Source organism: Dinoroseobacter shibae DFL 12 = DSM 16493, assembly GCF_000018145.1.
Taxonomy (GTDB): domain Bacteria; phylum Pseudomonadota; class Alphaproteobacteria; order Rhodobacterales; family Rhodobacteraceae; genus Dinoroseobacter; species Dinoroseobacter shibae.
Genome location: NC_009952.1, coordinates 221436 through 278678, shown reverse-complemented (window position 1 = coordinate 278678; position 57243 = coordinate 221436). Strand labels below are relative to the sequence as shown.

Here is a 57243-nt window from a genome sequence, read left to right as displayed (position 1 = left end):
CCGGAAGTAGAACTGCGGCCGGTAGTTGGCGAAGAACGGCGTGTGGCGGCCGCCCTCTTCCTTCGTGAGGATATACGCCTCGGCCTCGAACTTGGTGTGCGGGGTCACCGAGCCCGGCTTGCAGAGCACCTGGCCCCGCTCCACGCCTTCGCGGTCCACGCCGCGCAGCAGCGCGCCGATATTGTCGCCCGCCTCGCCGCGGTCCAGCAGCTTGCGGAACATCTCGACGCCCGTGCAGGTGGTCTTCTTGGTGTCGCGGATGCCGACGATCTCGATCTCATCGCCCACGTTGATCACGCCCCGCTCGACGCGGCCGGTGACGACCGTTCCGCGGCCGGAGATCGAGAACACGTCCTCGATCGGCATCAGGAAGGGCTGGTCCACCGCGCGCGCCGGGGTCGGGATGTAGTCATCCACCGCCTTCATCAGCTCGGCGATCTTCTGCTCGCCGATCTCCGGGTCACGGCCCTCGAGCGCGGCCAGAGCCGAGCCCGCGATGATCGGGATGTCGTCGCCCGGATACTCGTAGGAGCTCAGCAGCTCGCGGATCTCCATCTCGACGAGCTCCAGAAGCTCCTCGTCATCGACCTGGTCGACCTTGTTCATGAACACGACCATGTAGGGGATGCCCACCTGGCGGCCCAGAAGGATGTGCTCGCGCGTCTGCGGCATCGGCCCGTCCGCGGCGTTCACCACCAGGATCGCGCCGTCCATCTGCGCCGCACCGGTGATCATGTTCTTGACGTAGTCGGCGTGGCCGGGGCAGTCCACATGGGCGTAGTGGCGCGCGTCGGTCTCGTATTCCACATGCGCCGTCGAAATCGTGATCCCGCGCGCCTTCTCTTCCGGAGCGCCGTCGATCTCGTCATAAGCCTTGAAGTCGCCGAACTGCTTCGTGATCGCAGCCGTCAGCGTCGTCTTGCCGTGGTCAACATGCCCGATCGTACCGATGTTCACATGCGGTTTCGAACGCTCAAACTTTTCCTTAGCCATGGTGGCCTCCTCATCTTGTTGGGTGGCGGGGTAGCCCCGCCCTACGGGTCGTGGGTAGGGCGGGGTTCACCCCGCCGTCCCGTTATGCGAATTTTTCCTGGATTTCCTGGCTGATATTGGCCGGAACCGGATCGTAATGGTCGAACTGCATCGTGAACTGCGCGCGGCCCGAGGACATGGAACGCAGGGTATTGATGTAGCCGAACATGTTGGCCAGCGGCACGAAGGCGTTGATCGCCACGGCGTTGCCGCGCGGTTCCTGCCCCGTGACCTGGCCGCGACGGGAGGTCAGGTCGCCGATGATGCCACCGGTATACTCTTCGGGTGTCACCACCTCGACCTTCATCACGGGCTCCAGCAGCTTGGCACCGGCCTTCTTCATGCCTTCGCGCATGCCCATGCGGGCCGCGATTTCGAAGGCCAGGACCGAGCTATCCACGTCGTGGAACTTGCCGTCGACCAGGGCGACCTTGAAGTCGATGACCGGGAAGCCGGCGAGCGGGCCGCTGTCCATCACGGACTTGATGCCTTTTTCCACGCCCGGGATGTATTCCTTGGGCACGGCACCGCCGACGATCTTGGACTCGAAGGAATAGCCTTCGCCCGGCTCCGTCGGGGAGATGACCAGCTTGACCTCGGCGAACTGACCCGACCCACCGGATTGCTTCTTGTGGGTATAGGTGTGCTCGACCTCGTGACCGATGGTCTCGCGGTAAGCCACCTGGGGCGCGCCGATATTGGCCTCGACCTTGAACTCGCGCTTGAGACGATCCACCAGGATGTCGAGGTGCAATTCGCCCATGCCCTTCATGATGGTCTGACCGGACTCGATGTCAGTCTCGACGCGGAAGGACGGGTCCTCTGCCGCCAGACGTGCCAGACCCTGAGACATCTTCTCCTGGTCGTTCTTCGTCTTCGGCTCCACGGCGATCTCGATCACCGGGTCCGGGAAGGTCATGGTTTCCAGCACCACCGGTTCCTTGACGTCGCACAGCGTGTCGCCGGTCGTGGTGTCCTTCAGGCCCGCGAGCGCGATGATGTCGCCGGCAAAGGCTTCCTCGATCTCTTCGCGGTTGTTAGAGTGCATCATCATCATCCGACCGATGCGCTCTTTCTTGCCCTTGGTGGAGTTGAGAACGGTGTCGCCCTTGTTCATGGTCCCGGAGTAGATCCGGGTGAAGGTCAGGGAGCCCACGAAGGGGTCGTTCATGATCTTGAACGCGAGGCCGGAGAACGGCATGTCGTCATCCGCCCGGCGGGGGATGTTGCGCTCTTCGTTCTCGTCGCCGGGCGCGAAGCCCATGTAGTCAACCACGTCGAGCGGGCTCGGCAGGTAATCGATCACGGCATTGAGCAGAGGCTGAACGCCCTTGTTCTTGAACGCGGAGCCGCCCAGGACCGGCACGAAATGCAGCGCGAGCGTGCCCTTGCGCAGCAGCGCGCGCAGGGTCGGCACGTCAGGCTCGTTGCCTTCCAGGTACTCCATCATCGCGTCGTCGTCTTCTTCGACGGCCGCTTCGATCATCTTGCCGCGCCACTCCTCGCAGACATCCTTGAGGCTGTCGCGGATCTCGCCCTTGACCCAGCTCGCGCCGAGATCGTCGCCCTTGTAGACCCACTCCTGCATGGTCACGAGATCGACAAGCCCTTCGAGCTCGTTCTCGGAGCCGATCGGAATGGCCACGGGCACGGCGCGGGCGCCGGTCCGGTCCTCGATCATGTGGACACAGTTGAAGAAGTCCGCGCCGATCTTGTCCATCTTGTTGACGAACACGATGCGCGGCACCTTGTACCGGTCGGCCTGGCGCCAGACGGTCTCGGTCTGGGGCTCGACACCGGCATTGGCGTCCAGAACGCAGACCGCGCCATCGAGCACGGCGAGCGAACGCTCGACCTCGATGGTGAAGTCGACGTGGCCGGGTGTGTCGATGATGTTCAGACGGTGCTTGGGCGTGTCGGCGGTCTCGCCATCCTCGGTGCGCTCCCAGAAGGTGGTCGTCGCAGCGGAGGTGATGGTGATCCCGCGTTCCTGCTCCTGCTCCATCCAGTCCATGGTGGCCGCGCCATCATGGACTTCGCCGATGTTGTGGGACTTGCCGGTGTAGTACAGGATGCGCTCCGAGCAGGTGGTCTTGCCCGCATCGATATGCGCCATGATCCCGAAGTTACGGTACCGGTCGAGGGGATAGTCGCGTGCCATTGGTTCGGTCCTAGGCTAGAGATGATTACCAGCGGTAGTGGCTGAAGGCCTTGTTGGCTTCGGCCATCTTGTGGGTGTCTTCGCGCTTCTTCACGGCGGACCCACGGGAGTTCACGGCATCGACCAGCTCGCCGGCGAGACGCTCTTCCATGGTGTTCTCGTTCCGCGCCCGGGAGGCGTTGATCAACCAGCGGATCGCCAGGGCTTCGCGGCGCTCGGGGCGCACTTCGACCGGCACCTGGTAGGTGGCGCCACCAACCCGGCGGGAGCGAACCTCGACCGACGGCTTGATGTTGTCGAGGCACTCGTGGAACACCTCCAGCGGCGAGCGCTTGAGCTTGCTTTCAACGCGGTCGAACGCGTTGTAGACGATCTTCTCGGCGGCGGATTTCTTGCCGTCGATCATCAGGTTGTTCATGAACTTGGTCAGAACGCGGTCACCAAACTTGGCGTCCGGCAGAACTTCGCGTTTTTCGGCGGCGTGACGGCGAGACATCTACTCTTCCTCTTACTTCGGACGCTTCGCGCCGTACTTCGAACGGCGTTGCTTACGATCTTTGACGCCCTGGGTATCCAGAACACCGCGCAGGATGTGGTAACGCACACCCGGAAGGTCCTTGACGCGACCACCCCGGATCAGGACCACGGAGTGCTCCTGGAGGTTGTGGCTTTCCCCGGGAATATAGCTGATCACCTCAAACCCGTTGGTCAGGCGCACTTTCGCGACTTTCCGCATGGCCGAGTTCGGCTTCTTCGGCGTGGTCGTGTAGACCCGCGTGCAGACGCCGCGCTTCTGCGGGCAGCTCTCCAGGTGCTGGGACTTGGAGCGTTTTACTTTGGGCTGCCGCGGCTTGCGGATCAGCTGTTGAATCGTTGGCATTCCGGTTCCCCGTTTAGCTCGTCATGACATCGCGCGACGGTCGCGCAGATTACGTATGGCGCCTTGCGCGTCCGCAAAGCACAAAACCGCGGACGGACCCTTCGCGGGACCGACGCGGTGGAATTCCAGAGGATCGGGGCATGGGCCCGGATCGTGACCACTTCAATTGTGATGCCCAAAGGGTCCGCGGACAGACCCCCCGAGTGGCGCGGGGTATAGGGGGAGTCGGAGGGGTTGTCAACAGACCCCGGCGGGCCGCGAGGGCCTTTTGGCGACAGGGGTTAGGCCCGCCGCGCCGCCCGGCGGACCACCTGCTCACGATACAAGGTATACAGCCCCGTCGCCACCACCAGAAGCGCCCCCGCCCAGGTCAGCGCATCGGGCCATTCGCCGAAGACGAAAAATCCCAGCAGCACCGCCCAGACAAGCGCCATGTAGCGAAACGGCGTCACGAAGCCGATCTCGCCGTGGCGCATGGCCAGAGCCGCGAAGATGTAGCCCGAGGCGATGAATACCCCCGCCCCGAACAGAAGGAGCGCCCCGCGCACCGTCACCGGCTGCCACGGTGTCAGCAGTGACAGGACCCCCGAGGAGACCAGCACGAACACCGCCATCACCAACCCCAGAAGCACCGCCGGGATCTCGGGCGAGATCCGGCGCGTGGACAGGTCGCGAAAAGTCACGAAGACCACCGTGAGCAGCACCAGCAGCGCATAGGCGGTGAACCCCGACCCGCCCGGCTGCACGATCAGAAGCACCCCGCAGAACCCCACGACGATCGCCGCCAGCCGCCGCCAGCCCACGGGTTCGCCCAGAAACACCGCACCGGCCAAGGTCAGGGACAGGGGCAGCGCCTGCAACAGGGCGCTGACATTGGCGAAGGGCATGTTCGCCAGGGCGATGAAGAAGGGCACCATGGCGCAGACCTCGGCCGCGCTGCGCAGGCCGATCAGGCGCCGGTCCCTTGGCCCCACGCGCATCCGGTGCGCCCCTGCGCGCCACACCAGCAGCCCCAGGAAGGCCACCGCGATCCAGCTGCGCAGGAAGATCACCTGGAACAGCGGCATCTCTTCGGTGGCCAGCCGGATGAGCGCGTCACCGGTGGTGAAGCTCGCGGTCACCACGAGCATGTAGGCGGCACCGCGCAGGTTGCCGGCGGCGCGGTCGGGAACGGCTGTCAGGGGCATGGGGCGTCACTCGGTTCGAATGCACGAGACCTGCGCCTTCGCCGCGGCTTTGGCAAGGGGCGAAGCCCGGCGCGGGCGTAACGAGAAACCCCCGCGCACGGGGCGCGGGGGCAAGGGTCGTCGGCCATCCGGCTCAGCCGGAGGTTTGGATCAATCGCGGCTCTCGGGCATGGAGATATCCGCCATGTCCCCCCCATCCTCGAACACGTCCTCCGCCATCGGGGCGGCGAGGGCAGCGGCCTCTTCGGCCTCCGCCTGACGCTGCTCGATCACCTTCTGGTCGCGCTCCTGGGCGATGCGGCGCATCTGCTGGGTCGCCCCACCGGTGCCCGCCGGGATCAGGCGGCCCACGATGACGTTTTCCTTCAGGCCGATCAGCTTGTCGCGCTTGCCCATGGTCGAGGCCTCGGTCAGCACCTTGGTCGTCTCCTGGAAGGAGGCTGCCGAGATGAAGGACCGGGTCTGGAGCGAGGCCTTGGTGATCCCCAGGAGGATCGGCTCGCCCTGGGCCGGACGACGACCTTCGGCGATCGCCTTCTCGTTGACCGCCTCGAACTGGAGCTTGTCCACATGCTCGCCCTTCAGAAGCGTGGTTTCCCCGCTGTCGAGGATCTCCCACTTCTGGAGCATCTGGCGCACGATCACCTCGATGTGCTTGTCGTTGATCTTCACGCCCTGCAGGCGGTAGACGTCCTGCACCTCGTTGATCAGGTAGTCCGCCAGCGCCTCGATCCCCATGATCCGCAGGATGTCATGCGGCGCGGGGTTGCCATCCATGATGTAGTCGCCCTTCTGGACGAAATCGCCCTCGGCCACCGGGATGTGCTTGCCCTTGGGCACCATGTATTCCACGGGCTCCATGGTCTCGTCACTGGGCTCGATCGAGATGCGACGCTTGTTCTTGTAGTCGCGCCCGAACCGGACATAGCCGTCGATCTCGGCGATGATGGCGTGATCCTTGGGACGACGGGCCTCGAACAGTTCCGCCACGCGGGGAAGACCCCCGGTGATGTCCTTGGTCTTGGCACCTTCGCGCGGGATCCGCGCCACCACGTCGCCGGCCGAGATCGGCATGCCGTCCTCGATCGACAGGATCGCGTCCACCGACATCGGATAGGTCACCGGGTTGCCCGCGTCGTTGCGCACGGGCTCGCCGGTTTCCGGATCCGCGATCAGAACCTCGGGCTTGAGGTCGCTGCCCTTGGGCGCGGCGCGCCAGTCGGACACGATCTTCTGGGTCATGCCCGTCGCATCGTCGGTCTCTTCGCGCACCGAGATGCCCGAAACGAGATCCGCAAACCGCACCACCCCCGACTTCTCGGCGATGATCGGCAGGGTGTAGGGATCCCATTCGAACAGCTTGTCGCCGCGGCCTACCTTGTCGCCCTCGGCCACATGGACCTTGGTGCCGTAGCCGAGCTTGAAGCTGGCCCGCTCCGCGCCCTCCCCGTCGACGATCAGGAGCTGCATGTTGCGGCCCATGACGATCTTCTCGCCCGAGGTGTTCTCCAGCAGGTTGGCGTTGCGGAAGGCGATCTTGCCCTCCTGCCCGGCCTCCTGGAAGGACTGCTGGCCACCCTGTGCGATCCCGCCGATGTGGAAGGTCCGCATGGTCAGCTGGGTGCCCGGCTCGCCGATGGACTGGGCCGCGATGATGCCGACGGCCTCGCCCACGTTCACCTTGGTGCCGCGCGCCAGATCCCGGCCATAGCACTGGGCGCAGACGCCTTCATCCGCCTCGCAGGTCAGCGGGCTGCGCATCCGCATGGACTGGATGCTGGACTGCTCGATCAGGTCGGCCTTGCGCTCGTCGATCAACTCGCCCTTGGCGACGATCACCTCGCCGCTGGCCGGGTCGACCACGTCCTCGGCCGCCACACGCCCCAGCACCCGTTCACCGAGGGAGGCGACAACCTCCCCGTCGTTCACGGCCGCTTCGGCGGTGATGGCGTTCTCGGTGCCGCAATCGTTCAGCCGCACAATGCAGTCCTGGGCCACGTCCACCAGACGCCGGGTCAGATAACCCGAGTTCGCCGTCTTCAACGCCGTGTCCGCCAGACCCTTCCGGGCCCCGTGGGTGGAGTTGAAGTATTCCAGAACGGTCAGGCCTTCCTTGAAGTTCGAGATGATCGGAGTCTCGATGATCTCGCCCGACGGCTTGGCCATCAGGCCGCGCATCCCGCCGAGCTGCTTCATCTGCGCGGGCGAACCCCGGGCGCCGGAATGGGCCATCATGTAGACCGAGTTCGGCTCCATCTGCTCCTTGGTGTCGGGATCGAACCGGTCGCGGGAGATCTCGTCCATCATCTCGGACGCCACCTCGTCGGAACATTTCGACCACGCATCGACGACCTTGTTGTACTTTTCACCCTGGGTGATCAGGCCATCCATGTATTGCTGTTCGAATTCCTTCACCTGGTCGCGGACACCTTCGACGATGTCCCACTTGGTGTCGGGGATCAGCATGTCGTCCTTGCCGAAGGAAATGCCCGCCTTGAACGCCTCCCGGAAGCCGAGCGTCATGATCTGGTCGCAGAAGATGACCGACTCCTTTTGCCCGCAATAGCGGTAGACGGTGTCGATGACCTGCTGCACCTCTTTCTTGCGCAGGAGCCGGTTGACCAGTTCGAACGGCGCCTTGGCGTTCAGCGGCAGAAGCGCGCCGAGGCGCACGCGCCCGGGCGTGGTCTCGTAACGCTTGTAGATCTCGTTGCCTTCGTCGTCGATCTGCTTGACCCGCGCCTGGATCTTGGAGTGCAGGTGAACGGTGCCCGCGGTCAGCGCATGCTCGACCTCCTCCGGAGAGCCGAAGATCATGCCCTGACCCGGCAGGCCCTCACGCTCCAGCGTGATGTAGTAGAGCCCGAGGATCATGTCCTGGGACGGCACGATGATCGGCGCGCCGTTGGCCGGCGACAGCACGTTGTTCGTGGACATCATCAGGACGCGCGCTTCGAGCTGCGCCTCGAGCGAGAGCGGCACGTGAACCGCCATCTGGTCGCCGTCGAAATCGGCGTTGAACGCCGAGCACACGAGCGGGTGCAGCTGGATCGCCTTGCCTTCGATGAGCACGGGCTCGAACGCCTGGATGCCCAGACGGTGCAGGGTCGGTGCGCGGTTCAGCATCACCGGGTGTTCGCGGATCACCTCGTCGAGGATATCCCACACCTCGGGGCGCTCTTTTTCGACCAGCTTCTTGGCCTGCTTGACCGTGCTGCTCAGGCCCTTGGCCTCGAGCCGCGAGTAGATGAACGGCTTGAACAGCTCCAGCGCCATTTTCTTGGGCAGACCGCATTGATGCAGCTTCAGCTCCGGCCCGGTCACGATGACCGAGCGGCCCGAGAAGTCCACGCGCTTGCCGAGCAGGTTCTGACGGAACCGGCCCTGCTTGCCCTTGAGCATGTCCGACAGCGACTTCAGCGGCCGCTTGTTCGCCCCCGTGATCACCCGGCCGCGACGGCCGTTGTCGAAGAGCGCGTCGACGGATTCCTGCAGCATCCGCTTTTCATTGCGGATGATGATGTCCGGCGCGCGCAGCTCGATGAGCCGCTTGAGGCGGTTGTTGCGGTTGATCACCCGGCGATAGAGGTCGTTGAGGTCCGAGGTCGCGAACCGGCCCCCGTCCAGCGGGACCAGCGGGCGCAGCTCCGGCGGGATCACCGGCACCACGGTCAGAACCATCCATTCCGGACGGTTGCCGGACTCGAGGAAATTCTCGACCAGCTTCAGGCGCTTGATGATCTTCTTGGGCTTCAACTCGCCCGTGGCCTCGGCCAGATCGGCGCGCAGCTGCTCGGCCTCGGTTTCCAGGTCGATCGCCGCCAGCATCTCGCGGATCGCTTCGGCACCGATATTGGCGGTGAAGGCGTCCATGCCGTAGGCGTCCTGGGCATCGAGGAACTCCTCCTCGGTCATCAGCTGACCGTAGGTGAGGTCCGTCAGGCCCGGCTCGATCACCACGTAGTTCTCGAAATAGAGGATCCGTTCGAGATCACGCAGGGTCATGTCCAGCATCGTGCCGATCCGCGACGGCAGCGATTTCAGGAACCAGATATGGGCGACGGGGGCGGCCAGCTCGATATGGCCCATGCGCTCGCGCCGGACCTTCTGCAGCGTGACTTCGACGCCGCATTTCTCGCAGATGACCCCGCGATATTTCATCCGCTTGTACTTGCCGCACAAGCATTCGTAATCCTTGATCGGGCCGAAGATCCGCGCGCAGAACAGGCCGTCACGCTCGGGCTTGAACGTGCGGTAGTTGATCGTCTCGGGCTTCTTGATCTCGCCGAAGGACCACGAGAGGATCCGCTCCGGGCTCGCCAGGGAAACCTTGATCTCGTCGAAGGTCTTGACCGGGGCGACCGGGTTGAACGGGTTGGTTGTCAGTTCCTGGTTCATTCTCAATTCCTTGAATTCGGTCGGAGGGAGGTGCGGGCGCAAATTCCTTGAGCAAGGAATTTGCCAAGAGTTTTAGGTAAAACTCTTGGCGTCGCGCTTATTCCTCGCCCTCCGCATCCAGGAGTTCCATGTTTAGGCCGAGGCCGCGGACTTCCTTCACGAGCACGTTGAAGCTCTCCGGCACGCCGGCCTCGAAGTTGTCCTCGCCCTTGACGATGCTCTCATAGACCTTGGTCCGACCCGCCACGTCGTCCGACTTGACGGTCAGCATCTCCTGCAGGGTATAGGCAGCACCATAGGCTTCGAGCGCCCAGACCTCCATCTCCCCGAAGCGCTGGCCACCGAACTGCGCCTTGCCGCCCAGCGGCTGCTGGGTGACGAGGCTGTAGGGCCCCGTGGAGCGCGCGTGGATCTTGTCGTCCACCAGGTGGTGCAGCTTGAGCAGGTACTTGACCCCGACCGTGACCTGACGCGCGAATTTCTCGCCCGTCCGCCCATCGTAGAGATCGGACTGACCGGAGGTGTCAAAGCCCGCGCGGGTCAGCGCGTCGTTGACATCCGCCTCTTTGGCGCCGTCGAAGACCGGTGTGGCGATCGGCACCCCGCGGGTGACATTGCCCGCCCGCTCCAGCAGGTCGTCCTGGTCGAGCCCGGAAATCGCCTCTTCATAGGCTTCGTCGCCATAGGCCAGGCGCATCGCCTCGCGCACGGGCGTCATGTCGCCGGAGCGCCGGTATTCGCCCAACGCCTCGTCGATCTTCAGCCCCATGCCGCGCGCGGCCCAGCCCATATGGGTCTCCAGGATCTGGCCCACGTTCATCCGCGACGGCACACCCAGCGGGTTGAGCACGAAATCGACCGGGGTGCCATCGGCGAGGAACGGCATGTCCTCCATCGGCACCACTTTCGAGATCACGCCCTTGTTGCCGTGACGCCCGGCCATCTTGTCACCCGGCTGCAGCTTGCGCTTCACCGCGATGAACACCTTGACCATCTTCATCACACCCGGGGGCAGGTCGTCGCCGCGGCGGACCTTTTCGACCTTGTCCTCGAACCGCGCGGTCAGGGCGCGCTTCTGCGCCTCGTATTGCTGGTTCAGGGCCTCGACCATCTGCGCCTCGGCCTCGTCTTCGAGGGCGAGCTGCCACCACTGGCCACGGCTGAGCGTGCCCAGCAGGTCCTCGGTGATCTCGGAGCCGGGTTTGACGCCTTTGGGCCCCTTCACCGCGGTCTTGCCGAGGATCATGTCCTTCAGGCGCGCGTAGATGTTGCGCTCCAGGATGGCCATCTCGTCGTCGCGGTCGCGTGCGAGGCTTTCGACCTCCTCACGCTCGATCTGCAAGGCACGTTCGTCCTTCTCGACGCCGTGACGGTTGAAGACGCGGACTTCCACGACCGTGCCGAAATCCCCCGGCGGCAGGCGCATGGAGGTGTCACGCACATCCGAGGCCTTCTCGCCGAAGATCGCGCGCAGGAGTTTCTCCTCCGGCGTCATCGGGCTTTCGCCCTTGGGGGTGATCTTGCCCACGAGGATATCGCCGGGGCCCACATCGGCGCCGATATAGACGATGCCCGCCTCGTCGAGGTTTCGCAGAGCTTCCTCGCCGACATTCGGGATGTCGCGGGTGATTTCCTCGGGCCCGAGCTTGGTATCGCGGGCGGCGACCTCGAATTCCTCGATATGGATCGAGGTGAAGACGTCGTCGCGCGCCACGCGCTCGGAGATCAGGATCGAGTCCTCGTAGTTGTAGCCGTTCCACGGCATGAAGGCGACGACCACGTTCTTGCCGAGGGCCAGCTCGCCCAGGTCCGTCGAAGGACCGTCCGCAATCACGTCATCCTTGCCGACCTTGTCGCCCACCTTCACCAGCGGACGCTGGTTGATGCAGGTGTTCTGGTTCGAGCGCTGGAACTTGCGCAGACGGTAGATGTCCACGCCGGGATCGCCCGGCTCGAGATCCTCGGTGGCGCGGATCACGATCCGGGTGGCGTCCACCTGGTCGATGAACCCGCCCCGGCGGGCCATGATCGCCGCCCCGGAGTCGCGGGCCACCACGCCCTCGATCCCGGTGCCGACGAAGGGCGCATCGGCCTGCAACAGCGGCACCGCCTGGCGCTGCATGTTGGAGCCCATGAGCGCGCGGTTCGCGTCGTCATTTTCCAGGAACGGAATGAGCGAGGCCGCCACGGACACCAACTGCTTGGGCGACACGTCGATCAGGTCCACGCTCTCGCGCGGGGCCAGCGTATATTCGCCCGACTGGCGGGTGTTGACCATCTCGTTCACGAAGCTGCCACTCTCGTCGAGATTGGCGTTCGCCTGGGCCACCGTGTGCCGCATCTCTTCGGTCGCGGACATGTAGTTCACCTCGTCGGTGACCTTGCCGTCCTCGACCCGGCGATAGGGGGTCTCGATGAAGCCGTACTTGTTCACCCGCGCGAAGGTCGCGAGGCTGTTGATCAGGCCGATATTCGGGCCTTCCGGCGTCTCGATCGGGCACATCCGACCGTAATGGGTCGGGTGCACGTCGCGCACCTCGAAGCCCGCGCGCTCGCGGGTCAGACCGCCCGGCCCGAGCGCCGAGAGGCGCCGCTTGTGCGTGACCTCGGACAGCGGGTTGGTCTGGTCCATGAACTGCGACAGCTGCGAAGAGCCGAAGAATTCCCGCACCGCGGCCGCTGCCGGCTTGGCGTTGATCAGGTCCTGGGGCATGACCGTGTCGATCTCGACCGAGGACATGCGCTCCTTGATCGCGCGCTCCATCCGCAGCAGGCCGACGCGATACTGGTTCTCCATCAACTCGCCGACGGACCGGACCCGGCGGTTGCCGAGATGGTCGATGTCGTCGATATCGCCGCGGCCGTCGCGCAGATCGACCAGCGCCTTGATGCAGGAGACGATGTCTTCCTTGCGCAAGGTGCGCACGGTGTCCTCGGCATCGAGCGCCAGGCGCATGTTCATCTTGACCCGGCCCACGGCCGACAGGTCATAGCGCTCGCTGTCGAAGAACAGCGTGTCGAACAGGGCCGAGGCGGCCTCGACGGTGGGCGGCTCGCCCGGGCGCATGACGCGGTAGATGTCCATGAGCGCGGTGTCGCGGTTCATGTTCTTGTCCGCGGCCAAGGTGTTGCGCATGTAGGCGCCCACGGTGATGTTGTCGATGTCCAGCACCGGGATCTCTTCGATCCCCGCGTCCAGCAGCTCCTTGAGCGTGCCGCCGGTCACCGCGCCATCCTTGTCCACTTCCCAGGTCAGCTCATCGCCGGCCTCGACATAGATCGCGCCGTTTTCCTCGTTGATGATGTCCTTGGCGGCGAACTTGCCGATGATGCCGTCGAAGGGCACCAGGATTTCCGAGACATTGCCTTCGTCGATCAACTGCTTGACCGCGCGCGGCGTCACCTTCTTGCCGGCTTCGGCGATCACTTCGCCGGTGGCCGCGTCGACCACGTCCTGGGTGGGACGGGTGCCGCGAATACGCTCGGGGAAGAACTTGGTGACCCAGCCCTCGCCCTTGCGGTGGGTGTAGGTCACGGTGTCGTAATAGGCATCCATGATGTCCTGCTGATCCATCCCGAGGGAATAGAGCAGCGTGGTCACCGGCAGCTTCCGGCGGCGGTCGATGCGCGCGAAGACCAGGTCCTTGGCGTCGAACTCGAAGTCCAGCCAGGAGCCGCGATAGGGAATGATGCGGCAGGCAAAGAGCAGCTTGCCCGAGGAATGGGTCTTGCCCTTGTCATGGTCGAAGAACACGCCCGGGGAGCGGTGCATCTGGCTCACGATCACACGCTCGGTCCCGTTCACGATGAACGTCCCGTTCGGGGTCATCAGGGGCATGTCGCCCATGAAGACGTCCTGCTCCTTGATGTCCTTGACGGATTTCGCGCCGGTATCCTCGTCCACATCGAACACGATCAGGCGCAGGGTCACCTTCAGCGGCGCGGAATAGGTCATGTCGCGCTGCTGGCATTCCTCGACATCGTATTTCGGCTTCTCGAGCTCGTATTTCACGAACTCCAGGACCGCCGTTTCGTTGAAGTCCTTGATCGGGAAGACCGACTGAAACACGCCCATGATCCCCTCGCCGTCCATGGGCTGGGGCTGGTCGCCGGATTTCAGGAAAAGATCATAGGAGCTCTTCTGCACCTCGATCAGGTTCGGCATCTCCAGGACTTCGCGGATCTTGCCGTAATACTTGCGGAACCGTTTTTGGCCGAGAACGGTTTGAGCCATGCGCGCTATTTCCTCTTGCATCGCAGTGCCGCTGGCCCCGGGAGAAGGCCGGCAGCGCCGGGTCGGATGACGACCGGTCCTATACCTGCGCACCGTCCCACTGGCGCGCGCCCGAACCGGAAACCTCATCTGGGAAAGCCGCTCGCCGGTGCGCGAGCACCCAAGCGGCTTGCCAAGACAGGTTTTGCCGGACCCGGAACAGCTCCCGAACCCAGCGTCGTTTGCCCCCTGCGGGACAGATCATGAAATGCTAGTCAGCCCGACTTGCCCATCGTAGAAAATAGCCGGTGCAACCAAACGCTTGCATTTGCGTGGTGGTTCGGCGACTTTCTGCGAGCGGCAGAGGCAATCTCGAGGGGTCAGGTTCCTCCTGTGGGCCGAAAACACCTAAGAGCGCCCGAATCAGACGCACGCTCAGAAATGGGTATCTAGGTCAGGCACGGCGCAAGTGCAACGGGTGTGCCAAGGAAAATGCGCTCCGGTCCCCTCGCGCTAGTCGCCCGGAAGATTATAGGCTTCCAGCAGCGTCCGGAACGGCAGGCGCTTTGCGCTGTCCGCGACACGCGCAAGCTCGCTTCTCGGGATGACGTCAACATTCTCACGCAGGTCGGGCCAGATATCGGACATATCAGGGCTTCGCATCTGCGGGTCCTCGCTGTAGAGCCTACGTTCGTCATAAGTGTAGGATGGTCCCCCACGGACATCGTTCACCATGATCAGATAGTACCTGCCCGTAACCTCGTAAGGCCCCTGCCAGAGGCCGAACGACGTGCCCAGAACAGGCGGCATAAGAGATGCAGGAAGGGTGCTGGGCCGGACCCATGCGGTTTGGTCGTCCACCGGCCGCCAATCCGGTTGCGGCTCGAACCCTTCTGTCGCCCGGTGTCTGTTTCGAACATAGTCCACCGCATCCAGCGCCGCATCGCGCGTCGGGAAAGCCGAGAGCCTCACGAGGTACTCCACGCGGTCGCCATGCTCTTCGAGATATCGCTTCGAGGACCGCCAAACGAACGGACCATGTCCCACACCGCCCGCCAATGCGGCTTCCGCCAGAAATCGCCGGGTTTCGTTTTCCAGCAGATAAATCAGGTCTTGCGGGGCGTCCGACTGGGTCCGAAGCGCCTCGAGGACCTGCTCGAAGCGCGCCAGCTTGGTCAGTTCGTCGCGCACCCCAAAGAAAGGGGGCGCGTGCCAGATCATGTCCGCCCGCACCACGTGCCAGCCGGACCGGCTTCTCACAGGGTCCGAAACACCACCTGAGTGCAACACCGCCGCCGCGCGCAGGATTGCAGGATCCAATTCCTTTCGCCGCAGCCAGTCCGCCTCGAAGAGAGACGCCTCCGCACCTGCCTCCCGCGCGGCCTCCGCAAAACTCTTGCCCAGGGCAACTCTCTGCGCGAAGGCCTGTGCGGCGTCCCGTTTCGGAAGCGTGGCAACCGTCAAGTCAAACCACGCAAGCCGCCCGTAGGTCTTCAGGTACATGTCAACGAGGTCGTCCTCGGACACCGATATGGCATCAAACCGGGCCCCCAGATACGCCTCCGCGACCTTGGCCTGCCTCAGTCTGATATAATACCCATCTGGGTCGAACCTCGGAGCCATGCGCTCCGCCAGGACCTGTTGATCGATCAGGTGCGCGAGAAGCGCAGGGCGCAACTCCGCCCGGATGTAGTCCCGCGGCAGCCCCCGAAGGAACATCTCGAAATGCCCCTCGGTGATCTCGACCCGATTGACTGTTGCCAGCACATCCCGGCTGAGCGCGGGCGCGGCCGCTAACACGGCAAGCCAGCAAAGAAGTGGTGCGATAATCCGTCTGAACATGTCTGGGCCCGTAATCGGCATCTTGAATAAGCTGATCCTGCAAAAATTTCGCGCACTTGTCACCTGCTGGCCCGAAAAGCCCAAGCAACCGCGCCGGATCGCACGAAAAAAGGGCCGCGGAGACCGCGACCCTTTGATAATTCGGAACAGGTCCGAATTACTTGAGTTCGACCTCGGCGCCAGCTGCTTCCAGCTTGCCCTTGATCTCTTCCGCTTCGGCCTTGTCGACGCCTTCCTTGACGGCTTTGCCGCCGGCTTCGACCAGCTCCTTGGCTTCTTTCAGGCCGAGACCGGTCAGCGCGCGGACCTCTTTGATGACGTTGATCTTCTGGGCGCCAGCGGCCTTCAGGATCACGTCGAATTCGGTCTGCTCTTCGGCAGCCGCGCCAGCGTCGCCGCCAGCAGGACCGGCCATCATCACGGCGCCGCCTGCGGCGGGCTCGATGCCGTACTCATCCTTGAGGATGGTTTTCAGTTCTTGTGCTTCGAGAAGCGTGAGGCCCACGATCTCTTCTGCGAGTTTCTTCAGATCAGCCATTTTACTGTTTTCCGTCTGTATAAGTGTGTTCCAACGCGAGGCATCATCCTCACGCAAATCTCGTATCGCGGATCAGGCCGCTTCGGCCTTTTCCTCGATGGTCGACAGGATGCTTGCGATGTTCGAAGCAGGGGCGCCAATCGCACCGGCGATGTTCGAAGCGGGGGCACCGATGCAGGACGCGATCTGAGCGATAAGCTCTTCGCGCGACGGCATCGAGGCCACGGCTTTCACACCGGCCTGGTCCAGATAGTCCTCGCCCATGGCCCCACCAAGTATCTGGTACTTGCTGTTGTCCTTGGCATACGCGTCCGCAACCTTGGCCGCAGCCACGGGGTCTTCGGAATACGCGAGAACCGTCATACCCGTCAGCAGCTCACCGATCTTTTCGTTCGGTTTGCCCTGCAGGGCGATTTTGGCGAGCCTGTTCTTGGCAACACGCACGGAGCCCCCGGCTTCGCGCATGCGCGCCCGGAAGTCCTGCATCTCGGCAACCGTGAGACCTGCGTAATGGGCAACGACCACAACGCCAGAGCTTTCGAAGATCTGGCCGAGCTCGTCGACCAATTTCTCTTTCTGGGCTCTATCCACAGTTCCACTCCAATTTGGGGGCGCCGCACATGTCGGTGTCCCCGGCTCAGTTGTACCGGATCGCTCCGGCGGTTTTGGTCCAGTAACGGGGGCCAAGACCACCAGGGGCGCTCAACGGTCAGAGCACTCTGGAATGGTAAGACTGATCCCGTCTCAGGCAGGAATTATCGCCATGCAGGCAACCCACCGTCTCGGACGACGAACGGGGCCCGCGAATCCACGCATGCCCCGTCGGGTGCCGGATAGACCGAAACGCGGGCCGCAACAACCCCTGTTCTGCCGCGCGCCGCGGGATCAGCCCACGGGCGACGGCTCCAGCCAGGCGCGCAGAGCGGATCTGCGTTCGATGAAGGGGCGCGCGGGTGTCATCTTGGCCAGTTCCGCCCGCGCCCCCGCCGGAACCGCCCGTGCCGCCGCCGGGAAAAGCAGCAAACTGCGCGCGCCCCAGAACAGGCTTTCGCAGGCCAGCCCCTCCGCCTGCAGGACTTCGTGCTGCGCAAAGAGAAGGTGGTGATAGGAAATGTGACGGGTGGGGCCCGCAACCTCCACCCCCGCACACCCCAGCAGTTTCGCCACGGGCACGAGGCACTCCGCACCATCCGCCCGCGTCAGCAGCACGCGATGCTGCCGCGACAGCCACAAGGGTCGCGCCGGGCATCCCGGCCCCAGCGCCCCCGCCGCGATCCGAACCGGCCGCAGCCTGGCATTGGCGATCTGCTCCGCGAGCGACACCTGCCGCGCCCCGGCCCAAAGCACCGTCTGCACTTCGTGATCCAGTGTCAGCACCTCGTCGCCCGGGCGCAGGGATTCCACCGGAACGGCCCCCTTCGGCGTGACGATCCGCGTGCCCGCCCGGAAGCACGGCAGCGACGCGCCCGCGAAGCCGATGTCATAAACATCCCATCCGCCGCCGGAGCCATCGCCCGATACCTTCACACTGGTGATCGGCACATGGAACTGCAGCACCGCGGCATCCATGGTGGTGTAACTGCCCGTCGCGGTCAGCCCCCCATCCGGATTGATGATCTGATTGCCGCCGAAATTGTGGAACGTCGCCTGCCCCGCCGCGATCATCGCGTTCAGATCCGTGGGCTGGCCATCCACCTCCACCACGTAATCCTCCCCGACATTCGAACTCGAGATGTGGATCGCCGCGTTCTGCACCGCCACGTCGAAGGTCACTTCGACGAAACCGCCGCTTTGCGCCACCTGCGCGCCGTCGTCGATAACCCCCCAATCCATCGTGTTGGCACTGGAGGACACGGTATAGCCCACGCTCTGCCCCGATGGCGTGGTCAGGGTGCCCTGGGCACCATTGCTGTAATCATTGATCTTGTCTTCGAAGACGGACATGGGAGCACTCGTAGGGAACGTCACCGTGATGCCATGCCAGCCCCTAAAGCCCGGTTAATCGCACCCCGGGTCCGGATCGGACCATAGGCGCGCGTAAACATCCCCCGAGTTCGCCGCGTCCGGCAGATCCAGGATCTGCGCCGCCATCGTCGCAGCGTCGACCCACTCCGGCAGATGCAGCGCGTGGCGCTCGCCCAGGCTCAGGTTGAACACGTAGCGGCCCAATCGACCCAACCGCGCAAGGCAGGCCAGCGCCACATCCCGCTGGATCATCGTCACCTCGAACGAAACGCAGGGCAGCGCCACCGAAAGGCCGTTCAGCACCTCCGCCTCATGCCCCTCGACGTCGATCTTGACGAAATCGGGCACGCCATGGGCCGCGATGAGCGCATCTAGGGTGGTCACGGGCACCCGTACCCGATCGTCCCAGACCTGCCCCTCCCAACCGGGTGCACCGCTGGCGGCGGCCGGAAACGCGGGCGCAATCGTCGCGACGGTCGGGTTGGCGGAGTTCAGCAGCAGGTCGACCTCCCCTGCCCGCGCGCCCGCAGCCACCGCATATAGGGTCGCACGCGGACACCGCCCGTAGAGCCGTTGCACGGCCCGGAACGCCATGGGCTGCGGCTCCAATGCCACGACTTGGGCCCCAAGCCGCAGGAAACTGCCCGTCCGGTCCCCGACATGGGCCCCGATGTCGAAAACCAGCCCGCCGGGTGCCACGCATTCCGCGTTCAACCGATCCATACGCAACGTGCGGGCCCGGTCACGGTAATAGATGTCGAAGGAGCGCCGGAGCCCGGCCCGCGCAGGACGGGCCCGATCCGGAAAGGGTGTGCGCATGATCGGTCTTTCCTCGCTGTCGCTGCATCAGCTAGCGAGCCGAACGATCACGTAAAGCCCGGTCAAGGCGCTCATGCGAAAGGGCGGCCCGCAGGCCGCCCTGTCGATCTTCGCGGATCGAGATTGGTCAGGCTTTCCGGCGGCGCCGCGCCCCGTAGAGCCCTGCAAGACCGAGACCCAGCATCCAGGCCGCAGCCGGGAGCGGCACCGGCGCCACGGAGACGAGGTTCTGGCTCAGTTGATCGCCAGTGCCCGTCGTTCCGGATTCGTAGTAGGTGAAGTTGTAGCCCTGCGTCACGACCCCGCCTGCCAGCAACGCGAGGTAGCTGTTCGCAGCCGCTTCGGCATCGTCCTGTGCGCTTCCGGACTTCGATTGGCTGAACGTACCCGCGGTCAGATCGAAGGAGGCATCCGTTTCATACAGCACTTCCCAAAGCGCCAGTTGAAAGCCCGCCGACTGCGCATTGTCGGTGATGTCGACCGAGCTGTACGCCGTCTCGAAGAGACCTTCGACATTCGCCAGGGTCACCGGATCCAGGGCGCCGGTGGTATTGGTGAACGGCGCCGTGGTGGTGTTGTACTGCTGGCCACCGGCCGGGATGGCCAGATCGTTCATGATGTCCAGGCACCACGCCACGAACGCGTTGTCGTCCCCATCCTTGAGCCGGAAGCCGCCCGCCATGGCATTGGCCGTCGGGCTGGCGACGTTCACATGCAGGTTCCCACCGCCGTTGAACGTGTCGCCGTTGTTCTGTTTGAATAGGGTCACTGGGGCAGCTGCCGCGCCGGTCGCCATGAAAGCCGCAAAGGCCAGGGTTGACGCAGCGGCGATGCCCGCTTTTCCAAATACTCGCATTCTCGTTACCTTTCACACTAGTATTAACGAAATAGTTACCATCTTCATTTGCGCGATGCAAGATGTCGCACGAAACGGCCCCCAAGGATCGCGGATGGCAGGTCTTTCAGAACAATGCCTGTAAAGGCGCGGCTTCGTTGCGCGATTGGCGTGAATGGGGCTGCTGGTCGATCCGAATCGTTGTGCTCGCCCTCGGCATGGGGGCGACACTCAGGTCACCCCCTGTGGCGGCGGTATCCGGCATTCCGGTGGGATGTGCTCTGTCGGGTTTCACGTGCACCTGCGCAAACCGCAGCCAACCCACGAAAAAGGGCGACCCGAAGGCCGCCCGAATTCCGCATCATCACAAGGCTCAGTTGCCCGTTGCACTGTCCACGGCGACCGTCACGCCCGGGCCCATGGTGGAGCTGAGCGCGATCTTCTTCATGTAGGACCCCTTGGCACCCGACGGCTTGGCCTTGGAGACCGCGTCCACGAAGGCGCGCACGTTCTCGACCAGCTTGGCCTCGTCGAAAGAGGCCTTGCCGACGCCGGCATGCACCACACCGGCCTTCTCGGCCTTGAATTGCACTTCCCCGCCCTTGGCGGCTTCCACGGCGGCCTTGACGTCCATGGTCACGGTGCCGACCTTGGGGTTCGGCATCAGGTTCCGCGGGCCCAGGATCTTGCCCAGGCGTCCGACGATCGGCATCATGTCCGGGGTCGCGATGCAGCGGTCGAACTCGATCTTGCCGGACTGGATCGTCTCCATCAGGTCCTCGGCGCCCACGATATCCGCGCCGGCCGCCTGCGCTTCCTCGGCCTTGGGGCCACGGGCGAAGACAGCCACGCGCACGGTCTTGCCCGTGCCGTTCGGCAGGCTGACCACACCGCGCACCATCTGGTCCGCATGGCGCGGGTCGACGCCCAGGCACATGGCGATCTCGACGGTCTCGTCGAATTTCGAGGTCGCGTTGGCCTTGATCAGGGCGACGGCTTCTTCCACGGTCAGGTCGGACTTGCCGGCCACGGCCTCGCGCGCGGCGCGGGTGCGTTTTCCAAGCTTTGCCATCTTACTTCACCTCGATGCCCATGGAGCGGGCAGAGCCCAGAACGATCTTCATCGCGCCTTCGATGTCGTTGGCGTTCAGATCTCTCATCTTCGCTTCGGCGATCTCGCGCACCTGCGCGACGGTCACCGTGCCGACGGTCTGGCGCGACGGGGTGCTGGCCCCGGATTTCACCTTCGCGGCCTTCTTGAGGTAATAAGCCGCCGGCGGCGTCTTGATTTCCATCGTGAAGGACTTGTCCTGGTAATAGGTGATCACGGTCGGGCACGGCGCGCCGGGCTCCATGTCCTGCGTCTTGGCGTTGAACGCCTTGCAGAATTCCATGATGTTGATGCCGCGCTGACCCAGTGCCGGGCCCACGGGGGGGGACGGGTTCGCTTGTCCGGCGGGCACTTGCAGCTTCATCGTGCCTGCGAGTTTCTTGGCCATCTGGCCTCTCCTTTTACAGCATCCGAACCGCCGCGGCGGCCGGACAGGGGTGCTCGTGGTCCGGTGCGGTCACGCGTGACCGCCGCCTCCCACGTCTCATCACTCAGGACGTCTTGGTGACCTGCGTGAATTCCAGTTCGACCGGGGTCGCCCGGCCGAAGATCGATACCGTCACCTTCAGACGGTTGTTGTCGTCGTCCACTTCCTCGACGCTGCCCGAGAAGCCCTCGAAGGGTCCGTCGGTCACGTTGACCTGTTCGCCGATGTCGAAGGTGATCAGGCTGCGCGGCGCCTCCTGGCCTTCCTCGACCCGGTTCAGGATCTGGTTCACCTCGTCATCGCGCATGGCCATGGGCCGACCCTGGGGGCCGAGAAACCCGGTGACCCGGTTGATCGAGTTGATCAGGTGATAGCCCTGGTCGGTCATCTCCATCCGCACCAGCACATAGCCGGGCATGAAGCGGCGCTCGGCGGTGACCTTCTTGCCGCGGCGGACCTCGATGACCTCTTCGGTCGGGACGAGCACCTCTTCGATGTCGTCCTCAAGCCCTGCCTCTGCGACGGCGTGCTTGATCTGCTCGGCGATCTTCTTCTCGAAATTCGAGAGGACGCTGACAGAGTACCACCGTTTGGCCATTGTGTTCGCTTCCTTGCCCCTCGGGCGCAGTGCGCGGGCGCGCGCCCCCGCCTCATTCCGGTTGTGTCACCCCAAATGAAAAGCAGCGTGCGGCTCGAATCGACGCACGCTACGGGTTGGGATGGTGGGGCGTGTAACGCCGAACAGGGGGGATTTCAACCGCTTTAGAACCCGCGCAACCGCCCGGGCGGAAAGCCCGCGTCAGCCGCCGAAGAAGTTCAGCACGAACTGCAGGCCGGTCCGGATCATCCAGTCCACGAAGAAGAAGAAGATCGCCGTCAGGATCGCCATGGCGAACACCATCAGGGACGTGACCATGACCTCCTTGCGGGTTGGCCAGGTCACCTTGCTGACCTCGGCGCGCACCTGCTGCAGGAACTGGAAAGGATTGGTGATGGCCATCGGTACGCATTGCCTCTCGGTGTCGGACCCCGTGCAGATACGCCGCCCTTGTGAAGATTTCAAGGCGCTTTGCCGCGCGCCCCGTGGCAGTGTGCCGCCGACGGGTTTGTCGCAAATTCGGAACTCTGCTACGCTTCGGTGTGTGCCGATCATTTTAAGGCGCAACAGCTATTTGCAAAGTGAAAGGAATTCCCATGCCCGGCAGTGGACAGGTTCTCAACCGCGACGGCCATCCCACACACATCGTGGTTTTCGAGAAACCCTCGGAAAACAATGCGGCAATGCTGTCGTCCATGTTGGGCGACCGCAGCCCCAAGGGTGCGAATGGCGCCCTGCGGTTCCAGGCGCGCGGCGCCCGCAAGACCAGCGCGCTGCTCTATGAGCGCCTTGCGGTAGCCGAGATGGACATGACCGAGGCAGAGGCGAGGGACATGCGCGACCAGTCCGGCATCGCGGCGGTGGAGCGCAATGAGGTCATGTCGATCCCGCGCCCGGTGCGCCTCGATCCCGCCGAAGCGCAGGAGGCCGAAGAGGGTCTACGCCCGCCCTCCCGCGCGATGGGGGCCGAGAGGGACGCGTATCTGCGCGGGGTGCGCGATCTCGCGAACATGCTGCTCGGCGAGGGCCCCCGCCCCACGGGACCGGCGGGGGCGCAGGGATTCTGGCGGCCGCGCAACTGGACGACCTGGGGCCTCGACGCCATCGGGTCGGACCGACGCCCGGAGTTGACCGGCGAGGGGGTGAAGGTCGCGGTGCTCGACACCGGGCTCGACCTCACCCACCCGGACTTCACGGATGTGCTTGGCGCGCGCACCGCCTCTTTCGTCGGGACCGAGACGGCGCAGGACGGCCATGGCCACGGCACCCATTGCTGCGGCACCGTCGCAGGCCCGCTGCAACCCGCGCTCGGGCCGCGCTACGGCGTGGCGCCGGGGGCCGAGTTGCTGGTGGGCAAGGTTCTGGCCGATGACGGGTTCGGCATGATGAGCCAGATCATCGACGGCATCACCTGGGCGCTGAACGAAGGCGCGCAGGTGATCTCCATGTCGTTGGGCTCTGCGCGGGCCGAGGGCGCGGGCTTCTCCCGTGTTTACGAGATGGTCTTTCGCCGCCTGCTGTCCGAAGGCGTCCTGCCGATCTGCGCAGCCGGCAACGAAAGCGACCGCCCCGGCCTGATCGCGCCGGTGGGCAACCCCGCCGCCTGCCCCGGCGCCATGGCCGTGGCCGCCGTGGACCGGCGCATGGACCCGGGCGATTTCAGCTGCGGGCAGGTCGACCGGATCGGGCTGCTGGATATCGCCGGGCCAGGTGTCGGCGTGCATTCGGCCTGGACCGGGGGCGGGTACCGCCGGATCAGCGGCACCTCGATGGCCACGCCCCATGTGGCAGGGGTCGCCGCCCTGCACCTGCAGGCGGACCCGTCTACAACGGGCGACGACCTGCGCGCGTTGATGAAGATGCAGGCCACCGCCCTCGGCCCGGTGCGCGACTTCGGCGCGGGTCTCGTGCAGGTGCCCGCGAACCCCGGCGTGCCGGTGGGCTGAAACATGCGCACGGGGCCGGCACGGTTGACCGGCCCCGTCGCTCTGGCTAGCTTTGATCCATGGATACCACGCTGAAAGTGCATATCGGGCTGAAACCCCAGGCCGCGCAGACGCTCAAGGCCCTGCCGAGCGAGGCGCGCGATGCCTGGGTCGAAAAGCATATCCATGCCCACCCCGTGACCTTCGAGACATTCGAGACCTACGGGTTCCTGAGCTGCACACTCGACCGCGCGGACATGCTGAGTACCGTCAAGGCCGCGCCGGAGGTCGACTGGGTCGAGATCGACCGCAAGATGTCGGCGATCTGACCCCGCCCGAAACCACCCCCAAATAACGCAAAAGGCGCGCCCCGCAGGACGCGCCCCTGTCTCGCAAGGCCCGACCGATCAGGGCTGCTCGTCCTCGTCATCCTTGCTGTCGGGCAGGTTGAACAGGCTGTCGGCATCGACCAGCGTGCTCTTGTCCTCGTCCTCGTCGTCGTCATTGCCCAGCAGGGTGAAGCTTTCGAGCCCCGAGATCGCCGTGGGCATCCGCGGCTCCGGCTCCATCTCCAGCGACTGCTCGGTCGAGACCAGCTTGCGACGCTCGTCATCGCTCATCAGCTCGCCCTCGCGGGCCTTCTTGGCGGCGGCCTTCTGCACGGCGGCGTCAAGCTCGGTCTGCTTGCACAGGCCCAACGCCACCGGGTCGATCGGCTGGATGTTCTGGATGTTCCAGTGGGTCCGCTCGCGGATCGCCTGGATCGTCGGCTTTGTGGTGCCCACCAGCTTCGAGATCTGGCCATCGCTCAGCTCGGGGTGGAACTTGACCAGCCACAGGATCGAGGCCGGACGGTCCTGCCGCTTGCTGAGCGGGGTGTAGCGCGGGCCGCGCCGCTTTTCCTCGCCCGTGGCGGCTGGGTTGTATTTCAGCTTCAGCGTGTAGCCCGGGTTGTTCTCGGCCCGGTCGATCTCGGACTGCTCCAGCTGGTTGTTGGCAATCGGGTCGAACCCCTTCACGCCGGCGGCCACGTCGCCATCGGCGATGCCTTGCACTTCCAGCTCGTGCAGCCCGCAGAAATCCGCGATCTGCTTGAAGCTGAGCGTCGTGTTGTCGACCAGCCAGACCGCGGTCGCCTTTGCCATCAATGGTTTCGCCATTGTCGTGTTCTCCTGAATTCCGGACCCGGAGGCCGCAGACACGCCTTCCCCCGCGCCGGAAACCGGCGGCACCGAGCTTCGGTGCGGGTTCTCGCTTTGGGGGAACTTGGCGGTTATATAAGACGCGATCCGGTTTGAGGGAAGCCCGAAATGCACTTGCTCCGCTGCGTCCTGTGCCTCTGCCTGCTGCTGGCGGCCCCTGCGACGGCGCGCGCCGACGGGGATCAGGCCGGTGAATTCGACTATTACGTGCTGGCGCTCAGCTGGTCGCCCAACTGGTGCCTGCGCGAAGGCGACGACCGGGATGCGCCGGAATGCGCGCCCGGCGCGGGCCGCGGCTGGACCCTGCACGGGCTCTGGCCGCAATACGAAACCGGTTGGCCCAGCGACTGCCGCACCACCGCAAGCGACCCGTCACGCGCCATGACCCGCGCCATGACCGACATCATGGGCTCCGCCGGGCTGGCCTGGCACCAGTGGAAGAAACACGGCCGCTGCTCGGGCCTGTCGGCGGCCGATTACTTCGCCGCCTCGCGCCGCGCCTACGAGTCCGTGACCCGCCCCGAGATCCTGCGCCAACTCGACCGGGACGTGACCCTGCCCGCCGCCGTGGTCGAAGAGGCGTTTCTGCGCGAAAACCCGGACTGGGACGCGGACATGCTGACGATCACCTGCCGCGACCGCCAGATCCAGGAGGCCCGGCTCTGCCTGACCCGCGACCTGGAGCCCCGCCGCTGCGGGGCGGATGTGCTCCGCGATTGCACACTGCAGGACGCTCTGCTCACGCCGCTGCGCTGACCCGCCGCCCCGCGCCGCGACAAGCGCCACTCAGGCACCGGTCGCCATGTCCTCCCCGACCTTTGCCCGCAAGAGCCGCCGCAGGATCTTGCCCGAGGCGGATTTCGGCACCGCCTCGACAAAGGCCACCCGCGCGATCCGCTTGTAATGCGCCAGATGCTCCGCCGCATGGGCGATCACCGCCCCCTCGCTCAGATCCGGATCGCTGCGCACCACGAAGGCCATGGGCCGCTCGCCCGCCGAGTCGTCCGGTACGCCGATCACCGCCGCGTCCGTGATCGCCGGATGGGTCAGCAGCACCGCCTCCAACTCCGCCGGGGCGACCTGGAACCCGCTGACCTTGATCAACTCCTTCACCCGGTCGGTGATGAACAGGTTGCCCGCCTCGTCGAACCGGCCCAGATCGCCGGTCTTCAACCAGCCATCACGCGTCACGGTCTCGGCCGTGGCATCGGGTCGGTTGAGATAGCCCTGCATGATCTGCGGCCCCCGGACCCAGACCTCACCCTCCGCGGCATCCTCCCCGGTCTCGGGATCGACGATCCGGCTCTCGGCACTGGGCGCGGTCGGCCCGACCGAGCCCGGCACATTCTGCCCCGGCGGGGTGAAATGGGAAACCGGGCTCATCTCGGTCATCCCATAGCCCTGCACCATCTCGACGCCCAACCGCCGCCCGACCGCCTCGGCCACATCGCCGCCCAGCGGGGCCGCCCCGGAAAGGATGAACTCCACCCCCGACAGGTCGTAGTCATCCACCATGGGATGCTTCGCCAGCGCCAGCGCCACGGGCGGCGCGATGTAAAGCTGCCGAGGCCGGTGGGTCTGACACAGGGACAAAAACTGCTCCAGATCGAAGCGTGGCATGGTCACAACAGCCGCGCCCCGGGACAGGTAGCAGTTCATCAAGACCGTCATCCCGTAGATGTGGAAGAACGGCAGGAACCCCACGGTCACATCCTGCACCGTGATGCCGATGATCTCTGCTGTCTGATCCACGTTCACCACAAGGTTCCTGTGGCTCAGCATCACCCCCTTGGGCAGCCCCGTGGTCCCGGACGAATAGGGCAGCACCACGATATCCCGCGCAAGATCCACCGCCACCTGCGCCGCCAGGGGCGGGCCGAACAGCGCCTCCAGCGACCCGGGCCCGGTCGTGCCCATCATCACCGTCTCGGTGACGCCCGTGCCCTGCACCGCCTCAGCGGCCAGATCGGCGAAGGCCGGCACGGTGACCAGCATCTGCGCGCCGCTGTCGCGCAGCTGGTGGGCCGCTTCCTCGGTGGTGTAGGTCGGGTTCAGGGTGGTGACCGTCGCCCCGGCAAAGGCCGCGCCATGAAAGGCCGTGGCATAGTCGGGCATGTTCGGCGCCATGATCGCCACGACATCCCCCGGCCCGATCCCGCGCGCCCGCAACCCGCCCGCGCAGGCCCGGATCCGCCCTTCCAGCTGCGCGCCCGTCATCGCCGCGCCGCTCGGCCCGTCGATCAGGATCGGGGCATCGCCGCGCCTTGCCAACCCCTCGAACAACGCCTCGGTGATCGACAGGTCGCGCACCGTCACATCCGCGAACGGACTGCGGTAGATTTTCATGGCATATCCTCCCGGACCCGAGCCTAGCAAACGCGCCCGGTTTTGGGAGAGAAATCTAACGCCCGGTCAGCAGCCGCCGCGTGGCGTCCGACACGAGGTCCGCCACGGGCATGTGCATCCGCGCGAACTCCGCCTTCCCGTCGATGCGCAGGAAAGAAAGGCCGTGCACGAAGGTCCAGAGCGGGAAGGACACGGTCAGCACCTCCTCATCGACCGCGTCCTTGCCCAGATATGCCGCCACCTGCATGAGCAACCCGGAATAACAGGTATGCCCCGCCTCCTCGACATCCGCGCGGCCCGAGTTTTCCGCGAACATCAGCCGGAAGAGCGTCGGATGGGTCTCCGCATAGGCCACGTATTCCGCGCCCGACGCGGCGATCCCCTCTATCGAACCATGGGGGAAGAGCGCAGCGGCCGCGTGCAGGCGCGCCGTCATCTCCGCCATGCCTTCGAGGATCACCGCCGCGACCATGTCGGTCTTGTCCCCGAAGTGGCGATAGGGCGCGGCGGTGGACACCCCGGCCCGGCGGCACGCCTCCGAGACCGAGAATGCCTCCGCTCCCTTTTCCTCGATCAGCTCGCGAGTCGCCTTGACCAGCTGCTGGCGCAGGTCGCCATGGTGATAGCCCGCCTTGCCGGTGACCCTGGTTGCCTGTTTCACGCGCATATCCCCTTTTCTGCAGGGCGCCTTAGGCGAAAAACCGATCAAGCGGGATTTAATGTTAGACATTCTAACACCGCCGATTTATGTCTTTCGCAATGTAAGTCACTCTAACTTCTCGCCGCCCGCACCGCAAGGAGCCCGCCATGCCAAAGGATCCCGCCAGCCCCCTCAGCCCGTCCCGGACCCGGCGGGGTCTGCGGCGCCTCGGCATCCTCACCGGCACCGGCCTGACCCTCGCACTGGCCGCCGGGCTGGTGATGGGCGGCAGCGGCCTGATCGCCGCCCGCGCGCAGCAGGACGGGCCCGCCCGCCCCGAAACGGTGCTGCCGGTGCAGACAGCCCCCCTCGTGATCGAGGACAGCTACGCGGTCACCGCGCGCTTCACCGGCCAGGTCGAACCGGCCCGCAGCGCCGATCTGGGGTTCGAGGCGGGCGGCACCCTGGCCGAAGTGCTGGTGGACGAAGGCGACCGGGTGGCGGCGGGCGACGTGCTCGCCCGGCTCGATATCCGCGCCCAGCAGGCCGACCGTGCCGCCCAGGTCGCCGCCCGTGACGCCGCCCGCGCCCGGCGCGACCTGGCCGAGTTGACCTCCGCGCGCCAGGAGCGCCTCGCCGCCTCGGACTTCGCCTCCGCCCAGCGCGCCGACGAAGCACGGTTCCGTCTGGCCGAGGCGGAGGCGCAGATCGCCCAGGCCGACGCCGCCATCCTCGCCCTCGACGTGGCCCTGTCGAAATCCCAGATCACCGCACCCTTCGACGGCACCATCGCCGCGCGGCTGCGCGACGAAGGCGCACGGCTCGGCGGCGGCACCCCAGTCCTGCGGATCGAGGAGACCGAAGCCCCGCAGCTGCGCGTGGGCCTGCCCGACGCGCTGGCGCAGACCCTCGGCCCCGACGCCACCTTCCCGGTGACCCTGCCGGGCGGGACGGCCACCGCCACGCTCGACCGGCTGCGCCCGGACCTCGACCCGGTCACCCGGACCCGTGCGGCGGTCTTCACCCTCGACCGCCCCGCACCGTCGGGCACGCTCGCCACGCTGGAGATGACCCGCGAGGTGCCGGGCCGCGGCGCCTGGGTGCCGCTCTCGGCCCTTTCCGAAGGCATCCAGGGGCTCTGGACGCTCTACCTGCTCGATGACGGCGACATCCTGCGCCGCGAATCGGTCGAGGTGCTGCACGCCACGGGCACCCGCGCCTTCGTCACCGGCACCTTTCCGCAGGCCGCGCGCTACGTTCCCGCCGGCGCCCACCGGATCGCGCCGGGCCAGCGCGTCGCGCCCACGCCCGCGGGCTGAGCCATGCGCACCCTGCCCTTCCGCAACCCGCGCCTCGTCGCCCTCGCCCTCTTGGTCATCATCGCCGCGGGGCTCTCGGCCTTCCTGTCGCTCGGACGGCAGGAAGACCCGACCATCACCAACCTCAACGCCACCATCACGACCCTCTATCCGGGCGCGGAGCCGAGCCGGATAGAGGCGCTGATCTCCCAACCCCTCGAAGACGAGATGCGCACACTGGCGGATATGGACGAGATCAAATCGACCTCCGCCACGGGCATCTCGATCATCTCCCTGCAACTCGACGAGGCCACCGACCCCGCCATCATAGAAGAGATCTGGTCCAAGGCCCGCGACGGCGTTGCGGACGTGGCCCGCACCTTCCCCGAAGGCGTCCAACCCCCGGAATTCGACAGCGAGGGCATCGCCGCCGTCGGCGCCATTTTCGCCGTCAAACCCAGCGGCGCGGCCGCCAACCCCGCCGTGCTCGCCCGCACTGCCGAGGAACTGGCCGAACGCCTGCGCAACGTCCCCGGCACCAAGAGCGTCGAGAGCTGGGGCACCCCCACCGAAGAGGTCCGCGTCACCCTCGACCCCGCCGCCACCGCAGCGCTCGGGCTGACACCGGATGCGGTCTCGGCGGCCGTGCGCGCCGCGGACGCCAAGGTCCAGTCCGGCCGCCTGGTCAGCGGCAGTAGCGACATCCTGCTCGATGTGCAGGGCGATATCGAAGCCCTCGACCGCCTGCGCCAGATCGTGCTCGCCACCGGCCCGCAGGGCCAGGTCACGCGCCTCGGCGACGTGGCCGAGATCAGTCGCAGCCCCCGCGACCCCGCCCCCGCCATCGCCCTTGTGGACGGACAGGACGCGATCCTGCTGGGCGTGCAGGCCAACGAGGGGCTGCAGATCGACGTCTGGATGGGCTGGATCCGGGACGAGGTGGCCGCCTTCGCGCCCCTCCTGCCCGCCTCCCTGACGGTGGAGCAGATCTTCGACCAGGCGGTCTATACCGCCGACCGGCTGAGCGAGGTGGCCCTGAACATGGCCATCGGCGTCGGGCTGGTGGTGCTGGTCCTGCTGGTGACCCTCGGCGTGCGCGCGGCCCTGATCGTGGCCGCCGTCCTGCCGCTGGTCAGCCTCGCGACCCTTGCCTCGATGAACTTCATCGGCCTGCCGATCCACCAGATGAGCGTCACGGGGCTGATCGTGGCGCTCGGGCTGCTGGTGGATGCGGCGATCGTGATGACCGACGACATCCGGCAACGCCTGCGCGCGGGCGCCTCCCGGATGGACGCGGTGGATACGGCTGTCAAACGCCTCTTCGCGCCCCTGCTGGCCTCCACCGTCACCACCGCGCTCAGCTTCGTGCCGATGATCCTGCTGCCCGGCGGCGCGGGGGATTTCGTGGGGGCGATCGCCATCGCCGTGGTGTTGATGCTGATCTGGTCGCTGATCATCGCCCTGACCATCACGCCGGCGCTCGCGGGCTGGTTGCTGCCCGAGGGCGGGCGCGGCGCGGGCCTGCCCTCGGGTCTGGCGGGCCGGGCCTTTCACGCATCGCTGCGCTGGTCGGTGCGCAACCCGGTCCGGTCCGTCGCGCTGGCCCTCGTGCTGCCGGCGATGGGCTTTGCCAGCTTTCCCACCCTGACCGCGCAATTCTTTCCGGGCGTGGACCGCGACCAATTCCATATCGAGGTGGACCTTGCCCCCGGTGCCGCGCTCAGCCGCACCCACGCCCTGGTCGAAGAGATGGACGCGCTCCTGCGCGCCACCCCCGGCATCACCCGCGTCGCCTGGACCCTGGGCGAGAGCGCGCCGGCCTTCTACTACAACATCGTCGGCTCCCGGCAGGGCGCGCCGGGCTTTGCCCAGGAGCTGATCACCACCGCCGCGCCCGAGGCCACCGCCGACCTGCTCGACCCGCTGCAGACCACCCTGACCGCCCGCTTCCCCGAGGCCCGCATCCTCGTGCGCGGACTGGTGCAGGGCCCGCCCGTGGACGCGCCCGTGGAATTCCGGCTGGAGGGTCCCACGCTCGAGGTGCTGCGCGCCGAAGGCGAGCGGCTGCGTGCCATCCTGCTGGGCGTCGAGGGGATCACCACCGTGCGCGCCAGCTACGAGGGCGGCGCGCCCAAGGTGCAGGTCGAGATCGACGAGGCCGCGGCGCAACTGGCCGGGCTGAGCCTCGCGGACGTGGCCCGGCAATTGCAATCCGGCCTCGACGGGGTGACCGGCGGGTCGCTCATCGAGGCCTCCGAACAGCTCCCCGTCCGGGTGCAGCTGGGGGCGGGAACGCGGGACGATCTGGAGCGTATCTCCCAGATGCTCATCGTGCCACCACCGGGGAACGGCCGTTCTAGCCAGACCCTGCCCGCGTTCCCCCTCTCCGCCATGGCCGAGATTTCGCTGGTCCCGTCCGACAGCCCCATCGCGCGGCAGAACGGCACACGGGTCAACACCGTGCAGGCCTTCATCGCGCCCGATCTGCTGCCGCAGGAGGCACTGGTGCGCGCATAAGCCGCGATCGATGCGGCGGGCTTTGCGCTGCCCGCGGGCTATGACATGGCCCTGGGCGGTGATGCGGATGCGCGCAACGATACGGTCAACCGGCTGCTCGCACCGCTGGGCCTGATCGTGACCCTGTCGCTGGCGACCATCGTGCTGACCTTCGGATCCTTCCGGCTCGCCGCCGTGACCCTGGTGGTGGCGGTGCTGTCGGCGGGGCTGAGCCTGCTGTCGCTGGCGGTGTTCCAGTACCCGTTCGGGATCACCGCGATCATCGGGGTGATCGGCTCCATCGGGGTGTCGATCAACGCGGCGATCATCATCCTGACCGGGCTGCAACAGGATGAGGCCGCCGCCGCCGGGGACCGGGACGCCATGGCCCAGGTGGTGATGAACGGCTCGCGCCATATTCTGTCCACCACCCTCACGACCTTTGGCGGCTTCCTGCCCCTGATCCTGGCGGGCGGCGGCTTCTGGCCGCCCTTCGCCATGGCGGTGGCGGGGGGCGTGCTCCTGTCGACGGTGGTCAGTTTCTATTTCACGCCGCCGCTCTTTGCCCTCGTGCGGCCACGCCGAACGAAGGCGGCGAACCAGGTCGAAGGCCACACCTGCCTGGCGGAGCTGAAGATCGCGGCGGAGTGAGACGGGCGCGTTAACCTATTCAGGAAATTGAATGTTTCGCATGCGAAACAAATCTCTGTAAGCTCTTGGGACACCACGATTCCGCGAAAAAATTTGTCGGCGGATCGGGGCGTGTTTCGGGGGCCGCGTTAAGAGTTGCGCGAAACCGCCCCGACGACGCGCCACCAAGCGGTTTCGAAACCGCTTGCACGCCCCGGCCTCTCCTGCTGCGCGAGACGCCAGAGCATTCCCCTGGACCAACCCGCGTCACGCCGCGCAACGTCGACCCGCCCACCCCACCCCTGCAGCCGACCCAAGCGGTTTCGAAACCGCTTGGCCCGTGGCGGTCGCCGCGCTCAGACCTTCAGGACGATCTTGCCGATATGGGCGGAGCTTTCCATCCTGGCATGGGCCTTCGCGGCATCGTCCAGCGCGAACTCGCTGTCCATCACCACCTTGATCCGGCCCGCCGACAGGAGCGGCCAGACCTCCCGCTCCAGCTCCGCCGCGATCCGCGCCTTGGCCAGGTCAGATTGCGGCCGCAGGGTGGAGCCCGTGATCGTCAGCCGCCGCATCATCAGCGGCGCGAAGTTCACCGCCACCTTCGGTCCCTGCAGGAAGGCGATCTGCACCAGCCGCCCGTCTTCGGCAAGGCTCTTGAGGTTACGCGGGATGTAGTCGCCGCCCACCATGTCGAGGATCAGGTTGGCGCCACCCTCGTCCTGCAGCACCGGCACGAAATCCTCCTCGCGGTAGTTGATCGCGCGCTCGGCGCCCAGGTCCATGCAGGCCGCGCATTTCGCAGCGGACCCGGCGGTGGCGAAGACCCGCGCGCCCAGCGCATGCGCCAACTGAATCGCCACGGTCCCGATCCCGGAGGAGCCGCCATGAACAAGGAACCGCTCCCCACCCGTCAGCCCGCCCCGGGTCACCACGTTCGACCACACCGTGTAGTGGTTCTCGCAAAGCGCGGCCGCCTGATCGAGCGGCATGCCGTCGGGCACCGGCAGCGCGTGCGCGGCGGGGCAAACGACGTATTCCGCGTACCCTCCGCCCGGGGTCAGGGCGCAGACCTGATCGCCCACCGCCCAGCGCGCCACGTCCGGGCCGGTCGCCACGACCTCGCCCGCGACTTCCAGCCCCGGCAGGTCCGAGGCCGTGGGCGGCGGCGCGTAGGAGCCTGCCCTCTGCAGCGCGTCGGGCCGGTTCACCCCGGCATAGGCGACCTTGATCAGGATCTGGCCCGCGCCGGGTACGGGCATCGGACGGGTGCAGGGGCGCAGCACCTCGGGTCCGCCGGGCTCGGTGATCTCAACGGCGCGCATGGTCTCGGGCAGGGTCATGGAGGAAGTCCTATTTCGGCCGGTAGGACCCCGGAAGGTCCGCCCGGGGCAGTTTCGAGGGCGGCTTGATCTGGCTCAGCACCCAGTTCGGGCCGGTCATCAGCCCGCGCAGCAGCGGGTTCTTGTTCACCGCGCCTTTGACCTCTTCGATTTTCATCACATCGTCAATCCGGCGGTCCAGGAAGGCCCAGGTCGCTGCGTGATCCTCCGACGTGTCGCCCAGCCAGTAGAGCACCGTCGCGCTGTAGACCCCCGACAGGGTCGCGCGCTTGGAGTACCAGTTGAAATCGTCCGACCGGTCGCCGAGCGTCTCCCAGATCAGATCGCAGGTGCCCCAGACCGCCTTGGCCCCGTCCCCGGCATAGACCGGCAGCGCAAAGAGCGTCGTTGCGCGGCGAACGGCTTCCTTGTCCTCCACCGCCTCTAGCCGGTACCGCACCGCCGCCGCGATCCGGTCGCGGAAACGCAGACCGTCCAGCGGTTCACGCTTGATGCGGGCAACCATCTCGGCATCGCCGCGCGCGTGGAAGGCCAGAGCCAGATCCACCGCGCCGCGGGGAAACAGGCTCTTGGCCAGTGCGGGGTCGATATCGGCATCGGTGCAGGCCGCCGCGAACGTGGCCTGGGACCAACCATCGAAGGCCACGTGAATCAGGGCGGCATCCAGCAGTGCTGCGCGCAATTCCGGGGTCGAACGGGTGTCTTCCATGGGAGCTCCTATTCAGGACTGACAGGCAATCAACGTTGCTGGACAACTAGGGCGTCCCTTGCTATACGGCCACCTCCTGCAATCTGACGCAACACAAACTTAGGAAGGTGGTGACAACCACATGCAGGTCAGCGTACGCGACAACAATGTCGACCAGGCACTGAGGGCTCTGAAGAAGAAGCTCCAGCGCGAGGGCGTGTTTCGGGAAATGAAGCTCAAGCAGCATTACGAGAAGCCCTCCGAGAAGAAAGCACGCGAGAAGGCAGAAGCCATTCGCCGTGCCCGTAAACTCGCACGCAAGAAAGCCCAGCGCGAAGGCGGGCTCTAGGCCCCACCGCGCCCGAACATCTTTGCTGTTCGAAACGACGACCCCCGTGGCTTTGCCCGGGGGTTTGTTGTTTCGCGGCGCACGGTTCGCGTCAAAGCGGCAGGGCGGTGGTCTTGAACACGGTCCGCAAGGCGAAGCTCGACTGGATCTGCGCGACCCCCGGCAGGGTGGCCAGGTGGCGCCGGTGGAGGGCGGCGAACGCCTCAGTATCCTGGGCCACGACCTTGAGCAGGTAATCCGCCGATCCCGCCATCAGGTGGCATTCGAGCACTTCGGGCACCTGTGCGACGGCCGCCTCGAAGGCCACGAGCACCTCGTCGGCCTGGCCGGACAAGGTGACCTCGACGAAGACGGTGGTCTTGCGGTCCACGGCGCGCGGGTCGACGAGGGCGACGTAGTCCTTGATGACGCCTGCCGCCTCCATCCGGGCGACGCGGCGGTGGCAGGCCGAAGGCGACAGGTGCACACGCTCCGACAACTCGGCGTTGGACAGGCGCCCGGCCCTCTGAAGGGCCGAGAGCAGACGGTGATCCGTGTCGTCCAAGGCGATCATGACGCAAGATTTTCCTGTTTTAAAATCATTTATGCAAGATTTTAGCATCTCATGGCCATCCCGCACAGGGCTTTTCAAAGCACTTGAGCGCCGTTCGTGGCAATTTCAGAGCATAAAGTTCATGCAGGGAGGTTTTCATGCGCATCGGTTGCCCGACAGAGATCAAGCCCCAGGAATTCCGTGTCGGGCTCACCCCCGCTGCCGCGGCCGAGGCCGTCGCCCATGGCCACGCGGTGCTGGTGCAGGCGGGCGCTGGTGTCGGCTCGGGGTTCGAGGATGCCGACTACATCGCCGCCGGGGCGCGGATCGTGGACACCGCCGAGGAGGTCTTCGCCAAGGCCGACATGGTCGTGAAGGTTAAGGAGCCCCAGGCGGTGGAGCGCGCGATGCTGCGCGAGGATCAGGTGCTGTTCACCTATCTGCATCTGGCCCCGGACCCGGCGCAGACGCGCGAGTTGCTGGCCTCGGGTGTGACCGCGATCGCCTATGAGACCGTGACGGCGCCCGATGGCACGCTGCCGCTGCTGGCGCCGATGTCCGAAGTGGCCGGGCGGCTGGCACCGCAGATGGGCGCCTGGACCCTGCAGAAGGCCAATGGCGGGCGCGGTGTGCTGCTGGGCGGTGTGCCCGGGGTCGGCGCGGCGGAGGTTGTGGTGATCGGCGGCGGCGTGGTCGGCACCCATGCGGCCCGGGTCGCCGCGGGCATGGGCGCGAAGGTCACGGTCCTGGACCGCTCGCTGTCGCGGCTGCGATATCTCGACGACGTGTTCGGAGGGCGGTTCGCGAACCGCTATGCCTCGCGCGCCGCGACGGCGGAGTTGGTGGCGCAGGCGGACATGGTGATCGGCGCGGTGCTGATCCCCGGGGCTGCGGCGCCCAAGCTGGTGAGCCGCGCGCAATTGGCGGACATGAAGCCGGGTGCCGCGATCGTGGACGTGGCCATCGATCAGGGCGGGTGTTTCGAGACCTCGCGGGCGACGACGCACCGGGACCCGATCTACGAGGTGGACGGCATCCTGCATTACTGCGTGGCGAATATGCCCGGCGCGGTGGCACGGACTTCGACCATCGCGCTGGGCAATGCGACCCTGCCCTACATGCTGCAGATCGCGGATCAGGGCTGGCGCGCGGCTGTAAGGGCGGACCCGCATCTGCGCGCGGGGCTGAACGTGCACGCGGGCAAGCTGACCTACCGGGCGGTGGGCGAGGCGCTGGGTCTGCCGGTGACCGAGGCCGACCTGCTGGCGGCCTGAGCCGCGGGGTTATCCCGACAAGGCGCGTTCCGGGCGATCCGAGCGAGGCTTGTGCAATCTGCACCAGAGCTGCCGCAGGCGGGCGCGCTGCTGCGGCAGGCGACGCTCGAACAGAGCGGCGAAGGCGAAGCAGGCCAAGAGCGTCAGGGCCAGCAGCCACAAATCGTAGCCCGGCAGCGCCTCGGGCAGGCCCGCATCCAGCAGGTGCAGTACCGGGTAGTGGAGGACATAGAGCGAAAAGCTGCCCTGCGCGATCCAGCGCACGGCGCGAGCGGGGCGGCCCCGGTGCGGTGCGGTGCGGCCGACGCAGAGGGCATGGACCCCGCGCAGGTGGGCGGCGACGCAGAGCGCGAGCAACGTGTTCCACAGCACCTCGTCGGAATAGCCGAGCAGGGCGTGGTGACTGGCGGGGGCGACCGCCGCGGCGGTGAGCGCGCTGAGAAACGGGGCCAGACCTGCGGCCTTGAGCGCAACGAGGGTGACAGGGCCGCCGAGGGCGAGGGCCCAGGCGCGGGACCGGGGCAGCGCCAGGGCGCGTTGGATATGGTGCCAGAGCGCGACGCCCAGAAGCCAGCAGGGCATGAGTGCCAGGATCGGCAACCCCGCGAGGAGCGCGCCCAGCGCGAGGAGCACCCAGCGCAAGAACCCGCGCAGATAGAAGGCGATGGCGAAGAGGGCGTAGAAGGCGACCTCGTAGCTCAGCGACCAGAGCGGCCCGTTGGAGCCCAGGCGCACCCGGTCCGACAGCCCCTGCCATTCGTTGCTGAAGCTGAGCCCGCGCCAGAGCATCTCGGCCACCGGCAGGGCCTCGAAGAACGGGGGCTGGTAGGCGCGCAGGTCGAGCCGTTGGCCGATGGCGTCGAACAGCAGGGTCAGCACGAGCGCGGGGGCCACCACCGACAGCACCCGGGTCAGCCGGTGAAAGGCGAAGCGGCCGAGGGTGCCGTCGCGTTCCGCTGCATAGGCGATCACCACGCCCGACAGCACGAAAAACACCACCACCGCGTCGCTGGCCAGGTTCCAGTCGCGCAGCACCTCGTAGTCGCCCCGGGTGAAACGGGTATGGGCCATGTGCCCGAAGAGCACCGTCAGCGCCGCGCCCGCCCGCAGCACATCGAGCCAGAGCGAGAAGCCCGGCGACATGGGGCGCGCGCCGCTCATGGCTTGCGCAACTCCGGCGCTGCGGCGTCCTCCCCGGTGCGGGCGGCCGCGATGCTTTCGGCGAAGGGGGTGAGCAGGGCTGCGCCCAGGGTTTCATGGGGTTGCGCGATCCGTTTGCCCGCGGCGTCGGAAATGCCGAAGGTCAACGCTTCCTGCCGGGGCGGGATGTAGAGCGTGCCGAAGGCCCAATCCCAAAGGGCGAAGATCGAGCCGTAGTTCTTGTCATGATGCTCGACCGCGACCGAATGGTGCACCTGGTGCTGGGCGGGGGAGATGAACACATGCTCCAGCACCGCACCGTAGCTCAGCCAGATATGGCTGTGGCGCAGGTTGGCGCCGAGCGCGTTGAAAAGCACGTAGAGCGCGTTCGCCCCGCCGATGGTGACGAAATCGATCTGACCCAGCACGAGGATCAGCACCACCGCCTGCACCACGCCCACAACCACGGTGATCAGCAGGTTGCGCAGCAGCGTCTCCACCGGGTGGGCGCGCATCACCGTGAGCGGCGTCAGCACATCGGCCGAGTGGTGCACCGCGTGAAATGGCCAGAGCACCTTCCATTCATGGTGCCACCGATGGGCCCAGTATTTGCAGAAATCCGAGGCCATCACGATGATGATCGTCGCCAGCAAGGTCCGGCCCCAGGTTTCGGGGGGCGGGTTGTAGCCCGCGACATCCGCCCACAGACCGATCAGCCCGATCGCCACCAGGGGCGGGAAGAACACCGCCCCCGCCAGCCCCGAGGCATCCACCAGCCGATTGGTCAGAAAGAGCTTGATATCGAGCAGGTTGGAGCGATGCCGGTAGACCGACGCCGGCAGCAGCCAGGACAGGAAGCCCGTGGGCCGCCCCCGCCAGATCCAGATCGCGCCCGCCAGCACCACAGTGCACAGCAGGTAGACCAGCGAGATGCGCAGGTTCATGTTGAAGGGCACCGCGCCCAGATCGCGCAGGTAGTTCGAAAGCAGGTCCATGGCACGCGTCCTTTCACCGACCGTGCCATGGCATAGCTTTCCAGTTTGTTATTCCCGGGGCGATTTCATGGCCGGCCCCGCCCGCTCAGGACTTGGCCAGGGAATCGCGGATCTGCATCAGCAGTTCCTTTTCCGTCGGGCCCGGGTCCTCCGCCGGGGCTTCCTCGGGCTCGTTCTCGGCCATTTCCTTGATCCGGTTGACCATCTTGACCAGCAGGAACACCACCCAGGCGATGATCAGGAAATTGATGACCGCCATGATGAAGTTTCCGTAGGCGAAGACCGCGGCCTCCTCGCCCTCGGTCAGGGCCAGGCCGAGCCCGGAAAAGTCGAGCCCCCCGGTAAACAGACTGATGATCGGGTTGATCAGGTCCTCGACCAGCGAGGTGACGATGGCTGTGAACGCGGCCCCGATGATGATCCCGACGGCCATGTCCATGACATTGCCTTTTGCGATGAATTGCTTGAATTCGTTGAGCATGATTGCTCTCCCTTGAACTGAACACGCACACCCCCGCCCCGCGTTTTGCACGGACGCACAGAAGGTGCGCGCAAAGGTTAACAGGCCCGCCGGTGTTTTCCGCCCCAAAACCGCATAGCTTTGCAAAACATTGCCGAAGGAGGCCCTGATGTCCGACCTATCCCGTTTTCCGATCACCGCTCGCTGGCCTGCCGAGAACCCGGGCGTGATCCAGCTGTATTCCTTTCCCACCCCGAACGGGGTGAAGGTGTCCATCGCACTGGAGGAGCTGGGCCTCGCCTATGAGCCGCATCTCGTCACGCTGTCGGACACGGACGTCAAAAGCCCCGCGTTCCTGTCACTCAACCCCAACAACAAGATCCCCGCGATCATCGACCCCGACGGGCCGGAGGGACCGCTGGGCCTGTTCGAAAGCGGCGCGATCCTGCTCTATCTCGCGGAGAAGACCGGCAAGCTGGCCGGGCGCAACGCCGCCGAGAAGGCGGTCGTGACCCAATGGCTGATGTTCCAGATGGGCGGGCTCGGCCCGATGCTGGGGCAGTTGGGGTTCTTCGTGAAGTTCGCCGGGGCCGCGATCGAGGACCCGCGCCCCCGGGATCGCTACGTGAGCGAGGCGCGGCGGCTCTTGGCCGTGCTCGAAGGGGCGCTGGAAGGGCGGGATTGGATCGCCGGGGAATATTCCATCGCCGATATCGCCATCGCGCCCTGGCTGCGCGCGCTGGACTTCTACGGCGCGCGGGAGCTGGTGGGCTGGGCGGATCATCCCAACCTCGTGGCGTATCTGGACCGGTTCCTGGCACGGCCCGCGGTGCAGAAAGGCCTCAACATTCCGGCGCGGCCCGCATGAGGCTGGCCCTGATCGGACTGGGCGCGATCAACCGCGCGGTGGCGGCGGGAATGGCCGGGCAGGCGGAGATGGTCGCCCTGACCCGCAGCGGGGCCGAGGCGCCCGGGGTGATGGCGGTATCGGACCTCTCGGCGCTGCGCGTCTTCGCGCCGGACCTGGTGGTGGAGGCCGCGGGGCACGGGGCGGCGCGCGCGTACCTGCCCGGCCTACTGGCCGCGGGGATCGATGTGCTGATGGCGTCGGTCGGCGTGCTGGCGGATCCGGAGACCGAGGCCGCCTTCCGCGCCGCGCCTGCCCATGGCGCGCAGCTGACAATTCCGGCGGGGGCGATTGGCGGGCTGGACCTGTTGGCGGCCCTGCCGAAGGACAGCCTGCGCGCGGTTCGCTACACGGGTGTCAAGCCGCCCGCGGCCTGGGCGGGCAGCCCGGCGGCGGACGGGCGGGACCTGTCGGCCCTGGACGGGCCGGTGACGCTGTTCGAAGGCACGGCGCGACAGGCGGCGCTGAGATTTCCCAACAACGCGAATGTGGCCGCGACGCTGGCATTGGCCGGGGCGGGGTTCGACAGGACCGAGGCGCGGTTGGTGGCCGACCCGGACGCGGCAGGCAATGGTCATGCCTACGACGTGATCTCGGACACGGCGGAGATGACGTTTTCTGTGCGGGCGCGCCCTTCGGACACGCCCGGCACCTCGGCCACCACGGCAATGAGCCTGTTGCGGGCGATCCGGAACCGGGACGCCGCGTGGGTGGTCTGAGCGGTTACTCGGCGGCGGCAGACTGCCCGGCGGGCAGCGCGCCCGTCAGCACGTAGCGCAACACCTCGACAACCTGAGCCGGGGTTTCGGCCACGGCAAGGGCGGCGGCGTGCACCTCCTTGAGGGCGTGCTGATGCTCCGGCGGATTGAGCACGATGATCGACTTGCCCAGCGCGGCGGCATAGCCCGCGTCGAAGGCCGCGTTCCATTGCTTGTACTTCTCGCCGAAGCGGACGACGACCACATCCGCGTCGGCGATTCCCTTGCGGATGCGGATGGCGTTGACCATGGCGCCCTTGTGGTCGTGCCAGTACTTGTTCGGCTCGGCCCCGAGGATCGCCACGCCGCAATCGTCGCTGGCCGCGTGATCGGTGACCGGCGCATTGAACGTGACGTCCAGCCCCGCGGCCCCTTCGACGATCTGCTCGCGCCAATCGGTGTGAATTTCGCCGGACAGATAGATGTTCAGGCCCATGGGTCCCCTCCTTTTTCGGTGTCGCGGGCATCATAGCCCCTGCGCGGGGTGTTAGGTATCCCCCTCGGCGCGCCTGGCAACCGCTCCGGGTCGGCGTTGGGGTTTGCGTGAGAGGTCAGCCGCAAGCGACCAAGCGGTTTCGAAACCGCTTGGGGTGCTCTGGACCGGACTTTTGCGCAAGGGACACCGCGCGCAGCCGGGTCGGACGAGGCGCATAGCCCGGCCCTGGACATTCGGGTCGGGCCCGGGGGCCAAGCGGTTTCGAAACCGCTTGGTTGGCGCGGGCTCAGCCGCGCAGCACGCCGCCCGTGGCCTTTTCGACCTTGGCCACGATCCGGGCAGCCACCGCTTCGATCTCTTTCTCGGTCAGGGTGGCGTCCGTCGGTTGCAGCCGCACGGTGATGGCCAGCGATTTCTTGCCCTCGCCCAAGGCGCCGCCGATGAACTCGTCGAACACGCGGACCTCTTCGATCAGCGTCTTGTCGGCCCCGGCGGCGGCGTTGGTAAGCGCCAGCGCCTCCACCTGCGCGTCCACCACGAAGGCAAAATCGCGTTCGACTGCCTGCAGGTCGCGGGCCTCCAGCGCGGGCCGGGTGGCAGAGGTCTTGCGCGGCATCGGCACCTCGTCGGGCCAGAGGGTAAAGCCCATCACCGGTCCCTTGAGATCCATGGCCGCCACCACGCGCGGGTGCAACTCGCCAAATACGCCGAGCACCTTCTTGGGGCCAAGGCAGATCTTGCCGTGCCGACCGGGGTGCCACCAGCCTTGGGCGCCGCGCAGGATCTGCACCTTGGCGGGGGCACCGATGGCCGCGAGGATCGCCTCGGCATCGGCCTTGACGTCGAACACGTCTACGGGGCGGCTTTCGCCGCGCACGTCCTTGGGCCCGGTGCGCCCGACCAGCAGGCCGGAGATCAGCGTATGCTGCTCGCCCGGCTCGCCGCCATGGAAGGCCGGGCCGACCTCGAAGAGCGCCAGGTCCATGATGCCGCGCGCCTGGTTGCGGGAAGCGGCCTGCATCAGACCGGGCAGCAGAGCGGGGCGCATATGGCTCATCTCGGAGGAGATCGGATTTTCCAGCTCGGTGGCTTCGGTGCCGCCGCCGAAGAGCGCCGCGGTGGGCTGGTCGATGAAGGAATAGGTCACGCACTCGTTGTACCCGAGCGCCGCCGCAGTGCGCCGCGCCAGGGCTTGCCGCCGCTGGCCTTGGGTCACGACTGGCTTCGGCACGCCGGTGGACGCGCGCGGCAGGGGGCGACCCTGGAGCTTGGTGAGTGACGCGATGCGGGCGACCTCTTCGACGAGATCGGCCTCGCCCATCACATCCGGGCGCCAGCTCGGCACATGGGCCATGTCGCCCTCCAGGGTGAAGCCCAGCGCCTCCAGCGTGGCGCGCTGGGTCTCGGGGGCGATGTCCATGCCCACGAGGCTCTGGACCCGGTCGGTATCGAGCTTGTAGGCGCGGGCAACATCCGGCAGCGCACCCGCGACCACCACGTCGGAGGCCTCGCCGCCGCACAGGTCAAGGATCATGCGGGTGGCGTGTTCCATCCCCTCGGGCGTCCAGGCCGGGTCGATCCCGCGCTCGAACCGGTAGCGCGCGTCGGAATTGATCTTGAGCGCGCGGCCGGTATAGGCGGTGCGCACCGGGTCGAAATAGGCCGCCTCGACAAAGACATTGACGGTTTCCTCGGTGCAGCCGGAGTGCAGGCCGCCCATGATGCCCGCGAGGCTTTCGACGCCGTTGTCGTCGGAGATCGCCGTCATGCCGGGCGCGAGCACGTATTCCTTCTCGTCCAACCCGGTGAAAGTCTCGCCGCCCTTGGCCGCATGGACCCGCAGGCAACCTGCGACCTTGTCGGCATCGAAGACGTGAAGGGGCCGGTTGCGGTCATAGGTGAAGAAGTTGGTGATATCGACCAGGGTCGAGATTGGGCGCAGGCCGATGGCGCGCAGGGCGGTTTGCAGCCAGTCCGGCGAGGGGCCGTTTTTGACGCCGCGGATCAGGCGGCCGTAGAAGACGGGGGCCGCGTCCCTTGTGTCGTCGTCGATGGTGACGGTGATCGGACAAGGGAAGGCGCCGGGCACCGGGGCGACGTCGCGGGCCTTCATCGTGCCGAGGCCGCGGGCGGCCAGATCTCGGGCAATGCCGCGCACGCCCAGCGCGTCGGGGCGGTTCGGGGTGATGGCGATCTCGATCACCGGATCGACGCGGGCAGGATCGTAGACGGCGAGCCAGTCCGGGAAGCTCTGGCCGATCTCGCCCTCGGGCAGTTCGATGATGCCCGTATGCTCGTCGGACATCTCCAGTTCGCGCTCGGAGGCCATCATGCCGTGGCTCTCGATGCCGCGGATCTTGCCCACGCCGATGGTGGTGTCGATGCCGGGCACGTAAACGCCGGGCCGGGCCACGACCACGGTGATGCCTTCCCGCGCGTTGGGTGCGCCGCAGATGATCTGCACGGGGCCGTCGCCGTATTCGACCTGGCAGACCTTGAGCCGGTCGGCCTCGGGGTGTTTTTCGGCCCGCAGCACCTTGCCCACCACGAAATCCGACAGCTTGGCGGCGGGGTTCTCGACCCCTTCGACCTCGAGCCCGAGATCGGTCAGGGCGTAGAGAATCTCGTCCAGGGTGGCGTCGGTCTCAAGGTGGTCCTTGAGCCAGGAGAGCGTGAATTTCATCGGGCCGGTCCTGCGGTTTTGCGTGCTTGGCCTGCTCTTATCCGAAGGGCGCGGGACGGGGAAGAGCGGCGGGAGATTTTGCCGGACCACCGCCCGGCCCCGGTCATGCCACATTTCCGCCATGGGACGGGGGTAGCTCCGGGTCAGGTTAACGAAATATTAACCGGCCCCGGGCCGGGACGACGAGGCAGGCAAGATGAAGACACTTCTGATGCGACGAGACGGAACAGTGATGGCAGAGACGGTACTCATGGCGGCCGCCTTTGGGGTCGTAGCGCTGCTGACATTGGTCGCGGTCACGCGAAACGAGGGGCCGCAATTATCGCTGGAGGCGGCACCCGGGGCCGCGCAGGTCGGGGACTAGCGGTCGGACGGATCGCGCTCTGCCTCCCGCGCGGCGAGCCAGCGCGAGACGCCATAGGCCGGCAGCAGGACGACCGACCAGCCCAGCACGTTGATGATCGTGAATCGCAGCTTCATCTCGGTCGGCATCCGGTCCGACATCCACAGGCCGATATGGGCCACCACGATCAGGGTCAGAAGGGCAGCAAGGGCGATGCGGATTTTCATGGGGGAGAGATAGGGCACCGGCGAGGCGGGAAAACCGCCTTGCACGGGCTGGCAGCCCGGACAGCGCCCTACCGGATTGCCAGACTGGATCGCGAGGCCGCGTTTCCACAGTCGGTCACCGGGCGCGGAGGGCAGCGACCGACCGCGGGTGTCGCGCTGAAAGCGCCCGCCCGGGGGGGCGGTCGGGCGCTGCCCGGGCCTGCGGCCCGTGCGGAAGTCTACCTACTCAACCCCGCATGCACCGTTGGCACGTCCAGCGCCGAGAAGCCGTAGTTGCGCAGCCAGCGCAGGTCGCTGTCGAAGAAGGCGCGCAGGTCTGGGATGCCGTATTTCAGCATGGCGATCCGGTCGATGCCCATCCCGAAGGCGAAGCCCTGCCATTGGGTCGGGTCGATGCCGCCGGCCTCCAGCACCTTGGGGTGCACCATGCCGGATCCGAGGATTTCGAGCCAGTCGTCGCCCTCGCCCACCTTGAGCTGACCGCCCTCCCACGAACACCGGATGTCGACCTCTGCCGAGGGTTCGGTGAAGGGGAAATGCGAGGCGCGGAAGCGCAGTTCCACATCGTCCACCTCGAAATAGCTGCGCACGAACTCCTCCAGCACCCATTTCAGGTTGGCCATGGAGATGTCGCGGTCGATCGCCAGCCCTTCGACCTGGTGGAACATCGGGGTATGGGTCTGATCGTAATCGCAGCGATAGACACCGCCCGGGCAGATCACGCGGATCGGTGCGCCATGCTCCTGCATCGCGCGGATCTGCACCGGCGAGGTATGGGTACGCAGCACATGGGGCGGGCGGTCGTCTCCCTCCGCGCGCTTCATGTAGAACGTGTCCATCTCGGCCCGTGCGGGGTGATGGCCCGGGATGTTGAGCGCGTCGAAATTGTACCAGTCGCTCTCCACGCGCGGCCCCTCGGCCACGGCAAATCCCATGTCGGCGAAGATCGCGGCGACCTCTTCGGAGACCTGGCTGATCGGGTGCAATGTGCCCGCGGGCCGCTGCCGTCCGGGCAGGGTCACGTCGAGCCATTCGGACCGCAGCCGCTCGTCCAGCGCGGCATCGGCGAGCGCGGCCTTCTTGGCGGCCAGGGCGGAGTTGATCTCGTCCTTCAGGGCGTTGAGCGCGGGGCCGGCGGTCTTGCGCTCTTCCGGGGTCATCTTGCCCAGCTCACGCATCTTGAGGCTGATCTCGCCCTTCTTGCCCACGGCGGCCACGCGCAGGGTTTCCAGCGCGCTCTCGTCCGCGGCCTCGGCAATCGCCGCCAGGTATTTCGACTTCAGATCGTCCATGTCACGCCTCGCACATCGTCGCGGAGGGCGTAGCGAGCCGGGGCGCAAGATGCAACCGTTCAGAGCTTGCACAGCAGCCGCGCCTCATGGGCCCGCAGGGTTGGCCGGGCGCTGGGACCATATGCGGCGGGATCGGCGGCAAGCTCGGGAAAGAGTGCCAGAAGCTCGTCCCGGGAGGCCTGCGCCATGGTATCGAGGCCCTGCGCGCCCGGATGAAAGCTCTCGGACCAGGCGCCGTTGGCGCGCACGATCTGGTGCCGGTCAAAGAGGATGTGAACATAGGTCACCATGCCGCCCGGGCGCCGCACCACGCGGTCGCCATCGACCAGATGCAGGGCGGCCACGAGCACCTCCGCCGCGCCGGTCAGCAACTCGGCCTGCCAGCCGGTCACGAGGATCCGGTGCTGGGGCGAGACCAGCAGCGGCGCGGTCGCCCCGTGGACGCCCACCGGGATCGCCACGGGGGCCAGCACACCCGCCGCGGGCACCCGGCGCGCGCCGGTCCAGACCAGTGGCTGCGCCCCCGCGTCGCGGGTCAGCACAAGGTCGCCGGGGCGCAAATGTTCGACCGGACGCGGGCCATCGGGCGTGTCGATCCGGGTGCCGGGGGTGAAGCACATGCCCGTGTCGCCGGGATCGACCGGCTCGAACACCGGCGTGGTCGGGTCGGGCTGGTTCCACTGGATCGAATAGGTGGCCATGCCCGCGCCGGTGGGGGGCCAGACATTGACCGAGACCGCCCCCTGGGCCGCACCGTCCAGAGCGGTGATGTTCTGGGTCTCCCCGCCGATGTCGAAGAAGCTGTGGACCGTGCCGGAGGTGTGATCGGTCAGGGCCGCCGCCTCGGCGTTGAGCGTCCCGCCGCCATCGGGATCGGTCAACCGGATCACGAAATCGTCTTGAGAGATGACATAGACGTTCTCGCCGCTGTCGGCATCGAAGCTGACGCGGACATCCGGATGGTCGAGAGGAATTTCGATCAGGGCGGTGCCGTCGTGATTGTAAAAGCTCGCGGTGAAATCGGCGGGATCCTCGGACGGGTCGAGCGCGAGCTCGAGAAACTCCGACACGCCGGACGCGTTCGAATAGACGTCGGAATAGTGCATCTCGCTGATGCGGGCCATGTGCGCGGCCTCGCCTTGACGGTATCGCGCACGGGCATAGGCCAAAGCCCCTAACAAAGCGCGAACATCCGCTCAGAAGACGAGGTTCATGACGCTCAGTGAGACCACGAGGAAAAGGAGCGTCATGATTCCGCCGCTCTTGATGAAATCGGTGACCTTGTAGCCCGCCGGGCCCATGATCAGCGCGTTGACCTGGTGGGTGGGGATCAGGAAGGAATTCGAGGTCGAGATCGCCACGGTCAGCGCAAAGAGCGCCGGATCGCCGCCCGCGGCCATGGCGATGGAGATCGCCAGCGGCACCAGCAGCACGGTTGCGCCCACGTTGGACATGATCAGCGTGAACACCGTGGACAGCACCGCGAGCCCCGCCTGCAAGGCCCAGAGCGGCCAGCCGTCGAGCAGGATGAGGATCTGCTGCGCGATCCAGGCGGCGGTGCCGGAGGATTGCACCGCCTGGCCGAGGGGAATGAGGCTGGCGAGCAGGAACACGGTCGACCAGCTCACGGCATTGTAGGCCTCGTCGATGTCGAGCACGCGGGTCAGGATCATGCCCGCCGCCCCGGTCAGCAGGCAGAGCGACAGGCGCAGGTCCGTCAGCAGGATCAGCCCAAGCGCGATGGCGAAGAACAAGAGCGCCCAGCCGACCTTCTTGGGGCGCGGCTCTTCCTGCGGGTAGTCCGAGGTCACGACCACGAAATCCCTGTTTCGACTGAGCCGGGTCAAGGCCTCCCAGGTGGTGAGGATCACGAGCGTGTCGCCCGCGCGGAAGGGTACTTCGCCGATCTGGGTATGAGTGTGATCCTCGGTCTCGACGATGCTCAGGGTTTCCTCGCCCCGGTGGATGGCCAGCATGCTCGCGCCATAGGTCTTGCGGAACACGACGTCATGGGCGCATTTCCCGATCAGGGACGAGCCCGGCGGGATCACCACCTCGGCGATCCCGGACTTAGTGGGGGCGTAGTCCTCGGCAAAGACGTCGAGCCGGTCATGGAGGGTGAAGCCCATGTCCTCGGCCATGTGGCGCACTTCACGCGCGCGACCCAGCACGGCAAGGCGGCAGGGCGGTGTGATCTCGGTCTGGATGACGGGCGCAAACCAGGTCTTGCCCTGATAGGCGCTCCCGATGATGTAGACATGATACCGCTTGGTCAGGTCGTCATAGGTCTGGCCCGCGACCCTGTGGCCTTCGGGGATGGTGATCTCGAAGATGTCGGTTTTCAGCCCGTAGATCTGCTTGAGGTAGTCCTTGGTGGACTGGCCGGAGGTGGCGTCGCCGCCCTTCTGGCCACTGGGCAGGACCCAGCGGCCGAAGAGCATGAAATAGAGGATGCCCGTAGCGACAAGCGCGATCCCGACCGGGGTGACCGAAAACAGGCCGTAGGGCGCCATCCGGGCGTCGGGCGGCAAGCTCGGATTGGCCGCCAGCAGCAGGTCGTTGAGCAGGATCAGGGGCGAGGAGCCCACCATGGTCAGCGTCCCGCCAAGGATCGCGCAGAAGCCCATGGGCATCAGCAACCGGCTGAGCGGCAGGCCCGTGCGCACGGAGATCCGGCTGACCACGGGCAGGAACAGCGCAGCTGCGCCGACATTCTGCATGAAGGACGAGATCACGCCCACCGTGCCCGACACGATGGGCACCACCCGGGCCTCGGAACTGCCGCCGCGTTTCAGGATGAGCGCGGCGACCTTGCTCATCAGCCCGGTCTTGTCGAGGCCGGCGCCGATGATCATCACGGCGATGATCGACACAACCGCGTTGGAGGCGAGTCCATCGAAAAGCGTACTGACATCCGCCAGTGAGTGCAGACCCGGCAGCTGGCTGAGCAGGCCCAGGAGCACCATGACGAGGATCGCCGCGAAATCGATCCGCACCACTTCGGACACGAACAGCGCCACGGTGAAGCCGAGCAGTCCGAGCACGACCATCATCGGATAGGTGAGCGTCAGCGCCTCCACGTGTCCTCCCGGTCTGCGCGACCCGGCCTCTCTGCGGCGGGCCGTGCGATGCGCGGGCCGTCACCCGGACCCACGCGCCCATGTCTGTGGCATGGGTAGTTCAACCTGCCCGAAAGGGCGGCGGAAAGGCAACAGGATAGGCGGGCGCCGGGCCCTCAGCGGGATGGGAGGCGGAGAAGCTGCGCTTCATGGGCGCGCAGGCTGCGCCGGGCGCTGGGGCCATAGGCGGCCGGGCTTTCGCGAAGCTCCGGGAAGAGGCCGAGCAGTTCGTCCCGGGCGGCGCCGTCCATGGTCTCCAGCCCCTGAGCCCCGGGGTGGAAGCTTTCGGACCAGGCGCCGTTGGCTCGCACCAGGTGATGCCGGTCGAACAGGATATGGATGTAGGTCACCATCCCGCCGGGGCGCCGCACGACCCGGTCCCCATCGACAAGGTGCAGGGCCGCGACCAGCACCTCGTCTGTGCCGGTGAGCAGTTCGGCCTGCCAGCCTGTCAGCAGCATCCGGTGCTGCGGCGACACCAGAAGCGGCGCGGTCGCCCCGTACATCCCCGCCGGGATCGCCACGGGCGCCAGCGGACCGGCCGCGGGAACCGTGCGAGCACCGACCCAGCGCAGGGGCTGCGCGCCCGCATCCCGGGTCCAGACCAGGTCGCCGGGCCGCAGGTCTTGCACCATCCGCGGGCCGTCGGGCGTGTCGATCAGGGTGCCCGGAGTGAAACAGACGCCGCTATCGCCCGGGGTCACGGGAATGTAGACGGGCGTATCGGGATCGGGCTTGTTGAACTGGATGGAATAGGTGGCGGCCACGGGCCCCGTGGGCACGGGGATATTCGTCGAGACCGCCCCGTCCGCTGCGCCGCCATCGGCCACGATATCGGTTCTGCCACCGCCGATGTCATAGAAGTTGATCACCGTATCCGTGGCCGTGTTCGTCAGGGCGAATGCTTCGGTATTACGAGGACCGATGGAATCCGGGTCGGTCAGCCGGACTATGAAGACGGTTTCCGAGATCACGTAGACGTCTTCGCCGGTTTCGGGGTCGCGGGTCACAGTGACGCCGGGATCGTCGAGCCGCACCTCCAGCGCGAGTTGACCGCTGGTCTGGTAGAAGGAAACGACGAAATCCGCCGGGTTTTCGGACGGGTCGAGCGCGACTTCGAGGAATTCCGGCTCGCCTGACCGTCGAGCGTACGCATTCGAGTAGTGGAGTTCGCTTATTCGGGCCAAATCAGTCGCCTGCCATGCCTAACGTCGTGTTAACAGTGCGCTAATCTATCGATCAAGCAAATTGGAATGACAAGTCAGGCAAATGAATTATCGGCGGGTCTGGCCGGAATGCACACCCGCGGGATCGAACATCGCGCCTTTCGGGACAATTCGATTACGCCTGCCACCACTCTGCGAGGCGGCGAGCAAAGCAGGCACGGACCACGAAAAAGGCCGCCCCCGAAGGTGCGGCCCGATCGGTTTGGGACTGCGGCGGGTCAGGCCGGCAGGGCGGCCTTGGCCTGGTCCACGATGGCGCTGAACGCCTCGGGCTCGTGCACGGCCAGATCGGCCAGAACCTTGCGGTCCACTTCGATCCCGGCCAGCGACAGGCCATTGATGAAACGCGAGTATGTCAGCGCCTCGTCATGGGCGCGCACGGCGGCATTGATCCGCTGGATCCACAGGGCGCGGAACTGGCGCTTGCGGTTCTTGCGGTCGCGCGTGGCGTACTGGTTGGCCTTGTCGACCGCCTGACGGGCGACCTTGAAGGTATTCTTGCGGCGACCGTAATAGCCTTTGGCGGCATCGGTGACCTTCTTGTGACGGGCGTGGGTGACGGTTCCACCTTTGGTGCGGGACATATTCCGGTCTCCTTAGCGCGAGTAGGGCATGTAGGACTTGACGATCTTCGCATCGGGCGCGCTGAGGATCGTTGTGCCCCGCGCGGTGCGAATGAACTTCGTCGTCCGTTTGATCATGCCATGGCGCTTGCCGGCCTGACCGGCCCTGACCTTGCCAGTGGCCGTCATCTTGAAGCGCTTCTTGGCGCTCGACTTGGTCTTCATCTTGGGCATTTGCGTCTCCTGTCGTCTACGCTTGATCCCGCGACTCGGCATGCCACTGAGGCCGGACGCGTGCTTGAAGACGCGCAGGTACGACAGAGCGGAGCGCTTGGCAAGAGCTTTGGCGCATTTCGGGGCGATGCCGAAAGGGTGTCGATGATCCGAGGGAGCGGCGCAAGCTCCTGTCGGGTGCGCTTGGCCCAGGCGCAGGTTCGTCCGACGAAGGCCGGGATGTCGAAGCAGCAAAGGGCGGTGCAGACCGATTTCGGGTGCTCAGGCACAAAAGGCGCCGTCAGGTTCCCGCCCCTCGGGGAAGGTCGTCGGCACGGCGCAGCGGTTTCTCTACCTATCGGGGGGATCAGTCCATCACCGTGCGATAGATCTTTACCACGGCAACGGGGATATCCTCGAGTTGCAGCCCGTCCGGTTGGGCCTGCCAGGCCACGGCCAGCAAGCCCAGCCCCACCGGGGCGAGCAGGAGTGTCGGCCAGATGGCGCGCTGCTCGATCGCCGCGACGAGGCTGCGGGTGACTGCCAAAGCCAGGCAGATCAGCCCACCGATCAGCGGCAGCGCCCCCTCCAAGGGATCAGCCCGGCTCGGTCGAGAAGATCAGCTTCTCTTCGCACGGCGCAACGCGCAGGATGTTGGTGCTGCCCGCCTGATTGAAGGGCACGCCCGCGACCACGAGGATCTGGTCGGCCTCGGTGGCGAAGCCCTCGGTCCGGGCCGCGCGGGCCGCCGCCACGACGGCCATTTTGAAGCGCGAGATTTCCGTCGCCATGACGCAATGGGCGCCCCAGGTCAGGCACAGCTTGCGCGCGGTACCGAGACGGCTGGTGAGCGCGATAATGGGCACGCGGGGTTTCTCGCGGCTGACCTTGGACACGGTGGTGCCCGATTCCGAGAAACAACAGATCGCCTTGATCCCCGTTGTGGTCTCGGCGATCTCCCGGGCTGCCGAGACGATCCCGTCGGCCACGGTGGAGCGCGCGCCGGGGCGCGAGGCTTCGATGATCTGGCGATAGGTCGGGTCGCTTTCGACCTCGATGGCGACGTTGTTCATGGTGGTCACGGCTTCGACCGGAAAATCGCCAGCGGCGGATTCCGCGCTCAGCATCACTGCATCCGCCCCTTCGTAGATCGCCGCGGCCACGTCCGACACCTCTGCCCGGGTGGGCATGGGGGAGCTGATCATGCTCTCGAGCATCTGGGTCGCCACGATCACCGGCTTGGCCTCGCGCCGGGCCCCGCGAACCAACCGCTTCTGGATCGGCGGGACCTTCTGCACCGGCAACTCGACCCCGAGATCGCCGCGCGCGACCATGATCCCGTCGGAGGCGGCGAGGATTTCCTCGTAGGCCTGCACGGCGGCGGGCTTCTCGATCTTCGACATGATCGCCGCCCGGTTCCCGGCCAGCTCACGGGCCTCGTGCACATCCGCGGCCCGCTGCACGAAGGACAGGGCGAGCCACTCCACGCCCAGCGTGCAGACGAATTCCAGATCCGCCCGGTCCTTGTCCGACAGTGCCGCGAGCGGGAGGACCACATCGGGCACATTCACGCCCTTGCGGTCGGAAATCTCACCGGCCACGAGCACCTCGGTCTCGGCGAAATCGCCGGCGCAGCGCGTGACCTTCAGCACCACCTTGCCGTCATTGACCAGAAGGCGCGCGCCAGGCTCCAGGGCGTCGAAAATCTCCTTGTGGGGCAGGCAGACGCGCGTGGCATCGCCCGGCGCCGGGTCGAGATCAAGCCGGAACGCCTGGCCCACCTCCAGCTGATGGGGTCCGTTGGCGAACGCGCCCACGCGCAGCTTCGGCCCCTGCAGGTCCGCAAGGATCGCGATGGGCCGTCCGGTGTCCTTTTCGACCTGGCGGATGATCTCGTGCCGGGCCGCCACATCGTCATGGCTGCCATGGCTCATGTTCAGCCGGAACACGTCGGCGCCTGCTTCGAACAGCGCCCGGATGGTGTCGTAATCGCTGGAACTGGGGCCCAGAGTGGCCACGATCTTCAGGTTTCTATGGCGTCGCACGCGCGTTCTCCCGCCTCTTCTCTCAATTCGCTGTTAGCGGTACCACGTCCCCGAGGCGCTTTCCATCGCATATTGCAGTCGCAGCAAAGCGCCCTGCTCTGGCCTCCCCGCGCGATCCCCGGTATGGCCAATGGACAAGACCACGGGAAGACAGATGGACGCCTGCCCCTTTCTCGAAATCGACGGCCCTGCGCCCTCCGACTGGGTGCTGCTTTGCGACCATGCGCGCAACTGGGTCCCGCCCGATGTGGCGGGGGGCGACCTGGGCCTGCCACCGGAGGACATGGCGCGCCATATTGCTTACGACCCTGGTGCGGAGGGGGTGACGCGCGTGCTGGCGGCGGAATTGAATGCCCCGGCGGTGATGGCGACGTTCTCGCGACTGGTGATCGACCCGAACCGGGCCGAGGACGACCCCACCCTTCTGATGCGGCTCTATGACGGCTCGATCATTCCGGGCAACCGTCACGCGGACGCAACCGAACGGCAACGCCGGATCGAGGCCTGGCACCGGCCTTACCACGACGCGGTCACGGCCATGCTCGCCGCGCGGCCCGAGGCGATGCTGGTCTCGATCCATTCCTTCACCCGGCAATTGCGCGGCCGGGCGCCGCGGCCCTGGCATATCGGCGTGCTCTATTCGGACGATACGCGGCTGGCGCGCCCGCTGCTCGACGTTCTGAACGGCGAGCCGGATCTGTGCATCGGGGACAACCTGCCCTATTCGGGGCACCTGCCCGGCGACACGATGGACCGCCACGGGGTGCAGCCCGGCCGACCCCATGTCTTGATCGAATTGCGCAACGACCTCATTTCCACACCAGAGACCCAGGCTGCCTGGGGGGTCCGCCTCGCGCACCTCCTGCGGGCGGCGCACCAACAGATGGAGGAGACCCGCTTATGACCGCCCCCCAGATCGACCCGCAGACCCAGGTGGAACTCGAAGCCGCGGCCTTCCGCGCGCTGCGCAAACACCTGATGGAAGACCGCACGGACGTACAGAACATCGACATGATGAACCTCGCCGGGTTCTGCCGGAACTGCCTGAGCCGCTGGTACCAGGAAGCCGCCGCCGAGAAGGGGATCGAGTTGGGCAAGGAAGACGCGCGCGAGATTTTCTATGGCATGCCCATGGCGGAGTGGAAGGCCAACTACCAGACCGACGCGAGCCCGGAAAAGCAGGCCGAGTTCGAGACCGCCTTCAAGGAAAACGTCACCGACAAGCAGGGCTGACCACCCCCCCTGCCCTTTGCGAAAATACTCCGGGGGAGGCGCGCAGGGCCGGAGGTAGCGAGGATGCGCAGGTCAGACGGAGACCGTGACGGCACGCAACGTGCCGTCAGGTCCTCGAGGCGCTCAGTTCTCCCAGTGGTCGTTTGCTTCGGCGATCGTGGCAAAATACATCGCTATGACGCCGGAGACATCGATCAAGCTCTGGGGGTCTCTGGCGTAATTCGGGCGGACTGCAAAGAGAACCTCCTTGTCGCCCTGCGTGGTCGTGACCCCCTTGCGCGCCATTGTCACCGCGAGGTCGAAGCCCTGCGCGGGCGTCTCGGTCAAGAGGCTGGGCAGCCAGCTGTCACCGCTGTCCTGGGCCAGTGACGGCGGCGCGAGCAGCGCCAGCGCAAGCAAGGCGGATACAAGTATACGATTTTTCATGGGTATGTCCTTTCCTGTGGCAAATCGTTTTCCGGGGGGGGGGCGTACAATGGCGCGCCAGACGCCCTGTCCAAGACTGGATGTGACCCGGTGCCGCGCGGTCCTGTTGAGGGCTGCCCGTCTGGATGTCACGCCGCCTGAAAGCAGTTTCTTCGGCAAACCGGGGCTGACGCTCGGATTGAAATTCCCGCGCTGCGGGACACGCCAAGGGCGGGCAAACGGACAGTCAATCCAAGCAGTTATTGCCGCCAATGGCGTCGCAAGATCTGTTGGTGCGGGGCATTTTTCGATCACGACAGCGACTTCCAAGAGGCAGTTCCAGTCTAGGTGTCTTAATGCGCATTGTAAATACTTATTGAGGGATATTGCGCTCAGGTTGCATCAGCGACCGCAAAACTTGCCTGTAAAAAAGCGCGGCTGCTGGTCGGACATCAGGTCCGGATCGCCGGGGGGCTTGTTCACCTCGGTTTCGGACGCTCGCGGAGATCAGGCGGGGACTTCGACAGGCCCAGGACAGATACGCGTCATGGCGCAGGTCCAGGCGACGGGCTCACTGCGCAATGCGGAGGGGACAACGCCGTGGTTATGGAAAAATGGTTTTCTGATGGCCATTGTCTGTCATCACGCCCGACACATCACGTCTGGACCGATGGCAGGGGCGGAGGGGCTCGAACCCCCGACCCTCGGTTTTGGAGACCGATGCTCTACCAACTGAGCTACACCCCTAAGGCCAAGGCGAGGGGTATGAGAGTTGTCCGGGGAAATCAAGAGCACTTTTTCCCAAGGGCCGGGGCGCCGGACGCTTGCATCCTGCGGCCCGTCATAGGACATCGGCGCCATGACGACGCCCGCCACCGGTCCCCGCCTATCCGTGCCCGCGCCCTTCCGGGACGCCCCGTGGCAGGCCGACGCACTGCGCGCGGCGGAGGCCGAGATCGCGGTGCCCACCATGCTCGCCCCCGAAGAGCGGCAGTTCTATTACTGGGCCGCGCGGGATTGGGCGCGCGGCGAGGGCGCGCTGGTGGATCTGGGGGCTTTTGCCGGGGGATCCACCGCGCGACTGGCGGCGGGGGCGGCCGCCGCGGGGCACGGGGCGGTGATCCATGCCTATGACCGGTTCACGGCCAAGGAGCAGACCAAGGCAAACGTGCTCTATGCCGCCGGGGTGCCGCCGTTCGAGGGGCGCGATATCCTGCCGCTCGCGCAGGAGTTTCTTGCCCCCTGGGCCGCGCAAACACGGTTTCACGTGGGCCATATCCCGGATCTCGGCTGGCCCGGGGGCAGGATCGAGCTTCTGGCGGTGGATGCCGCGAAGATCGCCACCACCACCGACCTGATCGCCGCGGCCTTCCTGCCGCACCTGATCCCCGGCCGGTCCCTGGTGATCCAGCAGGACTTCCTGCACTGGTCCCAGCCCTGGCTGCCGGCGCAGATGTGGCGGCTGCGGGATCATCTGCGCCCGGTGGCGTTCGCCCGTCGGGACACGGTAGCGTTTCTGTGCACCGCGCCGATCACGCCCGAGGCCCTGGAGGGCGCCCGGATCGCGGAGGCCACGGATATGGAACTGATCGAGGATATCCGCGCGATCCGCGAAACCTTGCCCGAGGACTGGGACCTGACCCGGCGTCTGCGCCGGACCATCGCCGCCCTGCGCGCCAACCCGGGGGAGCGGATCGCGTGGAAGATGCGGCCCGCCCCGCCGCCGGGTTCCTGATCGAAAACGCTTCGCGCATGAAAAAGGGGGCGCGAACCGCACCCCCTTAAACGTTTCTTCGGGCCTAGGCCTTACTCGATGATCTTCGACACGACGCCTGCGCCGACGGTGCGGCCGCCTTCGCGGATGGCGAAGCGCAGGCCGTCTTCCATGGCGATCGGCGCGATCAGTTCGACGCCGAACTTCAGGTTGTCGCCCGGCATCACCATCTCGGTGCCCTCCGGCAGCGTCACCGTCCCGGTCACGTCCGTGGTCCGGAAGTAGAACTGCGGCCGGTAGTTGGCGAAGAACGGCGTGTGGCGGCCGCCCTCTTCCTTCGTGAGGATATACGCCTCGGCCTCGAACTTGGTGTGCGGGGTCACCGAGCCCGGCTTGCAGAGCACCTGGCCCCGCTCCACGCCTTCGCGGTCCACGCCGCGCAGCAGCGCGCCGATATTGTCGCCCGCCTCGCCGCGGTCCAGCAGCTTGCGGAACATCTCGACGCCCGTGCAGGTGGTCTTCTTGGTGTCGCGGATGCCGACGATCTCGATCTCATCGCCCACGTTGATCACGCCCCGCTCGACGCGGCCGGTGACGACCGTTCCGCGGCCGGAGATCGAGAACACGTCCTCGATCGGCATCAGGAAGGGCTGGTCCACCGCGCGCGCCGGGGTCGGGATGTAGTCATCCACCGCCTTCATCAGCTCGGCGATCTTCTGCTCGCCGATCTCCGGGTCACGGCCCTCGAGCGCGGC

Annotated in this window: 51 protein-coding genes, 1 tRNA gene and 1 pseudogene (2 of these 53 running past the window's edge); 13 read left to right on the top strand and 40 right to left on the bottom strand. The window is 66.3% G+C overall.

Annotated features, from left to right (window positions below):
- The 17 genes from tuf (DSHI_RS01365) to secE form a co-directional block, all read right to left on the bottom strand.
- Nucleotides 1-993 carry the 5' portion of an elongation factor Tu gene (tuf, locus tag DSHI_RS01365; protein WP_012176905.1) on the bottom strand. 183 nt of this gene lie to the left of the window's left edge, so only the first 993 of its 1176 coding nucleotides appear in the window; the start codon lies at nt 991-993; the stop codon falls past the left edge of the window.
- A gap of 82 nt (nt 994-1075) precedes the next feature.
- Complete coding sequence (gene fusA / locus DSHI_RS01360) at nt 1076-3193, bottom strand: elongation factor G (RefSeq protein ID WP_012176954.1); 2118 nt, start codon at nt 3191-3193, stop codon at nt 1076-1078.
- 25 nt (nt 3194-3218) lie between these two features.
- Nucleotides 3219-3689, bottom strand: a complete 471-nt coding sequence (gene rpsG, locus DSHI_RS01355) for a 30S ribosomal protein S7 (protein ID WP_012176953.1) — start codon at nt 3687-3689, stop codon at nt 3219-3221.
- A gap of 12 nt (nt 3690-3701) precedes the next feature.
- The gene (gene rpsL, locus DSHI_RS01350) at nt 3702-4073 is read right to left on the bottom strand and encodes a 30S ribosomal protein S12 (RefSeq protein ID WP_008182915.1); all 372 of its coding nucleotides are present in this window, start codon (nt 4071-4073) and stop codon (nt 3702-3704) included.
- A gap of 281 nt (nt 4074-4354) precedes the next feature.
- Nucleotides 4355-5260 carry a DMT family transporter gene (locus DSHI_RS01345; protein ID WP_012176952.1) on the bottom strand — a complete coding sequence of 302 codons (906 nt, stop codon included), beginning with the start codon at nt 5258-5260 and terminating at the stop codon, nt 4355-4357.
- A gap of 150 nt (nt 5261-5410) precedes the next feature.
- Nucleotides 5411-9658 carry a DNA-directed RNA polymerase subunit beta' gene (rpoC, locus tag DSHI_RS01340; protein WP_012176951.1) on the bottom strand — a complete coding sequence of 1416 codons (4248 nt, stop codon included), beginning with the start codon at nt 9656-9658 and terminating at the stop codon, nt 5411-5413.
- Between the two features lie 97 nt (nt 9659-9755).
- Entirely contained in the window at nt 9756-13892 is a 4137-nt protein-coding gene (rpoB, locus tag DSHI_RS01335) for a DNA-directed RNA polymerase subunit beta (RefSeq protein ID WP_012176950.1), read from the bottom strand.
- A 492-nt stretch (nt 13893-14384) separates the two neighbouring features.
- On the bottom strand, nt 14385-15713 hold the full coding sequence (locus DSHI_RS01330; protein ID WP_157865178.1) for a peptidyl-prolyl cis-trans isomerase: 1329 nt from the start codon (nt 15711-15713) through the stop codon (nt 14385-14387).
- A 157-nt stretch (nt 15714-15870) separates the two neighbouring features.
- A complete protein-coding gene (rplL, locus tag DSHI_RS01325; RefSeq protein ID WP_012176948.1) occupies nt 15871-16251 on the bottom strand; it encodes a 50S ribosomal protein L7/L12 in 381 nt (126 codons plus the stop codon).
- A gap of 72 nt (nt 16252-16323) precedes the next feature.
- On the bottom strand, nt 16324-16842 hold the full coding sequence (gene rplJ, locus DSHI_RS01320) for a 50S ribosomal protein L10 (RefSeq protein WP_012176947.1): 519 nt from the start codon (nt 16840-16842) through the stop codon (nt 16324-16326).
- Nucleotides 16843-17136: 294 nt separating this feature from the next.
- A complete protein-coding gene (locus tag DSHI_RS21225) occupies nt 17137-18195 on the bottom strand; it encodes a Hint domain-containing protein (RefSeq protein WP_012176946.1) in 1059 nt (352 codons plus the stop codon).
- A 54-nt stretch (nt 18196-18249) separates the two neighbouring features.
- On the bottom strand, nt 18250-19035 hold the full coding sequence (locus tag DSHI_RS01310; RefSeq protein ID WP_012176945.1) for an FkbM family methyltransferase: 786 nt from the start codon (nt 19033-19035) through the stop codon (nt 18250-18252).
- 127 nt (nt 19036-19162) lie between these two features.
- Complete coding sequence (locus DSHI_RS22680) at nt 19163-19891, bottom strand: VPLPA-CTERM sorting domain-containing protein (RefSeq protein WP_012176944.1); 729 nt, start codon at nt 19889-19891, stop codon at nt 19163-19165.
- A 352-nt stretch (nt 19892-20243) separates the two neighbouring features.
- Nucleotides 20244-20942, bottom strand: coding sequence for a 50S ribosomal protein L1 (gene rplA, locus DSHI_RS01300; RefSeq protein ID WP_012176943.1), 699 nt, complete (start codon nt 20940-20942; stop codon nt 20244-20246).
- Between the two features lies 1 nt (nt 20943).
- A complete protein-coding gene (rplK, locus tag DSHI_RS01295) occupies nt 20944-21369 on the bottom strand; it encodes a 50S ribosomal protein L11 (protein WP_012176942.1) in 426 nt (141 codons plus the stop codon).
- Nucleotides 21370-21472: 103 nt separating this feature from the next.
- The gene (gene nusG / locus DSHI_RS01290; protein ID WP_012176941.1) at nt 21473-22006 is read right to left on the bottom strand and encodes a transcription termination/antitermination protein NusG; all 534 of its coding nucleotides are present in this window, start codon (nt 22004-22006) and stop codon (nt 21473-21475) included.
- Nucleotides 22007-22207: 201 nt separating this feature from the next.
- Entirely contained in the window at nt 22208-22408 is a 201-nt protein-coding gene (gene secE, locus DSHI_RS01285; RefSeq protein ID WP_012176940.1) for a preprotein translocase subunit SecE, read from the bottom strand.
- 194 nt (nt 22409-22602) lie between these two features.
- Here secE and DSHI_RS21220 point away from each other — a divergent pair, with 194 nt between their 5' ends.
- Both DSHI_RS21220 and DSHI_RS01275 read left to right on the top strand, forming a co-directional pair.
- Complete coding sequence (locus DSHI_RS21220) at nt 22603-23952, top strand: S8 family peptidase (RefSeq protein WP_012176939.1); 1350 nt, start codon at nt 22603-22605, stop codon at nt 23950-23952.
- 59 nt (nt 23953-24011) lie between these two features.
- The gene (locus tag DSHI_RS01275; RefSeq protein ID WP_012176938.1) at nt 24012-24260 is read left to right on the top strand and encodes a hypothetical protein; all 249 of its coding nucleotides are present in this window, start codon (nt 24012-24014) and stop codon (nt 24258-24260) included.
- 78 nt (nt 24261-24338) lie between these two features.
- Here DSHI_RS01275 and DSHI_RS01270 read toward each other — a convergent pair whose 3' ends face one another.
- Nucleotides 24339-25091 (bottom strand): DUF1013 domain-containing protein, encoded by a 753-nt coding sequence (locus tag DSHI_RS01270; protein WP_012176937.1) that lies wholly within the window; start codon nt 25089-25091, stop codon nt 24339-24341.
- A gap of 150 nt (nt 25092-25241) precedes the next feature.
- Here DSHI_RS01270 and DSHI_RS01265 point away from each other — a divergent pair, with 150 nt between their 5' ends.
- Nucleotides 25242-25889: a ribonuclease T2 family protein gene (locus DSHI_RS01265; RefSeq protein WP_044027573.1), complete on the top strand. Its 648-nt coding sequence runs from the start codon at nt 25242-25244 to the stop codon at nt 25887-25889.
- 30 nt (nt 25890-25919) lie between these two features.
- Here the strand turns inward: DSHI_RS01265 and DSHI_RS01260 are convergent, their stop codons facing one another.
- Together DSHI_RS01260 and DSHI_RS01255 are read right to left on the bottom strand one after the other, a co-directional pair.
- Nucleotides 25920-27479, bottom strand: coding sequence for an AMP-binding protein (locus DSHI_RS01260; RefSeq protein ID WP_012176935.1), 1560 nt, complete (start codon nt 27477-27479; stop codon nt 25920-25922).
- A gap of 55 nt (nt 27480-27534) precedes the next feature.
- Nucleotides 27535-28140: a TetR/AcrR family transcriptional regulator gene (locus DSHI_RS01255; RefSeq protein ID WP_044028216.1), complete on the bottom strand. Its 606-nt coding sequence runs from the start codon at nt 28138-28140 to the stop codon at nt 27535-27537.
- A gap of 146 nt (nt 28141-28286) precedes the next feature.
- On the opposite strand from DSHI_RS01255, the gene DSHI_RS01250 reads away from it, so the two are divergent.
- Both DSHI_RS01250 and DSHI_RS01245 read left to right on the top strand, forming a co-directional pair.
- Nucleotides 28287-29438 carry an efflux RND transporter periplasmic adaptor subunit gene (locus DSHI_RS01250; protein WP_012176933.1) on the top strand — a complete coding sequence of 384 codons (1152 nt, stop codon included), beginning with the start codon at nt 28287-28289 and terminating at the stop codon, nt 29436-29438.
- 3 nt (nt 29439-29441) lie between these two features.
- A pseudogene (locus DSHI_RS01245) lies at nt 29442-32564 on the top strand (efflux RND transporter permease subunit).
- A gap of 335 nt (nt 32565-32899) precedes the next feature.
- Here DSHI_RS01245 and DSHI_RS01240 read toward each other — a convergent pair.
- Together DSHI_RS01240 and DSHI_RS01235 are read right to left on the bottom strand one after the other, a co-directional pair.
- Complete coding sequence (locus tag DSHI_RS01240; RefSeq protein ID WP_012176930.1) at nt 32900-33886, bottom strand: NAD(P)H-quinone oxidoreductase; 987 nt, start codon at nt 33884-33886, stop codon at nt 32900-32902.
- A gap of 10 nt (nt 33887-33896) precedes the next feature.
- Nucleotides 33897-34595 carry a COQ9 family protein gene (locus DSHI_RS01235; RefSeq protein ID WP_012176929.1) on the bottom strand — a complete coding sequence of 233 codons (699 nt, stop codon included), beginning with the start codon at nt 34593-34595 and terminating at the stop codon, nt 33897-33899.
- 121 nt (nt 34596-34716) lie between these two features.
- On the opposite strand from DSHI_RS01235, the gene rpsU reads away from it, so the two are divergent.
- Nucleotides 34717-34923: a 30S ribosomal protein S21 gene (gene rpsU / locus DSHI_RS01230; RefSeq protein ID WP_012176928.1), complete on the top strand. Its 207-nt coding sequence runs from the start codon at nt 34717-34719 to the stop codon at nt 34921-34923.
- A 91-nt stretch (nt 34924-35014) separates the two neighbouring features.
- Here the strand turns inward: rpsU and DSHI_RS01225 are convergent, their stop codons facing one another.
- Nucleotides 35015-35473 (bottom strand): Lrp/AsnC family transcriptional regulator, encoded by a 459-nt coding sequence (locus DSHI_RS01225; RefSeq protein ID WP_044028212.1) that lies wholly within the window; start codon nt 35471-35473, stop codon nt 35015-35017.
- 140 nt (nt 35474-35613) lie between these two features.
- Here DSHI_RS01225 and ald point away from each other — a divergent pair, with 140 nt between their 5' ends.
- Complete coding sequence (gene ald, locus DSHI_RS01220) at nt 35614-36729, top strand: alanine dehydrogenase (protein WP_012176926.1); 1116 nt, start codon at nt 35614-35616, stop codon at nt 36727-36729.
- Nucleotides 36730-36738: 9 nt separating this feature from the next.
- On the opposite strand, the gene DSHI_RS01215 is transcribed toward ald, so the two are convergent.
- The 3 genes from DSHI_RS01215 to mscL form a co-directional block, all read right to left on the bottom strand.
- A complete protein-coding gene (locus DSHI_RS01215; protein ID WP_012176925.1) occupies nt 36739-37890 on the bottom strand; it encodes an acyltransferase family protein in 1152 nt (383 codons plus the stop codon).
- Nucleotides 37887-38864 (bottom strand): sterol desaturase family protein, encoded by a 978-nt coding sequence (locus DSHI_RS01210; RefSeq protein ID WP_012176924.1) that lies wholly within the window; start codon nt 38862-38864, stop codon nt 37887-37889. The genes DSHI_RS01215 and DSHI_RS01210 overlap by 4 nt, the downstream gene beginning before the upstream one ends.
- 85 nt (nt 38865-38949) lie before the next feature.
- Nucleotides 38950-39345, bottom strand: coding sequence for a large-conductance mechanosensitive channel protein MscL (gene mscL / locus DSHI_RS01205; RefSeq protein ID WP_012176923.1), 396 nt, complete (start codon nt 39343-39345; stop codon nt 38950-38952).
- Between the two features lie 148 nt (nt 39346-39493).
- On the opposite strand from mscL, the gene DSHI_RS01200 reads away from it, so the two are divergent.
- Together DSHI_RS01200 and DSHI_RS01195 are read left to right on the top strand one after the other, a co-directional pair.
- The gene (locus DSHI_RS01200; protein ID WP_012176922.1) at nt 39494-40192 is read left to right on the top strand and encodes a glutathione S-transferase family protein; all 699 of its coding nucleotides are present in this window, start codon (nt 39494-39496) and stop codon (nt 40190-40192) included.
- Entirely contained in the window at nt 40189-40950 is a 762-nt protein-coding gene (locus DSHI_RS01195; protein WP_012176921.1) for an aspartate dehydrogenase, read from the top strand. Before DSHI_RS01200 ends, DSHI_RS01195 begins: the two co-directional genes overlap by 4 nt.
- Before the next feature lie 4 nt (nt 40951-40954).
- Here DSHI_RS01195 and DSHI_RS01190 read toward each other — a convergent pair whose 3' ends face one another.
- Both DSHI_RS01190 and pheT read right to left on the bottom strand, forming a co-directional pair.
- Nucleotides 40955-41425, bottom strand: a complete 471-nt coding sequence (locus tag DSHI_RS01190; protein ID WP_012176920.1) for a YtoQ family protein — start codon at nt 41423-41425, stop codon at nt 40955-40957.
- A 286-nt stretch (nt 41426-41711) separates the two neighbouring features.
- A complete protein-coding gene (gene pheT / locus DSHI_RS01185; protein WP_012176919.1) occupies nt 41712-44108 on the bottom strand; it encodes a phenylalanine--tRNA ligase subunit beta in 2397 nt (798 codons plus the stop codon).
- Between the two features lie 232 nt (nt 44109-44340).
- Between pheT and DSHI_RS22940 the strand changes: the two genes are divergently transcribed.
- Nucleotides 44341-44472, top strand: a complete 132-nt coding sequence (locus DSHI_RS22940; RefSeq protein WP_274582635.1) for a hypothetical protein — start codon at nt 44341-44343, stop codon at nt 44470-44472.
- On the opposite strand, the gene DSHI_RS01180 is transcribed toward DSHI_RS22940, so the two are convergent.
- The 9 genes from DSHI_RS01180 to pyk form a co-directional block, all read right to left on the bottom strand.
- Nucleotides 44469-44678 (bottom strand): phenylalanyl-tRNA synthetase subunit beta, encoded by a 210-nt coding sequence (locus DSHI_RS01180; RefSeq protein ID WP_245533032.1) that lies wholly within the window; start codon nt 44676-44678, stop codon nt 44469-44471. The genes DSHI_RS22940 and DSHI_RS01180 overlap by 4 nt on opposite strands.
- A 218-nt stretch (nt 44679-44896) precedes the next feature.
- Nucleotides 44897-45970 (bottom strand): phenylalanine--tRNA ligase subunit alpha, encoded by a 1074-nt coding sequence (gene pheS, locus DSHI_RS01175; protein WP_012176917.1) that lies wholly within the window; start codon nt 45968-45970, stop codon nt 44897-44899.
- Nucleotides 45971-46029: 59 nt separating this feature from the next.
- The gene (locus tag DSHI_RS01170; protein ID WP_012176916.1) at nt 46030-47094 is read right to left on the bottom strand and encodes a Hint domain-containing protein; all 1065 of its coding nucleotides are present in this window, start codon (nt 47092-47094) and stop codon (nt 46030-46032) included.
- A gap of 72 nt (nt 47095-47166) precedes the next feature.
- The gene (locus DSHI_RS01165; protein WP_012176915.1) at nt 47167-49050 is read right to left on the bottom strand and encodes an SLC13 family permease; all 1884 of its coding nucleotides are present in this window, start codon (nt 49048-49050) and stop codon (nt 47167-47169) included.
- 155 nt (nt 49051-49205) lie between these two features.
- Entirely contained in the window at nt 49206-50276 is a 1071-nt protein-coding gene (locus DSHI_RS01160) for a Hint domain-containing protein (RefSeq protein WP_012176914.1), read from the bottom strand.
- A gap of 257 nt (nt 50277-50533) precedes the next feature.
- Nucleotides 50534-50899, bottom strand: coding sequence for a 50S ribosomal protein L20 (gene rplT, locus DSHI_RS01155; protein WP_012176913.1), 366 nt, complete (start codon nt 50897-50899; stop codon nt 50534-50536).
- Nucleotides 50900-50911: 12 nt separating this feature from the next.
- Nucleotides 50912-51112: a 50S ribosomal protein L35 gene (gene rpmI / locus DSHI_RS01150; protein WP_012176912.1), complete on the bottom strand. Its 201-nt coding sequence runs from the start codon at nt 51110-51112 to the stop codon at nt 50912-50914.
- A gap of 346 nt (nt 51113-51458) precedes the next feature.
- Nucleotides 51459-51683: a hypothetical protein gene (locus tag DSHI_RS01145; protein ID WP_012176911.1), complete on the bottom strand. Its 225-nt coding sequence runs from the start codon at nt 51681-51683 to the stop codon at nt 51459-51461.
- A 4-nt stretch (nt 51684-51687) separates the two neighbouring features.
- On the bottom strand, nt 51688-53136 hold the full coding sequence (pyk, locus tag DSHI_RS01140) for a pyruvate kinase (protein ID WP_012176910.1): 1449 nt from the start codon (nt 53134-53136) through the stop codon (nt 51688-51690).
- A gap of 154 nt (nt 53137-53290) precedes the next feature.
- Between pyk and DSHI_RS01135 the strand changes: the two genes are divergently transcribed.
- Together DSHI_RS01135 and DSHI_RS01130 are read left to right on the top strand one after the other, a co-directional pair.
- Complete coding sequence (locus DSHI_RS01135; protein ID WP_012176909.1) at nt 53291-54040, top strand: N-formylglutamate amidohydrolase; 750 nt, start codon at nt 53291-53293, stop codon at nt 54038-54040.
- An 11-nt stretch (nt 54041-54051) separates the two neighbouring features.
- The gene (locus DSHI_RS01130) at nt 54052-54369 is read left to right on the top strand and encodes a DUF1244 domain-containing protein (protein ID WP_044028207.1); all 318 of its coding nucleotides are present in this window, start codon (nt 54052-54054) and stop codon (nt 54367-54369) included.
- Nucleotides 54370-54492: 123 nt separating this feature from the next.
- On the opposite strand, the gene DSHI_RS01125 is transcribed toward DSHI_RS01130, so the two are convergent.
- Together DSHI_RS01125 and DSHI_RS01120 are read right to left on the bottom strand one after the other, a co-directional pair.
- Nucleotides 54493-54795 carry a hexameric tyrosine-coordinated heme protein gene (locus tag DSHI_RS01125; RefSeq protein ID WP_012176907.1) on the bottom strand — a complete coding sequence of 101 codons (303 nt, stop codon included), beginning with the start codon at nt 54793-54795 and terminating at the stop codon, nt 54493-54495.
- A gap of 650 nt (nt 54796-55445) precedes the next feature.
- Nucleotides 55446-55521 (bottom strand) — tRNA-Trp (locus DSHI_RS01120).
- A 112-nt stretch (nt 55522-55633) separates the two neighbouring features.
- Here DSHI_RS01120 and DSHI_RS01115 point away from each other — a divergent pair.
- Nucleotides 55634-56509, top strand: a complete 876-nt coding sequence (locus tag DSHI_RS01115; RefSeq protein ID WP_012176906.1) for a hypothetical protein — start codon at nt 55634-55636, stop codon at nt 56507-56509.
- A 71-nt stretch (nt 56510-56580) separates the two neighbouring features.
- Here the strand turns inward: DSHI_RS01115 and tuf (DSHI_RS01110) are convergent, their stop codons facing one another.
- Nucleotides 56581-57243: the 3' portion of an elongation factor Tu gene (tuf, locus tag DSHI_RS01110; protein ID WP_012176905.1), read on the bottom strand. Its footprint extends 513 nt past the window's final position; the window shows 663 of its 1176 coding nt (coding positions 514-1176); the start codon falls outside the window, past its right edge; the stop codon is at nt 56581-56583.

Coding starts and splice junctions, on each gene's coding strand:
- DSHI_RS22940 (WP_274582635.1), top strand. CDS start 44,341: ATGGCAGAGACGGTACTCATGGCGGCCGCCTTTGGGGTCGTAGCGCTG.
- DSHI_RS01275 (WP_012176938.1), top strand. CDS start 24,012: ATGGATACCACGCTGAAAGTGCATATCGGGCTGAAACCCCAGGCCGCG.
- DSHI_RS01190 (WP_012176920.1), bottom strand. CDS start 41,425: ATGGGCCTGAACATCTATCTGTCCGGCGAAATTCACACCGATTGGCGC.
- DSHI_RS01270 (WP_012176937.1), bottom strand. CDS start 25,091: ATGGCGAAACCATTGATGGCAAAGGCGACCGCGGTCTGGCTGGTCGAC.
- rpsU (WP_012176928.1), top strand. CDS start 34,717: ATGCAGGTCAGCGTACGCGACAACAATGTCGACCAGGCACTGAGGGCT.
- DSHI_RS21225 (WP_012176946.1), bottom strand. CDS start 18,195: ATGTCCGTCTTCGAAGACAAGATCAATGATTACAGCAATGGTGCCCAG.
- DSHI_RS01215 (WP_012176925.1), bottom strand. CDS start 37,890: ATGAGCGGCGCGCGCCCCATGTCGCCGGGCTTCTCGCTCTGGCTCGAT.
- secE (WP_012176940.1), bottom strand. CDS start 22,408: ATGGCCATCACCAATCCTTTCCAGTTCCTGCAGCAGGTGCGCGCCGAG.
- DSHI_RS01330 (WP_157865178.1), bottom strand. CDS start 15,713: ATGTTCAGACGGATTATCGCACCACTTCTTTGCTGGCTTGCCGTGTTA.
- nusG (WP_012176941.1), bottom strand. CDS start 22,006: ATGGCCAAACGGTGGTACTCTGTCAGCGTCCTCTCGAATTTCGAGAAG.
- DSHI_RS01210 (WP_012176924.1), bottom strand. CDS start 38,864: ATGGACCTGCTTTCGAACTACCTGCGCGATCTGGGCGCGGTGCCCTTC.
- ald (WP_012176926.1), top strand. CDS start 35,614: ATGCGCATCGGTTGCCCGACAGAGATCAAGCCCCAGGAATTCCGTGTC.
- DSHI_RS01265 (WP_044027573.1), top strand. CDS start 25,242: ATGCACTTGCTCCGCTGCGTCCTGTGCCTCTGCCTGCTGCTGGCGGCC.
- DSHI_RS01125 (WP_012176907.1), bottom strand. CDS start 54,795: ATGAAAAATCGTATACTTGTATCCGCCTTGCTTGCGCTGGCGCTGCTC.
- DSHI_RS21220 (WP_012176939.1), top strand. CDS start 22,603: ATGCCCGGCAGTGGACAGGTTCTCAACCGCGACGGCCATCCCACACAC.
- pheT (WP_012176919.1), bottom strand. CDS start 44,108: ATGAAATTCACGCTCTCCTGGCTCAAGGACCACCTTGAGACCGACGCC.
- rpoB (WP_012176950.1), bottom strand. CDS start 13,892: ATGGCTCAAACCGTTCTCGGCCAAAAACGGTTCCGCAAGTATTACGGC.
- DSHI_RS01250 (WP_012176933.1), top strand. CDS start 28,287: ATGCCAAAGGATCCCGCCAGCCCCCTCAGCCCGTCCCGGACCCGGCGG.
- DSHI_RS22680 (WP_012176944.1), bottom strand. CDS start 19,891: ATGCGAGTATTTGGAAAAGCGGGCATCGCCGCTGCGTCAACCCTGGCC.
- rplA (WP_012176943.1), bottom strand. CDS start 20,942: ATGGCAAAGCTTGGAAAACGCACCCGCGCCGCGCGCGAGGCCGTGGCC.
- DSHI_RS01310 (WP_012176945.1), bottom strand. CDS start 19,035: ATGCGCACACCCTTTCCGGATCGGGCCCGTCCTGCGCGGGCCGGGCTC.
- rplL (WP_012176948.1), bottom strand. CDS start 16,251: ATGGCTGATCTGAAGAAACTCGCAGAAGAGATCGTGGGCCTCACGCTT.
- mscL (WP_012176923.1), bottom strand. CDS start 39,345: ATGCTCAACGAATTCAAGCAATTCATCGCAAAAGGCAATGTCATGGAC.
- rpsG (WP_012176953.1), bottom strand. CDS start 3,689: ATGTCTCGCCGTCACGCCGCCGAAAAACGCGAAGTTCTGCCGGACGCC.
- pheS (WP_012176917.1), bottom strand. CDS start 45,970: ATGGACGATCTGAAGTCGAAATACCTGGCGGCGATTGCCGAGGCCGCG.
- DSHI_RS01115 (WP_012176906.1), top strand. CDS start 55,634: ATGACGACGCCCGCCACCGGTCCCCGCCTATCCGTGCCCGCGCCCTTC.
- DSHI_RS01260 (WP_012176935.1), bottom strand. CDS start 27,479: ATGAAAATCTACCGCAGTCCGTTCGCGGATGTGACGGTGCGCGACCTG.
- DSHI_RS01135 (WP_012176909.1), top strand. CDS start 53,291: ATGGACGCCTGCCCCTTTCTCGAAATCGACGGCCCTGCGCCCTCCGAC.
- DSHI_RS01240 (WP_012176930.1), bottom strand. CDS start 33,886: ATGACCCTGCCCGAGACCATGCGCGCCGTTGAGATCACCGAGCCCGGC.
- DSHI_RS01170 (WP_012176916.1), bottom strand. CDS start 47,094: ATGGCCCGCATCAGCGAGATGCACTATTCCGACGTCTATTCGAACGCG.
- DSHI_RS01235 (WP_012176929.1), bottom strand. CDS start 34,595: ATGGAAGACACCCGTTCGACCCCGGAATTGCGCGCAGCACTGCTGGAT.
- DSHI_RS01200 (WP_012176922.1), top strand. CDS start 39,494: ATGTCCGACCTATCCCGTTTTCCGATCACCGCTCGCTGGCCTGCCGAG.
- rplT (WP_012176913.1), bottom strand. CDS start 50,899: ATGTCCCGCACCAAAGGTGGAACCGTCACCCACGCCCGTCACAAGAAG.
- rpoC (WP_012176951.1), bottom strand. CDS start 9,658: ATGAACCAGGAACTGACAACCAACCCGTTCAACCCGGTCGCCCCGGTC.
- fusA (WP_012176954.1), bottom strand. CDS start 3,193: ATGGCACGCGACTATCCCCTCGACCGGTACCGTAACTTCGGGATCATG.
- DSHI_RS01345 (WP_012176952.1), bottom strand. CDS start 5,260: ATGCCCCTGACAGCCGTTCCCGACCGCGCCGCCGGCAACCTGCGCGGT.
- DSHI_RS01195 (WP_012176921.1), top strand. CDS start 40,189: ATGAGGCTGGCCCTGATCGGACTGGGCGCGATCAACCGCGCGGTGGCG.
- rpsL (WP_008182915.1), bottom strand. CDS start 4,073: ATGCCAACGATTCAACAGCTGATCCGCAAGCCGCGGCAGCCCAAAGTA.
- rpmI (WP_012176912.1), bottom strand. CDS start 51,112: ATGCCCAAGATGAAGACCAAGTCGAGCGCCAAGAAGCGCTTCAAGATG.
- DSHI_RS01180 (WP_245533032.1), bottom strand. CDS start 44,678: ATGAAAATCCGCATCGCCCTTGCTGCCCTTCTGACCCTGATCGTGGTG.
- rplK (WP_012176942.1), bottom strand. CDS start 21,369: ATGGCCAAGAAACTCGCAGGCACGATGAAGCTGCAAGTGCCCGCCGGA.